This window comes from Paraeggerthella sp. (genome assembly GCF_048427265.1).
Classification (GTDB): domain Bacteria; phylum Actinomycetota; class Coriobacteriia; order Coriobacteriales; family Eggerthellaceae; genus Paraeggerthella; species Paraeggerthella hominis.
On record NZ_DBFOSR010000059.1, the window covers coordinates 1 to 57671 of the forward strand.

A 57671-nucleotide genomic window follows, 5' to 3' on the forward strand; every position below is an offset into this window, starting at 1 on the left:
GCCATCCTGCGCGTGGAGCCGGTCAAGATCGAGGCGGGCAGCACGGCCGACCTCACGGTGATCGATCCCGAGGCCGCCTGGACGGTCGAGGTCGACGGCTTCGTCTCGAAGGCGAAGAACTCCGGCTTCATCGGCGCCGAGTTGAAGGGTCGCGCCACCGACGTCTACGTGGGCGGCTACGCAACGCTCGAGGACGGCGCGATCGTCGAATAGGACGCTTCAGAATCGAACCGGGGCCATGCCCTGGTATGACGCGGGCTCTCATCGAACGGTGCGAGCCCGCGGTACGTTGCGGCCCCGCATCGCTTCGCTGATGCGGGGCCGTTCTGCATGTTCCGGCTAGCGGACTTCGATGGTCGTGGGGCGCAGTCTATGCTGCCCGTTGTTCGATTCTTCCCCCAATGTTGCGTTCGGAAGACAAGCGCGCGGGCGATCTTGGATGTGCCCGTGCGTTTTGCCTGGTCGCAGATGCTCGTCTCTGACAGGCGGGCTTCGACGCGCGCCCGTGCGCAACATTGGGGGAAGAACCGCACGCGCGAGCGCGCGATGCATGGTAGAATCGTTTCGTTATCGAGCCAATGTAGGCGCTCTTCGCTTCGCGGAGCAGCCCATAGGGGAAGCCGAGCCCTCGCTTCCTGGTACCACGTCTGCAAGATCCTCGTAGTCAAGGGCGAACGAGGGGATTCCTATGGAGCCTATGCAGGTTTGTTTCGGCTACCGAACCGCTTTCCAGATGTTGCGAGCGATCGATGCGCGGGAGTTCGCGGGGGCGAAAGGTGCCGCGCAGCGCCTGCCCGATCGAGCGCTGAGCGAGCGCGAACTCGAAAAGCTGATCGAAAGCGTAGAGAGCGATCATCCTGGCTTGACGATCGATCGCCCCGCCCATCTTCTTCTAGGGACCGCTTCGAGATGCCGTTCCACTTCGCGCCGAGTCCCGCACGTTTCCACAGTGAAGATGCGAGGAGAGCCGTTGCTTCGACTGCCGGGCGGCATGGGCGTGTGCAGCGCGCCGCTTGCTTGCATGCAGATGGCTTCATCGGCGAAGGACAAGATCGACCTGCTTGAGTTGGTCTACGAACTGTGCGGAACCTATCGGACCAAGCGGACGTCGACTGCTCCGGCGTACCAGGTGCCGGCTCTTGCTTCGGTGCGATCCCTGCGCGATTTCGTCTCCGTCAATCCTTCTATCAGAGGCGCTCGGAGCGTGGCTCGCATCATGCCGTATTTGACGGACGGATCGGCTTCTCCGCGCGAGACGAAGCAAGCGCTCATGCTGGGCTTGCCTACTTCGTACGGTGGATACGGTTTGGGCATTCCGCAAATGAACTACGAGGTGAAGGCAAGCGCGGCCGCCCGAGCGCTTTCCGGCAGAAAGAGCTTTCGCTGCGATCTGTGCTGGCCGGAGGCGAAGCTCGATGTGGAGTACCAGAGCAGGGAGATGCACGAAGGCGAGGCAAGTCGCATCAAGGATTCAAGGAGGGCGAATGCGCTGATGGCGATGGGCTGGACGGTTGTCGGCGTCACCAATGACGAACTGGACAGCCTTGTTGCCACCGACGCGATTGCCCAGGCGATTCAGCGACAGCTTGGTAAGCGCGTGCAGATTCGTGTTTCTGATTATCATGCGCGCAAATTGAGGCTTCGGCGGCGGCTTGGGCTTCCGGTAGGCTACGACTAGGGCTTCGAGCGGGCCTTGGTGAGCGATTCTTTCCGAAATGTTGCGCTCACGGGGAGTTTTCGGGTTGTTGAGGTAGCGCATTCCCAGCTGATCAGGCAATTTGGCGGCGCGTCGTTCGGCGGTTCGTCGAAATAGGTTGAAATGCGCAACATTTGGGGAAGAACTGCACAAGCGCAGCGCCCGTCCGGCACCCGGTACCCGCTTGGCGGACGAGCGCCGCCCGTACGGCTGCATGAGCGCAGCGCATCGGCATGGCGGGCGTGCCATGCCGATGCGGAAGCGATGGCGGGCATGTATCGTGCGTTTGCGAGCTCGACTACCTCTGCTTGCTGCTCCTTCGACGTCTTGCGGCAGCGGCGCCAAGCGCGCATGCGGCGAGCGCCGCGCTTCCGACGGCAAGCAGAATTGCCGGAAGGAGATCGTCGCCGGTTCTCACGAGAGCGGTGGCGGCGCCGTCGGTTTGCGGGTTTCCCGAACCGCCGTTGCCGGATCCGTCGCGCGGCATGGTGAGCGCCTTCACGCACACGTTCGTGACCATCGACTGCTCCGATGCTGCAAGGTCGCGCCCGTAACCCGCAGGGTTCGTCCAGGTGCTGCCGTCGGTTGATACCCAGCTCGTCTCGGGCTGGCCCGCAGCATCGCGTCCAAGGTACGCTGGCTGCGCCTCCGGCAGTTCAAGGTCGGGCGTGAAGACCTCCACCGCCACGGGATAGGCGTACGATGCGTTTTGCAGGCGCACGACAACGGAGAACGAATCGCCCGCAGAAAGCTCAACCGGCTTATCGAGCGCAACCGTGCGATAGCCGGGCAACTCGGCGGTGCCCTTCTGCGTCGAGACGAGATTGCCCGAACTGGGGTTGTCGGCGTCGGTCAAGTTGCGGTATACGTCCACCTGGTACGCGGCGTTTTCGCCCGTGGTGCAGATCATGACGCGATCGAGCGTCTCGTCGCGCTTGCTTGCGTACGTGTTCGCCGCAAAGCCGCTCGTCGAACCGTCGATCGACAGGGAGTTCAGCCAGCCGGCGGTATCTTTCTGGTAGGTTTGCTCGCCCTCGCGCGCGAGGTCTCCCGTGAGCGCTCCCAGCAGCGTGAGCGACGCGTCTTCGTAGGATATCCAGCAATAGCCTTCATCGCCGAAGTCCGTTCCCCAAGAGTTCTTGACAAGCCATGCGCCGTCACGCGCAGGCCGCATGCCCTCGTTGAAGCTAGATCGCGGGAAGGCGTCGTCCCAGCCAACGATGGCAACGTAGTGGTCGGGTGCGGAGAAGGGTATGTTGGGCGCAAGGTAGTAGCAGTGTTTCTCGGCGTTGTAGTTGCCGAATCCCGAGCTGCTGCAGAACTCGGCAATTACCGGCCCCTGGTTTTCAACGATGTCTTTCGCTCGCGCTTTCATCGCGCTTTTTTGGGGAACTTCCCAATATGATGCCGCCTTTCCATCAAGGAACGCGGTGCCCGTCAAGCGCACGTCGCTTGCGTAGCGCAGCGATTCATCCAGGTTGTAGGGGCCGTCGTTGATGCCCGGTTGCACGAGCGCCGCGCCCTTGCCGGCGGCCAGGCTTGCTGCCAGCCTGAATGGCGCGATGCCGCCCAGGTAGGGATTGTCGGGCATGAATTCGTTTATGCCGAGGGCTTCGCGCTCCTCGTTTCCCATAACGGTGAAGTAGGCGGCCTGGTAAGGAGACAGGTCGAGCGAGGGGCCGCCGTTGCGCAGCACCGAAGACTCAAGCGAGGCGATCGACGAGAAAGACCAGCAGATGCTCGAGGAACCTTGGTTGCGCACGGGCGTCACGAAGCCATGGTCGCGCAGGTCGAACGAAGTGCGCTCGGCAGGGACGTCTCCGGGCGTTTCGGCGGTGTCGAAGGCGGTTGCACGGAAGTAACGACCGTCGGGTTCTAGCCATGACGAGCCCAACACGTAAAGGGAGCCATGGTAGCTGGTGATGGTTGGGGAAAGCGCCTTTGCGTCCGACGAGCGTTTGCCGTAAGGCTCGAACGAGGTTCGCCCATCGCGCAGGACGTAGGTATCCGCCTTGCTGTCGGCTGAAAGCGGCCCTACCATGACGATGCCCTCGGAGACCGCGGCAAACGAGCGCGCGTCATTGGCACCGCTGAGGAAGGCGGGGAACGCGTTTTCAAGTACGGTACCTGCGCCGTTGCGTACCGTTTCAAGCGATTTGTTCTGCGTGTCGTATGCGTACAGCGTACTGCCGCTGGCTACGACCTGCGGGTTCGTTCGCGCGACGGCAAGCGTGCCGGCGGGTGAGAGCGCGCCGCTGCTTGCGTCGTACGACAGGATGCCCGTCGCGGAGTCTTCGCCTTTGTCGCCGCCTACAAGGAGGAGCGTCTCGTTGGCGTTCACAAGCGTCGATCCGAGCGGGATGCCCTCAGTGGGAAGCTCGCTCCAGCGGTCGGAGGCCGGGTTGTAGGCGTACAGGCGCACTTCGGCTTTGTCGGCGCTCGCAGGATCGACTGCACCCCAAGAGCGGGGAACCCCGCTGCTTACGATCTCCATCGACGTTCCTTTTACCACGAGCGTTCCGTTCCATAACGCTGCGGAAGCATCTTGCAAAGGCTCGGGCAGCGCGGACGCTTCCATCCATGCGTCAGCGGGAATGTCGTAGCGCCACATGCGCTGCACAAAGACCGATTCCTCGATAAGGGCTGTCTGGGGCAGTGCGTACAGATTGTCTTGCAAAGGTTGAAGGATGCCCGAAGTCTCGTAATCGATGAAATCGTCGACCAGGTAGTCCTCTCCCGTTGAAGCGGGCAGCGAGAGCGTGCGCTCGAATACCGTGGAGCCTTCGCTTACGAAGAACGATTCGTGTGCGCTTTTCTTTTGCGTGGTCGTCACGCGTACGTCCACGATTCCAGATAGCGGCTCGCTCGACGTGAGCTGTATGGAATCGTCGCTCCATGCATCGATCGTCGCAGGAAAGCTCTTGTCCTCGTCGCCAAGGCCGGCTGCTCTTATTTCGACGGTTCCAGCAGATGCGCCGAACGCGGAGCCCTTTACTTGAAGCGATGTCCCTGCGGCGTCAAGCGATTCGACGGTGGGATTGAGCGACGTGCCGGGCGCGGACGGATCGCCGACGACGGATAGGTCGAGCGTACCGCCCGTTGTGGTGCGGCCTGCCAGCGAAGCGTTCGGACGTACGGAGCCTTTGAGGCGCGAGGCACGTTGGGCTGCCGTGTCGCTTGGGTGCTGTGCAGCCAGGATGGCGCAGGCGCCGGCAGCTGCGGGCGTGGCCATGGACGTGCCGCTTAGATAGTCGTAGGGGACCTTCTGCGTGCCAATGCCGACGGAATCGAACCAAACGACAGGCTGACCTCCGGCTACAAACGTAAGGCGCAAGGCGAACTTATCGAAGTCGACGTTGGCGGGCAGGTCGAGGTCGAGCATGTCCCAGGTTTGCCCGAGGAACTTCGCAAGCCCGAATTCGCCATCCTGAAGGGAATCCCATGAGCCGTCCTTGAGTTTCACCTCGGCGCCGAAGGGGGCTATGAACATCTCGCTGTACATTGAAAGACCGAACATCGTAGCAGCGTCATCGGTAGGGGGCGTTATGCCCGATGCGGTAATCTCCACAACGTACTTCGCATTGCTCCCGTGAATATCGATCGGTTGATCGAGTGTTGCGGAAAAGCTGCCGGAACCGTTGGCAAACGCGGACGTGTCGTGCGAGGCATTGGTGAGGGGAACCGACTCGCCCGTGGCCTTCACGGCTGCGAAGGCCACGGAGCTGGCGTCGCCGCCCGCATCGAACCCTTCGTAGAAAAGATTCGAACCTTCGCTCGCAAAGTCGGGCATGTATCGTGCGTTTGCGAACGGCACGGTTGACAAGATGCCGCCGCCCGGAGCGCCGATGTCCACGGTGTTCGCCCCCCAGTGGCTTTGACTCCATAGCTCGTCGGCCGCGTTCGTGGCGGCCACCACGACGACGTAGGGGTTGTCTTTGAGCACCGATCCGGAATAAAGGTTCTCGTCGTTGTCCCGCGTCCAATTGCCCGCTCCGAACACCGAGACGATGCCGCAGCTCTCGCCGAGGTCCCGTACGGCGGCGTCGAGCGACCGGGTGGCTTGGGCGACCACCCAGGAGTTGCTGGTCACCTGTACGTTTATATGCTGCTCCAACACGGCTTTCTTGATGAAGGCGTAGGCGTTCAGCTGATCGACGAGCGACGAAGTCGCGTCGCCGTTCTTGATGATCATGAGCTTGGCATCCGAAGCGATGCCGCTCGTGCCGGCGCCGTCCCATTCCGCCGCTACGATGCCGGCGCAGTGCGTGCCATGGCGTACGCGGTCGGTCACGTCGGTCGCATCGAGCGCCGGGTTGGCCGCCGCCTCGGCGTTGTAGCCGTACTCGCCGCAGCCGAGTGCCTGCTGTTGGGCGGCTGTGAAGCGGTAGATGGAATCGTCGAGATCCGGGTGGCTTGTGTCGATGCCGCTGTCGAGGACGGCTACCACCACCTCTTTGCCGTCCATATTGCCGTTTGCCGTATTCCAATCCGGCGGGTTGGCGCTTGCCGTGTTCGGAAGGTCGGGGGTTTGCAGGGTGGCGGGGTTGTTTTCGAAGCCCCATTGGAAGGCGGTCATGTCCTTGAACGCGTTGTTCGCGGCTCCGTTCGTCGCAACGACGTTCGATATCGCGCGTGCGGCCGCCGACTCCTCTGCGTCGGGCAGCGTCGCGCCCGTGTAGTTCGGCTCGGCGAACAGCACCGATGGGTTGTCGGCGAGCGAGCGCAGTAGAGCCTCGGTGCTCATGCCCTCGTCGCGAACGACCGTCAGGCGGTTCGCGGAGCCGTTGCCCTGGTCGTCGAGCTCGATCAACGGTTCGACGACCGCTTCGGCGGACAGGGGCATTGCGGCTGCACTGTCGAAGCATGCCACGACCTCGCCTTCGACGTACGGGCCGGCGGCCAGCATTGCCGGGATGTCGTCGGCCCAGGTGGAGGAGGGGTCTGCTGCGGATGCCGATGCGATGGGGACCATCCCGAACGCCAAGGCGAGCGCGAGCACGCTTCGCGCGATCCTAGTGGATACTTTCTTGTCGCATGCGGTATTGCTTGCGTCCATGGGCGATGCTCCTAGCAAACGGTGACGGTTTCTGCTGGCAGGTGCGGCCCAGCCCGGAAATTCCCCAGGGCGCGCCCCTCTTTGAAGCTGTGAATACCGTGGTTACTCTACGCATTGAAGAGCAACAGAAGTGCAACAAAAAGATGGCGCGGCCGGTCGTCGGGGCGCTATCGCGGCTGCGAGCGGAACGCGCCCGATGAAAACTCCGCCCACGAGTATGCGGGCAGGTAGTTGCCGCGGTACGAGTTGACGGCAATCGGATCGCCGTCAAGGAACCGGTAGCTGTCGCACTCGATGGCGTGCGGATCGATTGCCAGGTTGTTCCACGTCTTCACCAGCACGTCTTCGACGTGCGCGGCTGCAAGCGCCGAGCGCAGATCGGCGACGAGCGATTGGTAGTAGCTGCGCTGCGAGGTGCTGTGCGGGACGTCCTCCCATAGGGTCGCGCATGCCTCGCGCATCGTCACTCCCGATCCGCGTCGATCGACCAAAAGCGCTAGCAGCTCCTTGGTCTTCGACCGTTTGAAAGCCAAGGGCTCCCCGTCGACAAGCGCTTCGAAGCCGCCGAAGGTTCGAATGCTGATGCGCTTGGAGGGCTCCTGCGGACTGCGCTCGTAGATGAAGGTCATCTCGCGCTCGAGCTCAGCTGCCTGCACCGGTTTGAGCAGGTAGCCGGTGGCATGGAGGGCGAACGCATCGATCGCGTACTGCTCGTAGCTGGTGACGAACACGATATGCGCGTCGGGATGCAGGTCCTTCAGGCGCTTGGCAAGCTCGAGCCCGCTCATGCCCGGCATTTCGATGTCGAGGAAGGCGATGTCGACCGGACGAGAGCTCGCGTGCTCGAGCGCCGCCCGGGGCGTGGCGAACGAAAGCGGTTCGCAGGACGGATAAAGGCTCTTCAGCGATCTGATCAAGTCGTTCAGCGCAAGCGGCTCGTCGTCTACGGCAATGATGTTCACAAAAACGCTCCTTGTTGTGCGGGAAGGTCGAGTGGCACGCGTATCGTTGCTACCGTGCCCTCGTTGCGCGACGAGCGCACTTCGAGCGTGCCCTGGCAGCATTCCGCCAAACGCACGCGTACGTTCGCGATGCCTACATGCGCGCGTTCGTCGCGCGCGGAGGGGTCGGTTGCCTCGAAGCCTGCGCCGTCGTCGGACACCGTGATCACGGCGTCGTCTTGCTCGCGGCGCGTGGTTATCTGGATGCAGCCGCCCTCTTCAAGCGGGGCGATGCCGTGGCGCACGGCGTTCTCAACGACGGCTTGCATGGTGAGCGGCGGCAGGAAGAAATCATCGAACTCGATGTCGAACCGTGTGCTCAGTCGGGATCCAAGTCGACGTTTTTCCAGATCAAGATATGTTTTTGTATGTTGCAGCTCGCGTTCGAAGGGAATGGGCGCCTTGCTGGTGAGCGAGGACATGTTCCTGCGCAGAAACGAAGAGAAATCGCCCACGGCGCGCGCCGCTTCTGCAGGGTTGCTCGAGCAGAGTTCGCGAATGCCCGCCAGCGTGTTGTAAAGGAAGTGCGGTTGGATCTGGCTCAGCATAATGTCGGCTCGCGCTTCCGTCAGCTCTTGCTCGCGTTGGGCCAGCAGGGCCTTTCGTTCGGATTGGATGCTTAAGAACACCAGGAAGATGGCAAGGGACACGGCCGTGTTCATGAGCGCGATCCCGAAAACGGCCACCTGCACGACTTCGGCGATTATGGGAAGCGCGATATAGCTGGCGAACCCCGCCAGCTCCTTGCGTTCGAGATGCGCTCGGTAGCGAATCACGATGGCCGCGTTGCGCAGGTGCAACGCGACGGGCACCACTTGCGCAAGCCAAAACAACGGGCCGCGCACGTAGCCTAACTCGGGGTCCACGCTGAAGAACATGCCGTTGAAAAGAGAGACGATGCAGCCTGCCACGTAGAGCGATAACAAGGCGATCGACGCCCGGAAGTAGTTGCGCGCGATGCGCGTGCGCTTGGAAAGAAACGCTACGATGTAGCCCGTGAAGAACAGGAACAGGGGAGCGGGGGCCGTATAAAACAGAAACGCTCCCGCCAGCATGACGGCATGCTGCGCGGCGCCGAGCGGTACGGCGAACATCCAGGCCGTCATATCGCCGAGGGCCATGACGGCGTTGCAGGCGCAGATGCCCGCGAAGCACTGGTTCGCGCGGTCCCGTCGGTCGCCGCTGACCAGTACGTACGTACCTAAGATCAGGCACAGGAGCGCGCTGTACAAATCGAGCGCGATATTGAACTGGTGCAGCATGCCCTCCCTTTCCCGACGCGGTGAGCGGTGCTCGACGATACGGATGCTCGTCATTGTACCAGTGACCGGCGGCTTGCAGGGCGGGCGTCGCTCCTGCAAGCCGCGCAATTCGCTTAGTCGCGTGCGGTTCGCCGCGTCCTCGTTCGGGCGAATGCGCCGACAAGCAGTGCCGTCAGGCCGACCATGCCGGCTGCCGATGCGGTTGCGGCCGTACCGTCTCCGGTGGACGCGAGCGGCTTGGCCGCGGTGCCTTCACTCGTTCCTGCGCCCTGGTTCTTCGTTTCGTCGCCCGGTGCGCCCCCTTCGCCGCCTCCGGTATCGGCTTCGCCGCCTGTATCGATGGCTGTCGCGCGGAATACTATGCGTTCGGATTCGAGGTTGGAAACGGCAAGCGCGTACAGGTAGCCGTCGTGAGCCGTTGCCGTAGCCTGGTAGACCGCGCTTTGCGAAAGGGTTTTCGCAAACGGTTGGAGTTTCGTTGCGCTTTCGGGCAGCAACGCGGTGTCGCAGCCCGGCTCGGCCAGTCCGACGACGGCGACCCCTTCGGCGTAGCTTGCCAAACCGTAGTTCCCGCGAGAAGCGTTGTACGGAGCGTCCGCCGGCAGCACGTTGTCCTGCTTCTCGATCGACCAGGTTCCGTTCGACTCGACGCCTCTCATGAGCAGTCCAGGTTGCGCTTCGTCGCTTGTGGAGAGACCTTGTGCGATGGTGAGGCTGTTGTTGGATGCGGCAAGGGAGGGGAGCGTTGTCGCGACCGGCAGGTCGGCAACGTGCGCGATCTCTCCCGTTTGCGGATCGTACGTGCGAACGCCCGCGTCCGCACCCGTTGGATCGACGCCGCCCGCCAGCAGCAGCAAGCCTTTCCAGGATGCAATGCTGGATAATAGCGCCTGCTCATCGTAGGGGCTTTGTTCCCAGGTGTTCGATTCGGGGCTGTACTGGTACAGAAGCTGCACCCGGCCTTTGCTGTTGTCTGCGGTACCTGACAACATGATCGAATCTCCCAGTGCGGTTATGGCGCTGTTCGAGCACGTAAGCGCTTCAGGAAGATCGGCGCACCGGCTCCATGCGTTGTGGGAGATGTCGTAGCGCCATAGCCCCTTGGCTTGAAGGCCCTTGCCCAGGGTGAGCAGGTACAGCGACCCGTCGAGGGCGGCGGAGGAGAAGCTCACTGCGTCTTCGCGCATGAAAGCATCGATGGAAGCTGGGGAGGCGAGCTCTTTTTCGTACAGGGGAGGTGTAGGATCGTCGTCGGAGAACGTAAGGGCCGCCCGGTATCGCGTGGTTTTGCCGTTCGCGGCCGTAAGCAGGATGTCCGCTTTGCCGCTTTGGCGTCCGTTCGGGCGCTCTACGATCACCTCGTTGTCGCTCCAGGATGCGATCGTCGCGGGCGTGCCGTCGATCGAAAGCGCGCCCTGGGCGCCGTCATCGCCGAAAAAGAAACCTTGCACGACGATGGCGCGCTGGTCGTCGGTCGATTCCGCTTTGACGACGGAGGGCGTGTACGCCCCTTCATCCAAGCCGAGATCCAGTGCGCCGTCGGATCGGCACGTTTTGCTGAACGCGCTTGCCGGGGTGGTCGATCCTTTGAGGCGTGCGGCACACTCGGCGGCGGAGGCGGCAAGATCCAGTGCGCCGTCTTGGGCGAGCGTTGTTGCGCTGGGCGCCTCGTCGCGTGCGAGCACGGCGGCTGCGCCCGTTGCCATGGGGGCGGCCATGGAAGTGCCGTTGATAATGTCGTAGGAACCGACAGAGCCCTCGGAAGATCCCACGCCTATGCAGTCGAGGTTCACGGCGTCGTCGGCATTCGGGTCGTAGGGGAGCAGCACGACCATGCGCAGCGTCATGTTTCCGGCGTCGTCGAACGCCACTCCGGTCGAGCCGGAGTCTTTGAGCAGCTGCTCGAGATCGAGCGAGAGCGGCTCCCAGCTGTCGACCATGCGCGCCCGCCCGCTCATCCTTCCTAAACCTTCGTTGATCGCAAGCTGCACGGTTCCGTTGGAATCGAGCGTTTCTACTCCCCATGCGCCTACGAACATCTTGCCCGGTTTCTCCATGGAGAAACCGGCGTTCAGGCACTTGAGCGCGAATCGCTCCATCTTGCGAGCATCGCTCCTTTGGTCTTCCGGCACGTTGACGGACAGGTCGAAGGCGAAGGCGCGGCTGGCGTTCGTGCCGTTCGCGATGGCCATGTTCGCAAGTTCTTCAGAGGGCACCTCGTCCATATCCGCTATCTTGATGCTCCACGAAGGCGATTCATCGTAATGCAGCGCGAAGTCCGCGCTTCCTATGCTGCTGCGCGTCGCTTCGTCGCGCCCCGCGCTCGCGGTCGTGCACGAGGGCGAGCCGCCGGCGAACGTTTCGTACGCGCCTTGGATATTGCTGGGAGACGTTTCGGGAAAATAATGTTGCGTCGAGGCGGGCACGGTGGACAGTATGCAGCTGCCCGGTGCTGCGAGATCGGTGGTGTAGGCGCCGTAGTTGCTGAACGCGGAGAGCCGGCCCGTCGCATCGGACGAGTTCACGGCTACGGCGTAGGGGTTCGTCGCCAGCGTTGCCGAGGTGAACAGGTTCTGATCGGTGTCGAACGCGTTGTTCCCCGTGGCTATCACGGTGACGGCGCCCAGTCGTCCCAGCTCGGCGACGGCAAGCGAGAAGGCCAGGTAAGGCGCCGATCCTCCCCATGAGTTGTTGATTGCCTTGAGGTTCACGGCCGTGGCGATGCGCGCGAGGTAGTCGTAGGCGCGCAGCTCCATGTCGAGCGTTCCGTACCCCTGATCGTCTAGCATCTTTACCGCAACAAGACGAACACCGTTGGCCACGCCGCTTGTGCCGCTGTCGTCCCACGAGGAGGCGATAATGCCCGCGCAGTGCGTTCCATGCGCGTGGCGGTCCATCACGTCGTCCGGCTCGCCCGACCCGCTTACGTTCAGGCCGTAGGGGCCTCCTTCGCCCGCCAGATCGACCAGGCTCTCGCCGTTCCACATGACGTTTTTCAGATCGGGGTGGGTGTAGTCGATGCCGGTGTCCAGAACGGCTACCGTGCCGGAGGCGTTGGGGGCGGCGCTCTTCCAGCCTGCGTCCTTGGCAGCGGTCCAGGCGTCGTCGTTGATATCGAAGCCTTGTTGCGTGGGGTGTCCGGCGTTGCTCGTCGTCAGGCGCTCACCGTCGTTGCGTCCGGCCCATTGGTAGTCGCTCAGGTCGGCGAGGGGAGATGCGCCCTCGTCTTTGTTCGCTGCGCTCGTCCTTGCTGCGGTAATCGCGGCTGCCTCTTCGCGAGGGAGCTCTATCAGGTAGTTCGGCTCCGCCGAAACGACGCGCGGATCTTGGGCGAGTTCGCGCAGGAGGTCTTCCGTGGTCATGCCCTCCTGCTTGACCAGCACGATGCTAAGGTCTTGAGAGGCTTCAGGCGCGGATGCGCTTCGGCTGCGCGCGCTTGGAGCTGCCGCGTTGGCTTCGGGCGATGCGGGTGCGGATTCCGCCGTGGCTTCCTCGTACGCTTCGGTCGAGACGTCCATGAGGGATTCGGCCCTATCGAGCGGGCTTGCGGAGCGCGATCGGATTGCGTCGTCGGAAGAAGCGGAAGGATTCATGACGACGACGGCTTGGCCCTCCACGTATTCGCCGGCTTTCAGCATCTTGTCGATCGTCTGGTCGGAAACCCAGGGGTTGGCTGCGCTCTCCGTTGGCGGGGCCTCCTGGGCGAAGGCGGCCACGGGGATGAGCGAGCAGCACAGTGCGAGTGCGCTTAGGCAGGCGATAGCCTTTCGGACGGCAAGGTGCATGGAACGTCTCACTTTCGCGGGATTTAGCTGCGTACGGTGATTGCAGCGCGGCGAGAATGGAAAAGACCGCCTGCATCGGAGGATGCAGGCGGTCTTGTACGGCGGGCTATGAACGGTCGGTTGAAAGGGCGCGTCGCCGTAGGGCGATGGCCGAGGCTGCAGCAGCAGCCATCGCGGCAGCGGTTGCGAGCGCCGCGATGGGCAACGGTTCGTCTCCTGTTGCCGTCAATTTCTTAGCGGTGGCGTTCGTGCCTGCGTTCACGGTTTCGGAAGGCGGCGTCGATCCGTCTCCGCCCTGCGGCGGAACGCCCGGTGCGGGGTTCTTGCCCATCGATAGGATGTACGTCACAAGGTAGCCCTTGTCGACCTCAGTGCCGGCTGCCGTGGTCTGGCGCATGACGCGTCCGGCTTCGACGGTGTCGGAGTACTCGGCAGTTCCTGCTTCGCCCTTCAGCCCGGCGCGCTCGAGGGCGGTCAGAGCCTCTGCTTCGGTCAGGCCCGTCAGGTCGGGTACGGTGGTTGCCTCGTGGATGGGCGGAGCGCCCATAGGATCGGAATAAGCCTTGATCGCGAAGTTGTCGTAATCGAAGATGTCGCCCTCCGGGGTCGCGGCGGCTGCCTCCTTGATAGCCGCGACGTCATCGGACCAGTCAGACCACTCGCCATTCTCAAGAAGGTAGCTCTCGCCGGGGTTCACCACACCGACGGAGTAGATGGTATCGCCTTCCGCCATGCCGTTCTTGTTGACCGCCTTGTCGGTGAGCACCTCGTAGGCGTCGCCGCAGCGCTCGGTCACCACGACCGAGAAGTGCTCTCCTTGCTCCATCGGGAAGCCCTCGTCCAACTCGATGCGGTGGTAGCCGCCGTAGTCGTACGTCTTCGATACGGTGGCCAGCAGTTCGCCGTCGCGTGGGTTCGCGAACCCATCGCGCAGCCGGTACAGCTCGTAGGTCGCCGTGGTGTTCGGCTTCGACGTCTCGCAGGAAAGCGAGCGCACGCGCTGGCCCTCCTCGGCCTCGAATACGTTCGCCATTGCGGCCACTTCGTTCTTCTGCACGGAAGTCACGCCGTCGGAGGGCAGGTAGTCGTATTGGTCGATGAGGTAGTAGTTGGCTGTCTGGCCGTAGGTTTCCGTGTAGAAGTTGAACGATTCGGGCACGTCAAGGCTCTTGTCGTAGTAAGAGAGGTAGAAGTATCCTTCGTTGCCCCATTTTCCCCAGTTGGGGAATTCGTTGCTGGCGGCGCCCCAGCTGTTTTTGACGATCCAGGCGCCGTTGCGCTCGGGCTGATGCCCTTCAAGGAAGTTGTCCTTGGAATAGGCGTCGTCCCAGCCGACGATGACCACTGCATGGTTAGCCTCGGCATTCTCATCGTAGGTGTAGTGCGCCCATGTTTCGGTGTTGATGTACTTCGCGGGGTCGGTTTGACCGGGGCGCGAAGTGTCGGCCGCGAAACCAATCTCGACGGCGCGGCCGGCGAGGAGATTCTTCTTGATGGCGTCGGTGCCGGCTTGCTGATAGCGATACAATCCATCCTCGCTCTTGCCCGCGGGAGAGGGCAAGACGGAGCTTTCCTCCAACTCGACGGCCTGACGGAACCGCAGGCTCTCGTCGACCGACCAGTCGCCCGCAGGCGCGTAGCGTACCGGGTTTCCAGCCTGGTCTTTCACGATGATGCCCTCTTTGTTGCGATAGGGGACATCGGACTCCGCTACGGGGCCGATGCCGGAGGACAGCACCGAGGTGACTGTGTGCGGCATGGCTCCCAGATCGAGTATGGCGTTGGGGTCGGGATCGGTCGAGTGCCGGCCTTCGCCCGCCTGCGATCCGGATCCTTCGGGCAGGGGTCGGTAGGCGAACCAGGCTACCTGCAGTTCGGAGAGGTCCACCGTCTGGCCGGCGTCCACGGTCCAGCCCAAATCCGACAGGATGCTCGTCTCGCAGGCCGCGATGGCGCCGAAGCTCCAGCACGTGCCCCAGGGGCTCTGGGATTTCACGGGCGTGACCACGCCTTTGTCGCGCAAATCGTACGTCTCGGGAAACGCCTCGTTCGCGAGCGCCGCGACGCTATCCGCGCCGCTTTCGTAGACCGAGTCGTCGTGTAGGTCGTCGCCGGCCGCGTAGCGTGCCGCCGCCTCGGCAGCCTTGTCGGCGAATAGCTCGACGACGCTGCGCTCGCCCGGCGCCTTGTCGGCGAAGGCGACGGCGGGAACGAGACCCATCGTCAGCGCACAGGCGACAACGCAGCGCGCGAGTCGGGCTGGGATGCTTCTGCTCATTTGAACCTCCAAAGGTCGGGTATCGTGCAATAGCGCGATCTGTTGGACCATAGTGTCGGACGAGCAACAAATATGCAACAGGTATGCCTGTCGCCGGTAAATCCGCGCCGTACGGCTCCTATTGGCCGCTGCGCCTTCGTCCGGACGCAGCGCGGGCAGTCGCGGCCGAAAGGACGAGCGCCGCGCCTGCTGCCGATGCCGCTGCGGCAGCGACGGTCAGCGGCGGCAGGCCGTCTCCCGTGGCTGCAAGAGCCTTCGCCTCCGCCTTGGCCGAAGGAACGACCTTGTCACCGGCGGTCGGTCGGGCTGCGAACTCGATGCGCAGATAGGCGTCCTGCACCTCGGCGATACTCGTCGTCTCCGTCGAATCGACGAGGAACTGCACCGCGTTCTCGGCCGAAGCGCCCTTCCAGGCGCTGGCCGCCAAGCCGTCGGCGGGGGAGACGGTCCCGGTGATCATGCGCGTCGGCGCGCTGCCTGCGCCGATGCCGGGAAGCGCCCGGGGTCCCAGACCGTCTGCGGTCGTGGTGCCGCCCTGCGCGACGACCGTGCCGCCTTGCAGTAGGACGCCCTCCGTCTTCGACGAGCCCCGCCAGGCGGGCCCGCTGCCGATGCCGGGCGCGCTTCCGCCCGCGTCGACGTCGTCTCCTGCGGTCGCCTGCACGTTCGAGCTGCCGCTCACCACGATATCCGAGGTCAGGGAGCTTCCCTCGTTGGAGAACCCGCTGCCGATGCCCGCGCCTGCGCCTATGACGAGATCGAGCCGGACGTCTTCCTCTGCGCGCGCCGCGCCTTCCTTGGGCGTTTGCTTGTCGGAAGCGCCTCCCTGTGCGATCACCTTGCTGCTCGAAACGACCACATGGACGAGCGTGGAATCTCCTGAGTTCGAGTATCCGCTGCCGATGCCCGGGCATCCTGCGTTTCCAGTCGCCTGGACCGAGCCGTCCGCAATGGACACGTTCTCGACACGGTTGCCCTCCATTGCCCAACCGCTGCCGATGCCAGCTCCGCACGTGCCGCCGGTCGCCATGACGGTGCTGTTCGCAATGGACAGGTTGCTTGTGGTTGCGGCGCCGTTCACGGAGCTGCCGGCACCGATGCCAGCGGCTCCGTACCCGCCTGCGGCGGTCACGTCGCTGCTGTCGATTCGGATGCCCGACACCGTGTTCGTGCCTGCGCCAGCCCAGCCGCTGCCGATGCCGGCCGAGGCGGTTCCGCCCGTTGCGGCAACGGTGCTGTGAAGTATCTGGACGTTCGAGACGGTGTTCGGACCTGCTCCGGCTTTTCCGCTGCCGATGCCCGCTCCCTGCAGCACGCTGGACGCTTCCACCGTGCTGTCTTTCACGACGATGTCGTACACGCTGCCGCCCTTGTGTATCCACCCGCCGCCGATGCCGGCCGCATGGGAGCCGCCTTTGGCGCGGACGTTGCAGCCCTCGATGGTTATACCGCCGACTTCCGCGACGGCGTAGCCACCGCCGATGCCCGCCGCGAACGACGCGCCGACAGCTGTGACGTCCAGGTTCTTGAGAGTGATGTTCTTGCAGACGAGGGGGCCATCGCTCTCAAGTTGGCCGGTGCCGATGCCGGGATAGTGATCGGTGCCGGTCGCTTTGAGGACGGCTTTGCCGGGCCCCTCCCCGACGACGGTCAGCGTCGCGTCGCCGTTTTCCTTCTGGATGCCGGCTCCGGCGTGGAGGGGGTCGTTTCCTTGGGGCTCGAGGACGACCGACCCTCGTACGACGAGGTTCACTTCTCCCGCGTTAGGGCCGATATTGATGGCGGATCCCTGCTTGGGACGCAGCACGAGCGAGTCGAGCGTGACGGTAGGGCTGGCACCTGCTTCGATGACGATGCGGCCTGTGGATTTCTCCACTCCCTCGTCCATCGCGACGACGTAGGAGCCCGACCCCTTGACGACGAGCACGCCGTTTTCGGCGAACTCGATCTCGTCCGCGCCGACGGGCCGTCCGTCGGCGTCGGTCGCGGTCAGTCCGGCGTTGGTCGCAATGGGCGCGTCGGGCGCCGCGACGTCGATCGTCTGGTCTTCTTGAACGTCGCGGTCCGTAAGGTTCGTACCCTGGAGGTCGATGCTGGCCAGCCGGTTTCCGCCGCAGTACAGGCGCTCGAGCTGCGCGTTGCCGCTCACGTTCAAAGACGTCAGTCGATTGGATCGGCAGTCAAGCGTTTTCAGTGCCGGATTGCCGCTCATGTCCAGCTTCTCCAGCCGGTGGTAGCTGCAGTTGAGCTCTTCCAGCGCGGTGAAGTGCTCGATGCCCGTGAGGTCGGCTATGGCGGATTCCTCGTCGTCGGCGCTGCCTTGTAGGTCGAGGATCTTCAGACCGTCGATCGTTTCCTGCGTAAGGACGTCGCCCCCGGCGATGTCCTGCACGATCATGTGGAACACGGGGTCGGGGAAGTGCGCCTCGTCCACGGGGATGCCCTCTGCGGCGATTGCGGCGGCTACGCTGGGAGCCTCCTTGCGAGCCGGGGCGTCTCCGAACGCCTCGGCGGCTCCTAAGCCGCTGCATCCTGTAGCCAGCGCTGTAGCGAGCAGCAGGCAGGCTGCGGCTCTTGACGATTGTGCGATCCCCATGGTGTCCTCCTCGTGAATGGGCTTGCGTTCTGGCAGTGTAGCCAAAGAGGTGCAACAAAAGAGCAACGCGGCATGTCGCGAAATCGCCCGGATGCCATGCCAGTGCCGCCGCTCGCCGCAGGGGCGGCGGTGAGCGGCTTACCTCAGGCGCGCGCGGAAGGCTCCCGTTGAGAGCTTCGTCCACGAGTACGCGGGCGGGTAGGAGCCGTGGTAGGCGTTGACGGCCGTCGGGTCGCCGTCGAGGAACCGGTAGCTGTCGCAGTCGATGGCGTTCGGGTCGATGGCCAGGCTGTTCCATGTTTTCACGATGATGTTGCCTGCGCGTGCAGCTGCGAGCGTGGAGCGCAGGTCGGCCACGATGGACTGGTAGTGGCCGACCTGCGATGCGGTGCAGGGCTTGTTCTCCCACAGCGTCGCGCAGGCCTCGCGCGCAGTCAGGGGCGTGCCGTGCCGATCCACCAGCAGCGCCAGCAGTTCCTTCGACTTCGAGTGCTTGAAGTCGAGCGGGTTGCCGTCCACGAACGCTTCGAAACCCCCGAACGTCTTGATGATCACGCGCGCCTGCGGACGCTCTCCGGTGCTCTCGTAGACGAAGGTCAGCTCGCGCTCGAGGTCGTCGTCCTGCGCCGGTTTCAGCAGGTAGCCCGTGGCGTGCAGCGCGAACGCGTCCACGGCGTACTGCTTGTAGCTGGTGGCGAACACGATGCGTATGCCCGGGCGGAGGTCCTTGAGACGCTTCGCCAGCGCAAGCCCGCTCATTCCCGGCATCTCGATGTCGAGGAACGCTGCGTCCACCACGTTGCCCTGCGCGTATTCGAGCGCCGCGTGCGGCGTTGCGAACCCGTTCGGCTCGCAATCCGGACGTACGCGCTTCAGCGCGCGGATCAGGTCTTTGAGGGCCAGCGGTTCGTCGTCGACCACGATGATGTTCATGGGCGCGCCTCTTTCCGGTCGACCGTGGAACGGAAAGTGCAGATGGGGATTGCGGTGCTCTTGCCCGGCATCCTGGAAGCTTCGGGCGCCGTCGGCACGCACGCGCCCTGCAGGGGACGTGGAGGCGCGCTGCGCGCGTCGGGCGCTATATCGAACTGGTTCAGCACGGCCTTCCTTTCCGCGGCGGCGGGCGCCCTTCGATGGAAGGACGCCCGCTCATGGTGGCAGCTTGGACGTCAGCGGCTTCTAGCAGCCGCTGCGACGTTTCCGTGCGAGCGCGACGACGGCTGCCGTCAAGGTTGCCGCTGCGATCGCGAAAAGGCTTCCGGCGATGGCCAACGGCACGGGGGAATCGCCGGTAGGGGCGAGCGATGCGGCGTCGTGCAAGGGCGCGGGCTTCGCAGGCTCTGCCGGGACGATGCCCGGTGCGTTCGAGAACTCGGCGCGCAGGTAGGCGTCCTTCGCCTCGGTGATGCTCGTCGCCTCGACAGCATCCTTGAGGAACTGCACCGCGCTCTCGGCCGAAGCGCCTCTCCAAGCGTTGGCCATAAGGCCTGCAGCAGGGGCGATGGCGGCGTTCTCGCACGTGCGCGAAGCTGCGAGTCCCGTTCCCACGGCAGGCAGCTGCACAAGGTCGCCGATGAGCTCTGCGCTGTCGATCTGGCCCGGCTCGAGCGGGTTGCGGGACGACTGCGCGTGCGTCAGGCCGCCAACGGCTGTGACGGTGCCGCCCGTGAGCTGAATGTCGACAGCGGTGCTCGATCCGACGAAGGCGTAGTCGGTCGCTGCCGTGCCGCTGCCGATGCCGGGGCTGTTCGAGCCTCCCGTTGCCATCACCGTGCCGCCCGACACGACGATGCCTTCTGCGCGGCTCTCTGCCGCCGCGGCATTCGAGCCGTACGGCGAGGAGCATCCGCTGCCGATGCCCGCGCCTCCCATGACGGCGTACGATTCTCCATCGCTGAAAGCGCCGGTCGCCCCGATGGCTTCCACCGAGCCGCCGCTGATGACGATGTCTCGCGCGATTGACAGGCTATCGTTCGCCTGCCCGCTGCCGATGCCGGCTGCGCCGCCCAAGGGGCCTGCCGTCGCTTTGACGGTTCCTCCGGACACGACGATATTCTCTGCGCGGCTTTCGTTTCCGTCTCCTCGCGCGAAGCCGCTGCCGATGCCGGCGGCGTTGTTGCCGCCCGTCGCCTCCACGCTGCCGCCGCTGACGGTGATGCGACGGGCGACGCTTTCGCCAGCTGAGAGCGTCGAGCCGCTGCCGATGCCCGCTGCCCCGTTGTTGCCGCCGACGGCTTTTACCGTGCCGCCCGACACCGTGATGTCGGATGCGTTGGCGTGTCCTTGGGGGCCGGGGGTGCCGCCTCCGATGTCGGCTCCCGCGCCGAAGTTGCTCGAGGAGCCTTGCGCGCTCACGGTTCCGCCCGATACGACGATAGAATGCGCGTCGGCGTTTCCGGAGCGGTCCAGGGTGCATCCGCCGCCGATGCCGGCAGCCGAGCGCCCGGCATGCACATGCCCAGCGATGGCGCTTACGGTGCCGCCTGCTATTTCGATGTTAGCGGTATCGCTGCTGCCCGTTTCCGCTTTACCGCCGCCGATACCGGCCGCGCCGTCCCCTCCGAGCGCTTCCAGCGACCCGTCGGCCTCATCGGCGCTCGCCGTGCTGCGCACCGTGAGCTTTCCGGAGCTGGCGTTCTTCTCGATGCCAGCGCGTCCGCTGCCGCTCGCAAGCACGTTTTCACCCGAAAGCAGGACGGTTGTGTCGAGCGCGCCGTCTTCGATGGCGAACGCGCACGCGCCGTCTACGTCCGACTCGTCGATGGACACGTAATTCAATACGACCGTGGGGGAGGCCCCGTCCGCCACGACGATGCCGAGAGGGGTCGGGGAGAACAGATCGACGGACTTCGGCGCAGCCCCGTTGCTGTCGAAGGCTTCCGCCTCGTCGCTCAAGGCTTCGGGGTCGTGCACGCCTGGCGGGGTCATGTCTACCGTATAAGTGCCGTTGCCCTCGATAATCAGCAGCCCCTTCTCGTAACGGTACCCGTCATCGGATCCTGCGCAGGAGAGCATTTCGTCCCGCCAAACGGCAATCGCCATGTAGCGTTTGTCCGCATCGTCCAGGCTCGTGCGCTCGCGGGAGTAATCGACGAAGGGATGGTCGTAAAGCTGGTTGATTTCATCTTCGGTGTCGGCTTTCCAGGCCCTTGACCAGGCGCCCTCGCCCGGCTCGATGGCGTTGTTCTGCATTGTGCGCGTCATGCCGCTGCCCGCGCCGATGCCCGGCAACGCGGCGGGTCCCATGCCGCTCGCCGTCGTGGTGCCGCCCTGCGCGAACACTTGGCCTTCCTGCACCACGATCCCCGATGCCGTTGACGTTCCTCTCCAGGCGGGCCCGCTGCCGATGCCGGCCGACGCCCCGCCGCCGTGCGCGTCGTCGCCTGCGGCGGCGTACACCCACGAAAGGTCGCTCACGACGATGTTCTTCGCGGTGGAGTCGCCCTTGTCGGAGAAGCCGCTGCCGATGCCGGCGCCCGCTCCGATGATGTTCTCGGGGCGCGCGACGCCTTCGTCGTCGGCCGCGCGAATCGGGGTCGAGCCGTCGCGTGACGTGCCACCTTCCGAACGAACGAAGCTGTTCTCGATGCGCACGTCGTCGAGCTCGGAATTGCCCGTATCCGAATAGCTGCTGCCCATGCCCGGAGCGCCGAAGCCTCCCTGGGCTTTCACTTCGCTTCGATCGATAACTATCCGCGAGACAAGGTTGTTGTCCTTCGCCCACCCGCTGCCGATGCCCGCGCTCACGTTGTCGCCCGTTGCCTCGACCTTGCTGCGCTCGATGGTTATGCCCTTGACGACGGCCGACCCTTCGACGCAGGCTCCCGCGCCGATGCCCGCGCCCATGCTTTTTCCGTATGAGGCGACGGTGCTGTTAGATATGTGGATGTCGGAAACTTGCGCAGGGCCCTTTGCGCACAGGCCGCTGCCGATGCCCGCGCTGGAGAAGCTTCCGGCTGCCTGCACCTTGCCGCCCTTGATGGTGATGTTCGACACGGAAACGCCGCCATCTCCTATCCACCCGCTGCCGATGCCCGCTGCGAATTTGCCGCCCAGCGCATTGACCGTGCACTTGTCAAGCGTGATGCCGCTGACTTCGGTTATTCCGAAGCCGCCGCCGATTCCGGCGCTGCGCTCCGAGCCTTCGACCTTGACGTCCAGGCCTTCTATGACGATGTTCTTGCATGCGGTGACTTTGCCGTGCTCGCCCGCGCCGCTTGCCCCGATGCCGGGGTAAGCGTGTCCGGCGGCAATGGCTTCCAGGAGGGCTCTGCCCGGAAAAAGCGGGTCTGCGGCAACGGTTAGCGTTGCCTCGTTGTTCTTCAGGATGCCCGCCCCGGGGGTTTGCGGTTTCAGGGAAACGTAATCCTGCACGTGCAGCGTCACGTCGCCCGCGCCAGGCCTGATCTCGATGCTCGATCCTGCCGTGCTGCGCAGATTCAAAGAGTCGAGCTTGATGGTGGGGCTGGCGCCGCTCTCGATGAGGATACGATCCTTCGACTCCTCGACGTACGACGCCATCCTGACGATGTACTCGCCCGACCCCTTGACGATAAGCGTTCCATCCTTGGCGACTTCGAATTCGCCAGTGGGGACGGGACCCGCGTCGGCGGTGGTGATAGCCAGTTCGGAGGCGCCCATGGGCTCGACGATAACGTACATGTACAGGCTGCTGGAGCCTACTTTCAACCCGGTGTCGTAGTCGTACGACAGCATCGTCCCTACGGTGTAGCCGCTCAGGACGGTGCCTTCGATCTCTGTACCGACCAGGTACGATTCGGGTATCTTGGCGGGATCGACGTTCGGATCGATGGCTTGCAGGTCGATGGACTCGCCCGCATTGGGGATGCTGACAATCTGCTCTACCGGGTTAACGCTTTTGAGGTTCGTGTTCTTGCTCAGATCGATGCTGGTCAGCCGGTTGTAGCTGCAATCGAGATCGACGAGTGCGGTGAAATGCTCGATGCCCTTGAGGCTGGCGATGCCCTTGTCGGCGACGTCCAGCTCCGTCGTTGCGTCAACGACGTCTTGCGTGAGCAGGTCGCCGCCCGCGATATTTTGCACGATGGCGCGAAATACCGCATCGGGGAAGTTCGTCTCGTCGATGGCGATGCCCTCGGCCGCGTTAACGGGGGAGGGCTCGGCGCTTTGCGGCGAATCGGTCCGGGGTGCCGACTTGTCGCCAGTGCCCGGCGTTTCGTGTGCGGGTTCCTCGCCGAACGCGCGCACGACGTTCGAGCCAGCGCCCGCGCATCCGACGGCCAGCAGCACGGCGCACAGCAGCCAGGCTGCTTTCTCGAACGGTTTCGCGTATCCCATGGTGTCTCCTTCGTGCGTGGTTGTTTCGTCGTGTGTCGGTCGAGTCGATTGCCGCTACGAGCGACGGCGCTTGCGTGCTGCTATGGTTCCTGCCGCGCCTGCGAGCGCGAGGACGGCTATGGCGGTCGCGGGCAGCACGGGGTCGCCGGTGGAGGCGAGCGCTTGCGCGCCTGTCTTTTCGCCGTCCGCAGGCGGCAGCGGCGCGGCGGGTGCGTTCGAGAACTCGGCGCGCAGGTAGGGGTCCTTCGTTTCGGCGATGCTCGTCGTTGCGAGGGAGTCCTTTAAGAACTGCGCTGCATTCTCGGCCGAAGCGCCCTTCCAGGCGCTGACCATGAGGCCCGCGCCTGGGGCGATGGCGGTGTCCTCGCAGGCGCGCGAGACCGCGAGCCCCGTGCCCACGGTGGGCATTTGCGCAAGCTCGCCGATGAGTTCCGCGCTGGCGATTTCGCCCGGTATGAGCGCGTCGTACGGTTCGCGGGCGTGCGTGAGGCCGCCTATGGCGGCGACGATGCCGCCCGTAAGCCGGATGCCGACGGCGGTGCTCGAGCCCGTGAGCGTGCTGTCGGAAGCGGACGTGCCGCTGCCGATGCCGGGGCTGTTCGATCCGCCGACGGCCTTCACTGCGCCGCCGGATATCGTGATTCCCTCGGCGCGGCTTTCGACGGGCTTGTCAGACCCTTTGCGCGGCGCGGCGTTTCCGCTGCCGATGCCCGCGCCCCCCTGGATGGCGAATTCGTCAAAGTTTTCGCCGAAGAAGCCCGTGCTGCCCGTGGCCGTCACCGTGCCGCCGGAAATCGCGACGGCACGTGCGATCGAAGATCCGCCGACGGCCTCGCCGCTGCCGATGCCGGCTCCTCCTCCTATGTTGCCAGCCGTTGCCTCGACCGTGCCGCCGGACACGGAGACGTTCTCCGCGCGGCTTTCCCCGCCGACGGCTTGCACGAAGCCGCTGCCGATGCCCGCGGCTCCGTTGCCGCCGGTGGCCGTGACATCGCCGCCTGTGATGTCGATGCTCTCGGCAACGCTTTCGCTGCCGTTTGCCTGAGAACCGCTTCCGATGCCAGCGGCGCCGTTGTTGCCTCCGATCGCCTTGACGACGCCGCCCGACACAAGGATGTCCGAAGCGTTGCCGTGGCTCCCTTCGCGAGCGGTGCCGCCTCCGATGCCCGCGCCGGCGCCGTAGTTGCTGTTCGAACCCTGCGCGTACACGTTGCCGCCCGAGACGGTAATGAAACGGGCTCCGGCGTTTCCGGAGGGATCCAGGGCGCATCCGCCCCCGATTCCGGCGGCGGCGCGGCCGCGTACGATGTGTCCTGCGATAGCGCGCACCGTGCCGCCGGCGATCTCGATATTGGCGGCGTCGGCATCGCCCGTTTCCGCCTTTCCGGCTCCGATCCCGGCGGCACCGTCGCCGCCGCGCACCTCCAGAGAGCCGTCGGTTGCGCCGCCGCCTGCAACGCTGCTTACCGTGAGCTTCGCGTCGCCGCCGCTCTTTTGGATGCCTGCGCGCCCGTTGCCGCTCAGCAGCACGTTTTCGCCGGCAAGCAGGATGGTCGTATCTCCGGCGCCGTCCTTGACGTCGAACGCGCAACGGCCCGCCTCGTCGGCTACGTCGACGCGTACGCCGTCGAGCACCACCGTGGGCGAAGCTCCCGCTGCCACCGCGATCGTCCAGTCTGCGTACGGGGTGTCGGTCTTGCTCAGCGTATAGGTTCCGCTGCCCGTGATGACCAGCGTGCCAACCTCGAAGCGATAGCCGTCGTCGGTGCCCGTGCAAGAAAGCGTGCTCAGGTGCGTGAGGCGCACCTTGAGGTAGGCGTCGGAGATCTCGTCAAGGCTCGTGCGCTCCGTGCTTTGCGCGACGAAGGCGTCGGATGCCGACGCTTCCTGTTCGGTTGCGCCCTTCCAGGCGTAAGCCCAGTGCTCTGCGTCGGGGGATATGGCGTTGTCGCGGGCTTCGCGTGCCTTGGCATTGCCGGCGCCGACGGCGGGAAGCGCTGCGGGGCCTATATCGCCGCTCGCGGTGGTGGTGCCTCCTTGGGCTACGGTGCAGTCGCCCTGCAGCACGATGTTGCTCGCGGTCGATGCGCCCTGCAGGGCGCATCCGCTGCCGATGCCCGGGGCTGCGCCGCCTCCGTCCGTGTCGATGCCCGCGATGGCGTTCACGTTCGAGTCTGCGCGTATTGCGATGTCGTCGACCAGCGAGTTTCCTGCGTTCGCCCACCCGCTGCCGATGCCCGCTCCTGCGCCGATGACGTAGTTCTCGCCTTCAACTGCCCCGGTGGAAGGGATCTGGGTATGGGATGCGCCGCCTTGGGCGACGAGGTCGCTGTCCTCGATCACCACCTTGGAGAGAGAGGTGTTGCCCACGTTGGAATAGCCGCTGCCGATGCCCGGAGACCCCACGCCGCCCTTCGCCTCCATTTTCTCGCATCGTTGTACGGTGATACCTGAAACGACGTTGTCTTTCATCGTCCAGCCGCTGCCGATGCCCGCAGCCGCATTGCCGCCGGTAGCGACAATGGAGCTGTCCTGGAAGCTCATATTCTCGACGAGAGTGCTTCCCTGGGTGCTCGGTCCTGCGCCGATGCCGGCGGCGCCGTATCCGCCCCGTGCGGTGACGGTGCTTTCCTTGATGGTGATGCCCGAGACCTGGTTCTGTCCGGTTTCGCTTTGGCCGCTGCCGATGCCGGAGCCGCAGCCGAGCGAGGAGCTCCCGCCGGTTGCTTCCACCGTGCTGCCCTCGATGTGGATGCCGGATACGACGCCGCCGTTGGGCATGCTTGCGCCGCCGATCCCCGCGGCCTTGGGCGATCCTTTTGCGATGACGTGCAAACCGTCGATGCGGATGTTCTTGCAAACGGCTTCGCTCGGGTCCGTTCCTTCAACGGGGGCGGACCCGATGCCGGGAAAGCCCACTCCTTGGGCGATTGCGGTCAAGGTGGGATCGCCGTAATCGTCGCCGGCATCCAAGGTGAGCCGCGCCTCGCCGTTGCGCTTGAGGATGCCGGCCCCTGCTTCTTGAGGTTCGAGAGAGGTTTTGCCCGATATGTTAAGCTTCACGTCGCCCGCTTCAGGCGCTATTTCGATGCTCGAGCCTCCCGTGTTGCGCAGGGTGAGCTTCTCCAGCGTCACGGCTACGCCTTTGCGGCTCTTGACGACGATCCGGTTCTTCGATTCCTGCACGCCGGAGGCCATCTTCACGGTGTAGGAGCCGCCGCCCGTGATGACGAGCGTCCCGTCGTCGGTGATCTCGAAGTCGTCCGCATGCGCGGGTTCGTCGTTTTCTGCCCTGATGGTTAGATCCGAGGGGCTTTCGATCTCGAGGACCGTGAACAGGTACTGGGTCTCGCCTCGATCCGATATCAGCCCCGTGTTGTAATGGTAGACGATGCTCGTTCCCGGCGTGAAGCCGCTCAGCTCGGTTCCGGAGAGCGTCGCGCCGCCCAGATCTTTTTCGTCGGCCTTTATTCGCGATCCGTCGATGGCGGGATCAAGGCTTTTGAGATCGAAGGGGTCGCTTGCGGCTGGCACGTTGATGAGCTGGGCTTGGTCGAGGTCGTGGTCCTCGAGATTGGAGTTGGCGCTCAAATCGAGGCAGGCCAGCTGGTTGCCGCTGCAGTAGAGTCTGGCCAGAGCTTGGTTTTCTTTTAGGTCTAGGCTGGTCAGGCGGTTGTCGGTGCAATCGAGCGCTTTCAGCGCCGTGTTGGCGCTCACGTCCAGAGATGCCAGCTGGGCGTCGCTGCAATAAAGTTCCGCCAAGGCTTTGTTGGCGCTCACGTCCAGAGATGCCAGCGGGTTGCTGTCGCAAAAGAGTATTTCGAGCGCGGTGAAATATTGGATGCCCGTGAGATCGGCGATGCCCCTTTCGGACGCGTAGAGTATTTTCGTCGCGTCGACGGTGCTCGGTGCGAGCACGTCGCCGCCCGCGATTTCCTTCGCGTACGCGCGGAAGGAGGCGTCGGGGAAGGTGGTCTCGTCGATGGCGATGCCGCCGGCTTCGACGGGGGAGTCGGTGGTTTCGGACGCGTTCTTCGCGACGCCGTCCGCGCCTTCGGTGGCTTGGGGAGCGTCTTGGTCGATGGCCTCGGGTTTCGTTTCGGACCCGGCATCGGGAGCGTCGGCGCTTTCGTCTTTATGCTCCGGCTCGGCTGCTGCCGGATTCTCGGTTTTCGGGGTGTCGCCGTACGCTCGAGCAACGTTTGGGCCGGCGGCGCCGGATCCGAGCGCCAGTGCTGCGGCAAGCAGCAAGCAAGCAGCCTTCTCAAGCGGTTTCGCGTATCCCATGCTGTATTCTCCTTCGTGCGTCGTGCGTCGTGCGTCGTGCGTCGGCGATTCCCGCACGTCGGCTTCGTAAAAGGCGAGTGTAATGAAGCAGGTGCAACAAAAGCGCAACAAAGCAGCGCCGCGAACGACCGTTCCAGCGAACCATCAAGCATATCGTTCTCATCTGCGTACATCCCTGTTGCTCATGCGTCTTTTTCGCCAGGAACGTATGTTGAACACGAGGCCGCCGAGGCATTGGGGGCGACCTAGGCGGAGGTGACGCCCGTGCGGTTGGATCGGATTCGGCAGATAATGCGCCGCAGACCGTTGCGGGACGGTTGGTGCTGGTTGGAGAAGTTGGGTGCTTCGGGATTCTGGAGCACCCAAAATTGCATATTTATTTCCAAAACATTAAAAATAATGCAATTTTAGCTCTAAATAATCTTATAAGCCGTATACTGACCCTCAACCTTTAAGGCGGTACGGAGAGACCGACAAGGTGCGCAGCATAACTTTCCCAGAACCACCTGCGCCTTCGTTTACGACGGAGGCGTTTTCTGTATATGCTGCCCGAGCGGAAGGAAGATTTTGAGCGAGATTGCGAACAAGCTGCTAGAGGGTACGTCGAAGCCCGTGTCGCGTCCGGCGGCGTTGGTGCTGGAGGACGGCGCGGTGTTCCGCGGCACGGCGTGCGCCGCCGAAGGCGAGGTGTTCGGCGAGATCTGCTTCAACACGTCGCTCGAGGGCTACCTCGAGGTGATAACCGACCCGTCCTACGCAGGCCAGATAATCACCATGACGTATCCGCAGATCGGAAACTACGGGGTGAATCCCGATGACGCCCAGGCGGGCAGGCCTGCGTTGCGCGGCCTTGTCGTGCGCGATATATGCGCGACGCCGTCGAACTGGCGCAGTACGGTCACGCTCGCAGACTACCTGCGCGAACACGGGGTGGTGGCCGTGGAAGGAGTGGACACGCGCGCGCTCGTGCGTCACGTGCGCGATTGCGGCGCGCAGCGCGCGGTGCTCTCGACCGTCGACGCCGACGAGACGAGCCTTCTGCGCAAGGTACGTGCGAGCGCGTCGCTCGTGGGGCAGAACCTGGCGGCTACCGTGTCGTGCGGGAAGCCGTACGCCATGGACGCGGACGACCTTCCCGCGAGCCACGCGTTCGCCGTCGCTCCGGCTGCGTCCGCGCGACATCGCGTGGTCGCCTACGACTGCGGCGTTAAGAGCTCGATCCTTCAGAATCTCGTACGCTCGGGCTGTGAGCTTACGGTTGTACCGTGGGATATGCCGGCGGAAAAGGTGCTGGCCATGGAGCCTGACGGCGTGTTCCTGTCGAACGGTCCCGGCGACCCCGAGGCTGTGGAGGGCACTTACTCGCAGGTGGGGAAGCTGCTGGGCAAGGTGCCGGTATTCGGCATCTGCCTGGGGCACCAAATGATCTGCAAAGCTGCGGGCGCGCAGATCGAGAAGCTCAAGTTCGGCCACCGCGGCGGCAATCATCCGGTGATGAACCTGCTCACGGGCCGCGTAGAGATCACGGCGCAGAACCACGGGTTCGGCCTGGTGTTTTCCAGCTTGGGGCCGCTTGTTCCCGCGCTGTCGGGCGGCTGCGCGAACCATTGCGACGACCTGCGCTTCTGGGCGCGCGATAAGGTTGCCCCTGTTGTGATGAACGATCGCTTCGGCCGCATTCGCCTCACGCACGTGAACCTCAACGACGGCACGGCGGAGGGCGTCGCGTTTCTGGATTTGCCTGCGTTCAGCGTGCAGTACCATCCCGAGGCGTCGCCCGGGCCGACCGACGCGCACTACCTGTTCACCGCGTTTTCGCGCTTGATGGATTCCGCAGTGACGAGCGAGGGCGGTGCGCTCGACTCCCGTGAACGTGCGAGCTACCTCGACATCGACATCGCCGCCGACCGCCTTGTCGGCTGGTCGTTCGCTGAGATGGAAGGAGACCGTCATGCCTAAGCGCACGGACATCAAGACCATCCTGGTCATCGGGTCCGGCCCGATCGTCATCGGCCAGGCGTGCGAGTTCGACTATTCGGGCGCGCAGGCGTGCAAGGTGCTCAAGGCGGACGGCTACCACGTGGTTCTGGTGAACAGCAATCCGGCCACCATCATGACCGATCCGGGCTTGGCCGACCGCACCTACGTCGAGCCCATCACTGCCGAGTTCGTCCAGAAGATCATAGAGAAGGAGCGCCCCGATGCCCTGCTGCCCACCTTGGGCGGCCAAACCGGCTTGAACACGGCCGTCGAGCTGGCGAAGTCGGGCGTGCTGGATGCCTACGGGGTTGAGATGATCGGCTGCGACCTGGCGGCCATCGAGCGCGGCGAGGATAGAAAGCTCTTCAACGAGTGCATGGCCGAGCTGGGAATCGAGACCGCTCGGTCGGGATACGCGTACTCGCTGGACGATGCGTTCGGCATCGTGGCCGATCTGGGTTATCCGGTGGTGCTGCGCCCGTCGTTTACCATGGGCGGCGCTGGCGGCGGCATAGCCCATGATGCGGTCGAGCTGGAATCCATCGTCAGTCAAGGGCTGGAGCTATCCCCGGCGGGCGAAGTGCTCGTGGAGGAGAGCATCGAGGGCTGGAAAGAGTTCGAGATGGAGGTCATGCGCGATCGCGTTGGCAACGGCATCATCGTGTGCTCCATCGAGAACTTCGACCCGATGGGCGTGCATACGGGCGATTCCATTACGGTGGCTCCTGCCCAGACGCTTTCCGACGTGGAATACCAGCGTATGCGTGCCGCGTCGCTTGCCATCCTCGAAAAGATCGGCGTGGAGACGGGCGGCTCTAACGTGCAGTTCGCCGTGAACCCCGACAACGGCCGCATGATCGTCATCGAGATGAATCCGCGCGTTTCGCGCTCGTCGGCGCTTGCGTCGAAGGCCACCGGATTTCCCATCGCGAAGGCGGCGGCGAAGCTGGCCGTGGGCTACACGCTCGATGAGATCGTCAACGACGTGACGCTTGCCACGCCTGCGTGCTTCGAGCCTTCCGTCGACTACTGCGTGGTGAAGGCGCCGCGCTTCGCGTTCGAGAAGTTCAAGGGGGCCGACGACACGCTGTCCACCCGCATGAAGGCTGTCGGCGAGATCATGGCCATCGGCCGCACGTTCGAGGAGGCGCTCGGCAAGGCCCTGCGCTCGCTCGAGAACGGGCGCGCAGGCCTCGGCGGCGACGGCGAGGGTGACGAGGCCGTCGTGTCCGACGCAGCGCTCGAAGACCTCGTGGCGCGCCCCACGGCCGAGCGCGTCTTCTACCTTGCCGAGGCACTGCGCCGCGGCTGGACGGTGGCGCGTGCGAGCGCGGTGAGCCGCGTGGACCCCTTCTTCGTCGCGCGCATGGCCGACATCGTGCGCGTGCAGGAGAACCTGCGCGGCATGGCTTTGGACGAGCTGGACGCCGACGCGTTCTGCCTGCTCAAGCGCATGGGGCTGTCGGATGCCCAGATCGCGCACCTTACGAGATCCGACGAGCTCACCGTGCGCACGTGCCGCAAGCTTCTGGGTGTGAGACCCGCGTTCAAGACCGTCGACACCTGCGCGGCCGAGTTTCCCAGCTCCACGGCCTACCACTACAAAACCTACGATGCGGACGAGACCGAGGTCGCGCCCAAGACGCGCAAGCGCGCGATGATCCTGGGCGCGGGTCCGAACCGCATCGGGCAGGGCATCGAGTTCGACTACTGCTGCGTGCATGCGAGCTACGCGCTCGCCGAGGCCGGCTTCGAAACCATCATGGTGAACTGCAACCCCGAGACCGTGTCCACCGACTACGACACGTCCGACAAGCTGTACTTCGAACCGCTCACGTTCGAGGACGTCATGGACATCGTGGACGTCGAGCGCCCGGACGGCGTGGTGGTGACGCTGGGCGGCCAGACGCCGCTCAAGCTGGCGAACGCGCTGGCCGCGGCGGGCGTGCCCATCATGGGAACGCCGCCGGAGGCGATCGACCTGGCCGAAGACCGCGATCGCTTCAGCGCAATCCTCGACGAGATGGCCATCGCCTATCCGGCGGCCGGCATGGCCTCGACCTACCGGGAGGCATGCGTCGTGGCTGACCGGATAGGGTTCCCCTTGCTCGTGCGCCCCAGCTACGTGCTGGGCGGGCGCGGCATGGGCATCGTATACGACGGCGCCCAGCTGGAGAAGTACATGGCCGAGGCCGCGAAGATCTCGCCCGACCACCCGGTGTACCTTGACCGCTTCCTCGAGGGCGCGGTGGAGGTGGACCTCGACGCGCTGTGCGACGGCGAGCAGGTGTACGTGGGCGGCGTGCTCGAGCACATCGAGATGGCCGGCATCCACTCCGGCGACTCGGCCTGCTGCACCCCGCCGTTCGCGCTGTCCGAGGCGCTGGTGTCGCAGCTGCGCTCTATCGCGCGCGGCCTGGCGCTGCGGTTGGGCGTAGTGGGCCTCATCAATATTCAGTTCGCCATCAAGGACCAGGTCATCTACGTCATCGAGGCCAACCCGCGCGCCAGCCGCACCGTGCCGTTCGCGTCCAAGGCCACGGGCGTGCCGCTTGCGAAGATGGCCGCGCGCATCATGGCGGGGGAGAGGATCGCCGACCTGGGCCTGCCGCCCGACAACCGCCGTCTCGAGCATTACAGCGTGAAGGAGGCCGTCATGCCCTTCGGCCGCTTCCCCGGTGCGGACACGGTGCTCGGCCCCGAGATGAAGTCCACCGGCGAGGTCATGGGCATCGCCGGCAACTTCCCGGCCGCGTTCGCCAAGACGCAGCTGGCTATCAGCTACGCGCTGCCCGAGGGCGGCACGGTGTTCGTCAGCGTGTGCGACCGCGACAAGCGCGCCATCGTGTCCATTGCGCGCGACATCGTGCGCCTGGGCTTCAAGGTGGTGGCCACGGGCGGCACGGCCCGCGCCCTGCGCGCGGCGGGCGTGGACTGCGAGGAGGTGAAGAAGGTGCACGAGGGCACCCCCAACGTGCTCGACCGCATCGCTGCCGGCGAGATAGCGCTCATGATCAACACGCCGTTCGGCCATGCCACGCGCGCCGACGGCTACGAGCTGCGCTTGGAGGCCGTGAAGCACGGCGTGACCCACGTCACGAACCTGGCCGGCGCCCAGGCCATGGTGGCCGGCATGGAGATGGCGCGCGCAAACGGCCTGTCCGTCGTAGCCTTGCAGGATCTTCCCCAATGGGAGCAGCCAGTGAGCGCGTAAAGCTGCGAGCCGAGCTGCCGCCGCGCCTGTTCGTCGTGCGCGGCGGTTCGGCTTTTCGGCGGGAAGGGCGCGCCGTGCTCGGATGGGGTTGGGAAGGTTGCTCGATTTCCGCCGAAGGCCGCCGATGCTGCCGATGGGCCGCGTTCGCCAGGGGCAATGGGGGCGTTGCGCGCGAAAAACCCTCTTCGCTGGCAGGTTCTGACGGTTTGAGGTCGTCGAACGGCCCCCTTGCTTGGCCGTCGTTCGGCTTGCTTTTCGTTTTGCCTGGTCACAGCGTCGGTTGGTCGCCACCCGCTTTTGCGGGCGCTTGGCCCGTCGGATCAAACGACCTCAAACCGTCAGAACCTGCCAGCGAGCGCCGTTTTTCGCGCGCAAGCCCGTGGCGCGCGGTAGCGGCGGGGCGCTTTGCGGGGCATGGACGGCCGGGAGACGGACCGCCCACCATAAACAACCTAACGCGGCGACGGGCCGGGCCGATACGCGGGGCATGGGCGGCCGGGGCTCGCGAATCGACGTTCGAGAGGCGAACGGAAGGGCGGCGGCTTTGCGGTGCGAGCGCGCGTCGCCGCGTGCGGTGCGGACGATCGGCGCGACGCCGCCGCAACACTCTATATAATGGTAGGCGGCGGCCTTGCCCACGAGAGGGACAATCCCGCAGCTTCCATGCGCTTCCCGTGCATTTCGGCACTTCAACGGCTCGGCGGGCACGTCAATGGTACAATCATCGGCCAGAAGATGAGACGTGGGGCCGCGCGCGCGGCCCGGGGGCATGAAAGGACCAACGTGGCGCTTGTCAACGAGCGGGCGCGCATTCTGGGGAACGAATGCGTCGGCCCGAACCTCTATCTTATGCAGCTTTCGTCGCCTGCAATCGCAGCGGCCATCGAGCCGGGGCAGTTCGTTCACATGAAGGTTCCGGGCATGGAGGCGCACATCCTGCGCCGACCGTTCTCGGTGTACGCGCGCGACGCAGCCGAAGGCACGCTCGACGTGCTGTACCAGGTGGTCGGCTTCGGCAGCGACCACATGACGCGCCTCGTGCCGGGCGAATGCGCGGACGCCGAGCTCATCGGGCCCGTCGGCCGCTCCTGGCAGCCGGCCGCCGGCGCGAAGCGTGCGCTTTTGGTGGGCGGCGGCGTGGGCGCGGCGCCTTTGTTCATGCTGTGCGAGAGCCTGGTCGAGGCCGGCGTGCGCACGGACGTGGTGCTGGGTGCGCAGACCGAGGCGGCGCTCACGTGCCGCGGGCGCTACGAGGCGCTGCTGGCCGAGCCGCCGCGCTGCGCGACCGACGACGGCAGCTTCGGTCGCGAGGGTTTCTGCACCTCGCTCGTGTCCGAAGCGCTGGCCGAGGCTTCGGCTTCGGGTGAGCCGTACGACTACCTGGCCGTATGCGGCCCCGAGCCCCTGATGAAGATCGTGGCCGGCATGGCCGCCGACGCGGGCGTGCCCTGCGAGCTCTCGATGGAGAAGCGCATGGCCTGCGGCGTGGGCGCCTGCCTGTCGTGCGTGGTGGACACGGTGGACGGCAAGCTGCGCGCCTGCGTGGACGGTCCCGTATTCGACGCTGCGAAGGTGGTGTGGTAATGGCTATCGAGAACGCGCTGCCCCTCGTGCCCGCTCCTACGAACGTGAGCATGGCCGTGAACCTGGGCGGCCTGGACATGAAGAACCCCGTGACGGTGGCGTCGGGCACGTTCGCCGCAGGGATGGAGTACAACGACTTCGTGGACGTGGCAAGCTTGGGCGCGGTCACCACGAAGGGCGTGTCGCTGCATGGCTGGGAAGGAAACGCCAGCCCGCGTATCGCGGAAACTCCTTCCGGCATGCTCAACTCCATCGGTTTACAGAATCCCGGCGTGGCGCACCTCAAGGCCGAGGAGCTGCCGTGGCTGCACGAGCGCGGCGCCACGACCATCGTGAACGTGTCGGGCCATAGCTTCGACGAGTACGTGCAGGTGATCGAGGCGCTCGAGGACGCGCCCGTGGACGCTTACGAAGTGAACATCTCGTGCCCGAACGTGGATGCCGGCGGCATGACCATCGGCACGTGCGCTGCGAGCGTCGAGGACGTGGTCGGTCGCTGCCGCGCCGCCACGAAGCGCCCGCTCATCGTGAAGCTGACCCCGAACGTCACCGACGTCACGGAGATCGCGCGCGCAGCCGAGGCTGCGGGAGCCGATGCCATCTCGCTCATCAATACGCTTCTGGGCATGGCCATCGACGTCGAGCGCCGACGTCCCGTGCTCGCGCGCGGCGTGGGCGGGTTCTCCGGCCCCGCCGTGAAGCCCGTGGCGCTGCGCATGGTGTGGGAGTGCTCGAAAGCCGTGAAGGTTCCGCTTCTCGGCATGGGCGGCATCTCGAACGCCACCGACGCGGTGGAGTTCATGCTGGCGGGAGCCACCTCCGTAGCCGTGGGCACCGCTAACTTCGTGAATCCTTTCGCGACGGTTGAAATCATCGATGGAATAGCGCAGTATTGCGAGCAGCACGGCGTGGACGACGTGCAGGATTTGATAGGAGCGTTGGAATGGTAAATACGTTCGAGAGCGTGCCGGCGCGCGATCGCGTGATCGTGGCCCTCGACTGCGGCATCGACGAGGCGTTCGACCTTGCCGATCAGCTGCAAGGCAAAGCGACATGGGTGAAGGTAGGCATGACGCTGTTCTACGCGAACGGCCCCGCCATCGTTTACGCGCTGAAAGAGCGCGGCTTCAAGGTGTTTCTCGACCTCAAGTTCCACGACATTCCCCATCAGGTTGAAGGCGCGGCGTACGCGGCTGCTGGCAGCGGCGCGGACATGCTGACCATGCACACCGTCGGCGGCGTGGACATGATGGCCGCCGCCCAGCGCGGCGCCGAGCGCGCGGCAGCGGAGTACGGCCACGAGGTTCCCGCGACCTTGGGCATCACGGTGCTTACCAGCATGAACGACGCTGCTCTTGCGGAAACCGGCGTTTCGCGCGCCATGTCCGACCAGGTGGTGGTGCTGGCCGAGCAAGCCAAGCGCTCCGGCATCTCCGGCGTGGTCGCCTCCCCGCAGGAAGCTGCGCGCCTGCGCGACATCTTGGGACCCGACGCCTACATCGTCACGCCGGGCGTGCGTCCGGCGGGCGCCGACAAAGGCGATCAGAGCCGCGTGGCAACGCCTGCCCAGGCCTTCGAGAACGGCGCTTCCCATATCGTCGTCGGCAGGCCCATCACGCAGGCGGCGGACCCTGCTGCCGCGTTCGACGCCATCGTGGCGGAGCTGTAAAAGCCGAAACGGATGCTGTTCCAACGTTTTCCCAGATGGTCAGCGAAAGTGACGATTGAGCGACGAAAGAACTACGGTTGCGCGATTTGAGTCTAGAATGTGTGACTGCGACCTGAAATTTTTTGAATTTATAGCAATCTACAAGGTCAAACGAGCGATTGCATGCTAGTATCACGGCATCGCTTTTGGAACAGAAGGAGAGAAACTGATGGCTATTCCTCAACTCAGCCCTGAAGAGCGCCAGGCGGCTTTGGAGAAGGCGAAGGCGGCCCGCATCAAGCGCGCCGAGGTTCGCGATGATCTGAAGTCCGGCAAACTCAGCCTTAAGCAGGTTATCGAGATGAAGGATGATCCCATCGTGGGTCGTATGAAGGTCTCCACGCTCATCGAGACGCTTCCCGGCTACGGCAAGGCCAAGGCCGAGAAGATCATGAAGGAGCTGCAGATCGCCGAGAGCCGCCGTCTGCGCGGTTTGGGCGAGCGTCAGCAGACCGCCTTGCTGGAGCGCTTGGGCTAAATTCGCATGCGCGCTGGCAATCTGTTCGTTATATCGGGGCCATCGGGTGCTGGAAAAGGCACGCTGGTGGCCCGTCTGTTGCATGAGGTTCCGGATGCTTGGGTGTCCGTCTCGGTCACGACGCGCTTGCCGCGCGAGGGCGAGGTGGACGGCGTTCATTACCAGTTCGCATCCGGTGAGGAATTCCAACGGCTCGTGAACGAAGACGGCCTGCTGGAATGGGCTACGTACGGGGGGAACCGCTACGGCACCCCGCGTGCGAGCGTTGAGGAGCATATCGCTCGAGGAGACCAGGTTATCCTGGAAATCGACGTGCAAGGCGGTTTCCAGGTGCGCGAGAAGTTCCCTGCGGCGCATCTGGTGTTCATCGAGCCGCCTTCGCTCGAAGAGCTTGAGAAGCGCCTTCGAGGGCGCGGTACAGAGACCGAAGAGGCCGTTGCTGCCCGTATGGAAACCGCACGGGTGGAGCTTTCTCGTAAAATGGAGTATGATATACGGCTTGTGAACGATGATTTGGACGTAGCCACCGCCGCCTTGGTTGGCTACGTGAACGAACAAGCCGAGAAAACACGAGGTTAAATACGATATGAGCATTATCGAACCGAAGATCGACGTTCTGTTGGACGAAACCGACAACGACCGCTTCCTGCTGTGCGCCCTTGCCTCCAAGCGCGCGCACGACATCAACGACATGATGCGCGGCCAGCGCGATCGCGCTATTCAGCTGCAGACCGCCGTGGAAATCGCGCGCGCTGCCGACAAGAAGCCGCTGTCTCTTGCCTTCAACGAGATTGCGCGCGGCGAAGTTTCGTACGATCCTTCGTCCATCGACATCAAGAACCACTAGTACGAAACACGTACTGGTTGACCGAATAGGCGGGCATGGGCCCGCCTATTCGTGCGTTACGACCATTCGCCCTTGGCACGACGGAGCATTCCATGATTGATTACCAGCGCATTTGCCTTGCCCACTACCATGAGATCGGCCTGAAGGGCCATAATCGCTCGACGTTCGAAATGCGGTTGCTCAAGAACCTCGAAGCCCTGCTGAGCGATTTTCCCGTGGTGACCGTCCATCGCATAGCGGGACGCCTGTGCGTGTTCTTGCGCGAAGGCACGGATTGGGAAACGGCGAAGGCCGTTGCGGACGTCATGGGCAAGGTGCCGGGCGTGGCGCGCGTCTCCTGCGGATTCAAGTGCCCGCGCGATTTGGACGTCATGGCCGAGGTCGCGCGTGCGGCTATGCTCGAAGCCGGCGACTTCGAGTCGTTCAAGGTGGCCGCTCGACGCAACCACACCGACTTTCCGACCAACTCGATGGAGATGAACCAGATCGTGGGCGCGGCGTTGTGCCAGGCGTTTCCCGAGAAGAGCGTTCGTATGAAGAACCCCGATCTCACGGTAGGCGTCGAGGTCGTGCAGAACGCCGCGTACGTGTACGCGCGCTCGCTTCCGGGCATCGGCGGGCTGCCGGTGGGAAGCTCGGGCGTCGTGGCGTGCCTGCTGTCGTCGGGCATCGACTCGCCGGTGGCTACGTGGAAGCTCGCGCGACGGGGCGCGGTGTGCATCGGCGTCCACTTCTCCGGTCGTCCGCAGACCTCGGATGCGAGCGAGTACCTGGTGGACGACATCGCGCGCGTGCTCGAGCGCACGGGCTGCATCGCGCGCGTGTACACGGTGCCGTTCGGCGACTACCAGCGCGAGATCGCGCTCACCGTCCCGCCCGAGCTGCGCGTCATCATGTACCGACGGCTCATGTTCAAGGTGGCCGAGGAGCTGGCGCATCGCGAAGGGGCGGGCGCGCTCGTCACGGGCGAGAGCCTGGGTCAGGTTGCTTCGCAGACCCTCGACAACATCCGCTGCACCGACGCTGCCGTGAGCCTTCCGGTGTTCCGCCCCTTGATCGGCACCGACAAGCTCGAGATCATCGCCGAGGCCGAGCGCCTGGGCACGTTCGAGATCTCGGCGCAGGACGCGCCCGATTGCTGCACGCTGTTCATGCCGCGCAGTCCCGAGACGCATGCGAAGCTTGCGGTGGTGGAAGAGGCGGAAAGCGCGCTTCCCGTGGACGAATGGGTGGCCGAGATCGCCGACGCCGCCGAAGTGCGCGACTACGCCTGCCCGGCGTTCAAGCGCAAGAAGAAGCGCCCTCAGAAGTAACCGCACGCTTTTGACCAGCGCGTTTAGATGCGCGCTGGAAAGCTGCTAGATTGTGGCTGGATGCATGCTGAACCTGCGTCGCATCCGGTGGGGATCCGCATTGGATCGAAGCGGAAAAGCCGCTGGAACCGTTTGGTTTTCAGCGGCTTTTCTGCTGGATTCCTCTCATGTTTTCGCTAGGTTGCGTTGCTATGCTTGGTCTTCGAGAGGATCGGAGGTCGGGATGTCGTTTACCGAACAGGCGGAGTCGTTGCGGGCCAAGGCGCACCTGAGCGGCGTGCGTCTTCCCGTGCTCGTCGGCGTAACTGCTTTAGCGGTGGTTGTGCTCGTGGCGGCCGGGGCAAGCTTCCTGTCCGTTTTTTCTTCGGACTCCCTTGTAGTCGAGAAGGCGGGGGAGGCTGACGTCGAGGGGGCTTCGCCTGACCGGCCTCAGGAGCAAGCGCGGACCATCGTGGTCCATGTAGGCGGTTCGGTCCTTGCGCCCGGCGTGTACGAGCTTGCGGAATCCGCTCGCGTGCAGGATGCGATAGAGGCTGCGGGAGGGTTCGGGGAGCAGGCCGCGACGGATGCGTTGAACCTGGCGCGCGTTCTGACGGACGGCGAGCACGTGGTGGTTCCGACGTTGTCCGAGGTGGAGGAGGCTGCCGCTGCCGCCCCGCCCGGCGGGGCGGCAGCGCCCGGCGGGGGAAAGGTGAACATCAACGCGGCATCCGCTGCGGAACTGGATGCTCTCCCCGGCATAGGAATGTCGACTGCCGAGAAGATCGTTGCGGACAGGCAGGCTAACGGGCCGTTCGCCGCGATAGAGGATTTGAAGCGCGTATCGGGCATCGGCGACAAGAAGTACGCCGCCCTCGCCGATTCGATATGCGTGGGCTAGGCGCGTTCGCGCGCGCAATGCGCAGGGCTGCGACCAGGGCTTCCGTGCAGCTTGTGCCGAAACCGCCCAGGCGGGCGCGGGCGGCTTTCGTGCCCGAAGCCGAATACGCCGACGGGTTGCGCGCGGATGCCGGCCGCATTCCCGTTCGCCCCTCGCTGCCGCCCGTGTTCGGGTGCGCGTTGGGGCTTTGGGCGACGTGCGCGGCCGTGGTCGAAGCCGCTCGCCTCTTGTCGGCTTCGGCGTGCGCGGCTATCGGAGCCGTCGGGCTGGTCGTCTCGCTTGCGTGCTTGGCGCTCGTGTGGCGGCGTCGAGGCGCGCTGGCGGGGGTCGTCGTCTTAGGGTGCGCCCTGGGGGTGTGCTGCGGCGGTTGGCACGCTGCGGTGCAGCACGGCTTCGAAGAGCGCGTCCAGGGCCTTTCGACCCGCGCGTCTTTTCAAGCCGTGGCTGACGGGTCCGCGGGCATGTTCGGTTCGACGTGCCTTGCGCGTGCGACCGTTGAAGGCGGCGAGTCGTTTCTCGTGCGCGTGCAGCTTCCCCAAGGCGAAGGGGTTCTGCAGTACGGCCAGGCGTTCGAGGCGCAGGCTTCGTTCTCAGCTCCTTCCGATTCTTCGGCGGCGTACTGCTGGCGCAACGGCGCGGTGGCGTCGGCGCGCGTCTTCGGCTTGGAGCGGGTGGATCGCGGCGGGCCGATGGGGGTGTTGGTCGATCTGCGGTCGCGCGCTATCGGGCTTCTGGCTGACCGCGGCGGCAGCGAGAGCGGGGTTCTTGCCGCGCTTGTCTGCGGATGGAGGGGGCACCTGCCCGAATCGACGTACCAGGCGTTCAAGGTTGCGGGCTTGGCCCACGTGGTGGCGGTGTCGGGTGCGCATCTTTCCATCGTTTCCGCGTTCTGCTGCGCGACGCTGCGCGCGCTGAGGGTTCCCCGCGCGGTGACGGGAGTCGTCCAGGCGGCGCTCCTCTTGAGTTACCTCGTTTTGACGGCCGCGCCGTCATCGGCCGTTCGAGCCGCTGTCATGGCGTTCGCGGGCATGGCTTCGTTCGCGGTCGGGCGCCGTCCTGCGGCGCTGAGCGCTCTGGCGGTCTGCATCGTGGGATTCGCGAGCCTTGATCCGCGTGTCGCCCTGTCCGTCTCGTTCGCGCTCTCGGCGCTCTCGACGTTGGGCATCGTGCTGTTCGCCAGCCTGTTCTCGGCTTGGATCGCCCATGCGGCGCCCCGGGTCCCCCGTTTTGCCTGCGAAGCGCTCTCGCTCACCTTCGCGTCCGCTGTGCTGGCAACGCCGCTTTCGACCGCGCTGTTCTCGCAGTTCTCGCTGGTGGCTCCTTTGGCCAACGTGGTCACCGCTCCTTTGTTCGCGCCCGCGTGCGCGCTCGGGCTGCTGTGCGTGGGAACTGCGACGATGGCTCCCGGGGTTGCCTCCGCTCTGCTCGACGTCGCCTGCGCCGGGTCGTACGTCCTCACCGCGGCCGTCGAAGCGCTGGCGCGCATTCCGTACGCAAGCGTTCCCGCCTCCGTTTCGGTTCTTGCCGCGCTGGCGGTATCGATCGCGCTGGCGGCGGCGCTTTGGATCGCGTGGCCGCGGCCGACTCGGCGCATCGTGCTGGGCGGTGCGGCGTGCGTCGCGTTCGCGGCGGCGTGCTTTCTGGTTGCGCCGCCCGCAGGCGGCGATAGCATCGTCATGCTCGACGTCGGGCAGGGCGATGCGATCGTCGTGCGGAGCCGCGGATCCGCCGTGCTCGTCGATACCGGCAATCAGGATGCAAGGCTGTTCGAGGCGCTTGCGCGGCAGGGGCTCTCGCGCCTCGACGCCGTCGTGGTGACCCATGGGGACGACGATCACAAGGGGTCGCTTTCCTCCCTGGCGGGCATGATCCGTACGGAGCGCGTCTTCGTTGCGCAAGACGCGCTCGCCTGCCCGTGCGATGCGTGTCGAAGCCTGCGGGAAGACGCCGTCGCCGTGGCGGGGGAGGACGGCATCTGCGGCCTCGCGCTGGGCGATAGCGTTCGCGTAGGGTCGATCGATTTGCAGGTCGTCTGGCCGCGGCGCTTCGAGGACGAAGGCGGGAACGCGGACAGCCTGTGCCTCAAAGCGCTTGCGGACGTGGACGGCGACGGTTCGACGGACTGGACCGCCTTGCTGGTAGGCGATGCCGAGCGCGATCAGGTGAAAGAGCTGCTGGACACAGGAGCGGCGGAGGGGGTCGACATCTACAAAGTGGGCCACCACGGATCGAAGAACGCTTTGGACGAGCAGGTTGCCTTTGCGTTGTCCCCGAAGATATCCCTGGTGAGCGTAGGGGCGGGAAATCGGTATGGGCATCCGGCCGCCAAGACCCTCGAGATCTTGGAAAGCGCGGGGTCGCGCGTACTGCGAACCGATGAGTCGGGGGATGTTTCATGCAAATTGGAACCCGATAGAATCGTCGTGGAGACGCTGCGGTAGAATGAAGCCATGACTGCTCAGAAGAAACAAAACGCACCCTTGCTCCCCGTCTACCTGATATGCGGCGAGGACGCCCTGAAGCGAGACACGGTGATGAAGCGCCTTCGCGCTCGCCTTTCCGCTTTGGGGGACCTGTCGTTCAATTCCGACGAATTCAGCGGCGAAACGGCAACCGGCGCCGACATCGTCTCGGCATGCAACACCGTGCCGTTCGCAAGCCCCGTGCGCCTTGTCGAGGTGCGCGCCGCCGACAAGCTGAAGAAAGCCGATTCCGAGGGGCTGGTAGCCTACCTCGATTCACCGGCGGAAACCACCGTGCTCGCCCTGATCGCCGAAAAGCTGGCGAAGAACACGCGTCTGTACAAGGCCGTCGCCAAACACGGAAAGACGGCCGTGATCGACTGCGCTCCGCTCAAGCGCTTCGAGCTTCCCAAGGCCGTTCGCGCCATGGCGGTGGGCCACGGCGTCACGCTTACCGAAGGCGCCGCTGTGAAGCTGGTGGATCTGGTGGGCGAGGACACGGTGCGCCTCGACAGCGAGCTCAAGAAGATCGCGCTTGCGCATCGCGGAACCGATGCCGTGAACGAGCATGAGATCGTCGCCATGGTCAGTCGCACCGCCGAGGTCAAGCCGTGGGAATTCGTCGACGCCTTCGCGGCGCGCGATGCGCGCAAATGCCTGCTGTACCTGGGGCGCATGGACTCGGTGTCTCCGCATGCGCTGCTGGCCATGTGCACGACGCGCCTGCGCGAGCTCGTCTGCGCTCGCGCGCTGGCCGATCGCGGCAATCCGCGTGGTGTGGCTGCGGCGCTCAAGATGCCCGATTGGCGCGTGAAGAACCATGCGACCTGGGCGCGCGGGTTCACCTCCGCGCAGCTGCGCGCGGCCCTCGTCGCCGCGCGCGACGCCGAGCGCGCCATGAAAAGCGGCGCCGATCCGGATGTCGCCTTCCTCGAATGGGTGCTCGGCGTGGTTGCGCGCTAGCGCAGCGAACATCCCTGCACCGCGTTTCTCGCGCGCGTCAAGCGCCGCCGCAGCTCATGTCTCTGCACGGAGGCGCGAGTTGCGGCGGCGCTTTCGCATGCAGGGGCAGCGGGAGCTTCGAGCCGTGGTCGAAAACCGGCGCGAGAATGCGAACAGGCCCCGAAACCGGGGCCTGTTCTCTCTTGATATGCGGAAGGATCGCGGGGCGATCTCCGATAGGGTGGTCGCTATTCAGCGGCTTCCTCGGCGCTCTCGGCCTCAGCCTCGGCCTTGGCGGCTTCGGCAGCTTCCTTCGCCTTGCGCTCTTCGGCCTTCTTCACTTCAGCCATGTGCTTCTCGCGGCGCTTCGCCTTTTCCTCGGACGCGGCCTTCATCTCTGCGAGACGGGCAGCCTTGCGCTCGGCCTTCTTGGAGCCGGTCTTCTGCGCCTTCTTGGCGGGCTTCACGTACGCGGCGCGATCGGCGTCGGTCACGAGGTCCTTGATGAGCAGCATGACGCCGCTCTTGCGGTTGGCAGCCTGGTTCTTGTGGATAACGCCCTTCGAGGCAGCCTTGTCGAGCAGACGGCAGGCGGCCATAGCGGCGGCGAAAGCCTCGGCGCCGTTCTCGGCGGCAACGGCTTCCTTGACGCGACGGATAGCGGTCTTCAGCTCGCTTTTGACGGCGCGATTGCGCATGCGGGCCTTCTCGTTGGTGATGATGCGCTTCTTCTGGCTCTTGATGTTCGCCATGTGTGTGTTTCCTCCAATGGATCACGAACGTAAACTTCTGCGAAGCCTTCGGGCTTCCCGTGCTTCCGGCGTCACGCGCTCGTTGCCCAGGCGTCCGATAGCCACGCATGCGATCCATGAGGACCCAGCTTTCAAAGAAAGCGCTCGATGCATGGGGAACAGGCGGGATTTCTCTGCTCCATCGACCTATCGGTCACCCAGCATCTACGAATCGTAAAGCGCAGCCACGTCTGCTGATTCGGCGATGGAAACGCCCATCGCGCGTACGTATCGCTGGATACACAATTCGATAGAATAGCAAAGGTTGGCCGAGATTGCACGAGAATTTGTCGAAACCGCACACGAAACCATCCATTCGCCGAGAAAGAGTGAAAGAGCCGAGGGGAGGCCCGCCCGTATCCTTCGCGAAATCCCGCTTCGACGCGCTCGCGGTTGCCGTCTTTGCGGCAACGCTTGCGGGCTGCGCGCCCGGGCGCATCGGGCGATCGACGCGAACGAGGCGGCTCCGTTCGCGCGCAGCTGGCGCACGTCGGCTCGTCGAGCCCGCACGCCGCTGTCGTGGAACTGTAGTGGGCGCGCCCTTTCCACCCGGGGCGAATAAGGTAGAATAGGCTTTCGTTTCTCAAGCGCCCGCGCGCGGGCTTTACGTTTTGAAAGACAGGACATGACCACCGACCCTCACTTCATACGAAACTTCTCCATCATCGCGCACATCGACCACGGCAAATCGACGCTGTCCGATCGCGTGCTGGAACTGACCGGCACCGTGTCGAAGCGCGATATGCAAGAGCAGCTGCTCGACAGCATGGACATCGAGCGCGAGCGCGGCATCACCATCAAAAGCCAGGCTGTGCGCGTGGACTACACGGCCGACGACGGCCAGACCTACCAGTTCAACCTGATCGACACGCCGGGCCATGTCGACTTCACCTACGAGGTGAGCCGTTCTCTGGCTGCGTGCGAAGGAGCCGTCCTGGTGGTCGACGCCACGCAGGGCGTCGAGGCGCAGACGGTGGCCAACGCGATGATGGCCATGAACGCCGACCTGGAGATCATCCCGCTGATCAACAAGATCGACCTTCCGGCTGCCGAGCCGGATCGCGTGCGCGAGGAGATCGAGGACGGCCTGGCCATCCCCGCCGACGACGCGGTGCTGGCCTCGGGCAAGACCGGCGTGGGCGTGCACGATCTTCTGGAGGCCGTGGTGTACAACGTGCCTGCGCCCGTCGGCGTGGCCGACGCGCCGCTGCGCGCGCTCATCTTCGACTCGTACTTCGATGCGTATCGCGGCGTGGTGGCGCTCGTGCGCGTGGTGGACGGGCAGATGAAGAAGGGCGATCGCATTCGCATGCTGGCCACCGGCGCCGAAGCGCTGGTGGAAGAGGTCGGCGCGCGCCGACCCGCCGAGACGGCGCTTCCGGCGCTCGGCGTGGGCGAGGTCGGGTACCTGGTGACGGGGCTCAAGGACGTCTCTCAGGTGAAGGTGGGCGATACCATCACGCAGGCCCATGGCGGCGTGAGCGACCCGCTTCCCGGATACCGCGAGGTCAAGCCCATGGTGTTCACCGGCCTGTACCCCATCGACGGCGATCAGTACGAACCGCTCAAAGAGGCGCTCGAAAAGCTCTCGCTCAACGATCCGGCCCTTATCTGGGAGCCCGAGAAGTCGCATGCGCTGGGCTTCGGCTTCCGCGTGGGCTTTTTGGGCCTGCTGCACATGGAGGTCATCAAAGAGCGCCTCGAGCGCGAGTTCGGGCTGGACCTGCTGGCCACGGCGCCTTCCGTGGAATACCACGTGTACAAGCAAGGCGGCGAGATGGTGAGCCTGCATTCGCCGCAGGAGATGCCCGACGCCGGCGAGATCGAGCGCGTGGAGGAACCCTACCTCAAGGCGAAGATCCTCATCCCGCCCGATTACGTGGGCGCGGTCATGGACTTGACCGTGGCGCGGCGCGGCACCTTCGTCACGATGAACTATTTGTCCACCACCACGGTGGAGATGCTGTGGGAGATCCCGCTGTCCGAGCTCATCATGGACTACTTCGACAAGCTCAAGTCCAACACGAAGGGCTACGCGTCGCTTGATTACGAGATGGACGGATACAAGCCCTCCAAGCTGGTGAAGCTCGACATCCTGCTGTCGGGCAAGCCCGTGGACGCGCTGTCGTTCATCGTGCACAAGGACAAGGCGTACGATCGCGGGCGCATCCTGACCGAAAAGCTCAAGAGCATCATTCCTCGCCAGATGTTCGAGGTGCCCATCCAAGCCGCTATCGGCGGGCGGGTTCTGGCGCGCGAGACCGTAAAGGCGAAGCGCAAGGACGTGCTGGCGAAGTGCTACGGCGGCGACATCAGCCGCAAGCGCAAGCTGCTCGAGAAGCAGAAAGCCGGCAAGAAGCGCATGAAGAACATCGGAAACGTGGAGGTGCCGCAAGAAGCGTTCATGGCGATCCTCAAAGTGGACGAGTGATCGAAAGCCCGAGGAGGTTGCATGGCACGTAAGGATACAGAAGAGTTCGACTGGCTGGACGATCCCTTCAACGACAAGAAGGCCGCGCAGCAGCCGGCCGGCATGGGCAGCGGCGCGAAGGCTGCAGTCGGCTGCGGGTGCCTGTTCGCGGTGGTGGCTCTGGTCGTCCTGTTCATATTCGCGGGCATAAGCGCGCTCGACATTCTGTCCAGCATGTAGCGCGCGGCCGTCTCCAACGAGCGAAAAGGCATCATGCACGATTTTTTCCAAAAGCACCGCCTGCTGCTCGCGCCCATGGCGGGCGTGAGCGACGAGGCGTTCAGGACGCTCTGCCGCGAGCAGGGCGCCGATCTCACGTACACTGAAATGGTGTCGGCAAAAGGACTCTCGTACGCGAACGAGAAGACGCGCCACCTGCTTCACCTGGCCGCGGGCGAGGACCAGGTGGCCGTCCAGCTGTTCGGGCACGAACCCGATACGATGGCGGCACAGGCCGGGTGGATCGAGCAGGAAATGGGGGAGAGCCTTGCCTACCTCGACATCAACATGGGCTGTCCGGCGCGCAAGATCGTCACGAAGGGCGACGGCTCGGCCCTCATGAAGGACCCTGCGCTGGCGGCGCGCATCGTGCGGTCCGTGGCGGATGCCGTGGAGCACCCGGTGACGGTGAAGTTCCGCCGCGGTTGGGCGATGGGCGATGAAAGCGCCCCCGAGTTCGCGCGTCGCATGGAAGACGCGGGCGCGGCGGCCGTGGCCGTGCACGGGCGGTTCGCCGAGCAGCTGTACCACGGCAGCGCCGATTGGGGCGTGATCTCCCGCGTGAAGGAGGCCGTAAGCGTTGCGGTGATCGGCAACGGCGACGTGAAGCGCGGCTGCGACGCGGCGGCCATGGTCGAGCGCACGGGCTGCGATGCCGTGATGATCGCCCGCGCGGCAGAGGGGAACCCCTGGTTGTTCGCGCAGGCGAAGGCGGCGCTTGCCGGGCGCGCCGAGCCTGCGATGCCGAACGTAGGCGAGCGCATAGCCATGGCGCGACGTCATGCGCGGCTGCTTTCCGAGCGCGAGGGCAAGAACATCGTGCGCATGCGCAAGCACGCCATGTGGTATCTGGCCGGCTTGCCGGGCGCGGCGTCGGCGCGCGGGAAGATTAACGCCTGCGTGACCGTGGAGGACTTCGACCGGGTGTTCGACGAGTTGCTGGAAAGGGCCCATCATGCCTCATGATCCGTATCGCGCGCTGTACCTGCACCTGCCGTTCTGCGTGAAGCGGTGCGGATACTGCGACTTCGCCACGGCGGCGGTGCCGACGGATGCGCCGGAGATCGACGCGTACGTGGACGACTTGGTGCTTCAAGTTCGTCGCAAGGCGAAAGAAGGCGAGCTGGGCTCCGTCGAAACGGTGTACCTCGGCGGAGGGACCCCGAGCCATCTGGGCCTTTCGCGCTTGTCGATGCTGCTGTACACGCTGTCCTTGTCCATGCGGCTCGAGCCCGACGTGGAATGCACCATGGAAGCGAACCCCGAAAGCCTGACCGAGCGCATGGTGCGCGACATCTGGGCGCTGGGCGTGAACCGGCTGTCCATCGGCGTGCAGAGCTTCGACGACGAGGTGCTGCGCACGCTCGGTCGCGCGCATTCTGCCGACGATGCGCGCCGGGCCATCGAAGCGGCGCTGACCCGGTTCGAAAACGTCAGCGTGGACTTGATGTGCGGCATTCCGGGCCAGAGCGACGTTAGCTTCGAGGTGAGCGTGCGCGAGGCCGTTGCGCTCGGGGCGACCCATGTGAGCGTGTACCCCCTCATCGTCGAGCCGCACACGCCGTTCGACGCGGCTGTTCTGGCGGGCGAGTTGGACGAGGTCGACGACGACGTGGGGGCCTCGCACATGGAGATCGCCGCGCGGGTTCTGACCGAAGCCGGCTTCGAGCGGTACGAGGTGGCCAGCTACGCGCGGCCGGGCTTCGCGTGCCGCCACAACATCGCGTACTGGACGGGCGTGCCCTACCTGGGCCTGGGCCGCAGCGCCGCCACCATGACGCAGAACGCCGAGCGGCGCATGCGGGTGAAGGACGGCGCGGTCACCGACGATCTGGACGCGCGCCAGATGGCGGCGGAAGACCTCATGCTGGGCATGCGCATGACGCGCGGCGTGTCCGACGAGCGGGTCGAGCGCGCGGCGGAGCTGCTGCCGCAAGTAGACGAAGCGCTTGCCAGCCTGAAAGACCGGGGGCTGGTCGTTCACGAGGGCGGTCGCTGGCGACCCACGGAACGCGGGTGGCTTTGCGGCAACGAGCTGTACGGGGATCTGTTCGATCTGGCTCCGTAAGCGCCTCGAGGGGAGCGATCCGCACTTCGGCGTCTTCGTGCTCGACGGTGTCGCAGGTCCCGATTCGCGCCTACGTTCGCGGTCGTCTGCCTTCCGGCGGCTCCGATTTGGCGGCGAGCCGCCGCGTTCTGTGACGCTTCCGTTGAGATTCTCCATAATTGTCACCTTTTTTAGCACTCTCTTGCATCGGCTGCTAAAATGACACGTTGGTATTGCATCGCCTGGTGCCGATGAAGCGGCGGCTTGAGCGGTGGAAGAGAGAGGAAAGGTGGAGAAGCGTGCTTTCGGATCGAAGGCAAAGGGTGCTTGCAGCCCTCATCGAAGAATACGTCGCGCGCGCTCTGCCGGTGGGCTCGCGCACGTTGACGGAGCGCTACCAGCTGGGCGTGAGCCCCGCGACGGTGCGCAACGAGCTGTCGGTTCTCGAGGACGGCGGCTACATCGCGCAGCCGCACACGTCGGCGGGGCGCATCCCGACCGATCACGGGTACCGCGCGTTCGTCGACAACCTGCTGCAGACCGACCTTGCGGGCGACGATGATCGTTACAGCCCCGTGGTGGACCAGCTGCGCCGCAGCGCGAGCGAGCTGGACGCCCTGCTCGAGCAGACGTCGTCGGCTCTGACGCGCTTGACCGACTGCCTTTCCATCGTGATCGCCCCCTCGGTCCTCAACCTGCATATCAAGCAGCTTTCCCTGATATCGCTGTCGTCCATGAGGGCGCTCGTGGTGCTGGTGACCGAAGACGGCCAGGTGTTCAATCGCCAGATGGAGTTCGCCGAAGAGGTTTCGGGCGACGATCTGGCGCACGTGCAGCATTTCCTGAGCGACGTCTTCACGGGCAAGTCGCTCCAGGAAATCGAAGACGGGCTGGGGCAGGGCATGGTCGAGGCGTTTCGCGACCCGCTCGTGCGCATGGCGCTCGACGAGGTGCTGTCGTGTTTGCAGGAAAGCGAGCAGTCGCGCGCGCATCGCCTAGGCGTAAGCTCGCTGCTCAGCCAGCCTGAATTCAGCCAGTCGCAGGCGTTGCTGCCCGTCATGCAAGTGCTCGAGGACGACACGGTGCTCCTGCAGATCATGGACGAGGCGTCCCGTCAGGCTGCCGGCGTTCCAAGCGTGCGCATCGGCAGCGAAAACGATGCCGCGGCGCTTTCGGGCGTGTCGGTGGTGGCAAGCCGGTACGGACGGGGCGAGTCTGCCGGCGTGGTGGCCGTGGTAGGCCCTACGCGCATGGACTACTCGAAGGTTATCCGCGCGGTGCGCATAGCAAGCTCCGCGCTCGAAGACGTATAGCAGTTAGGTAGAAGCAAAAACGAGTGCAGCGGAAGGGGCGGTCCTTCCGCTGGTGAAGAAAGGTTTCAACGACAGATGGCCAAGGATCTGTACGAAGTTCTGGGAGTGTCGCGGGACGCGAACGAAGACGAGATCAAGAAGGCGTTTCGCCGCCGCGCGCGCGAGCTGCACCCCGATGTAAACAAAGCCCCCGATGCCGAGGACCAGTTCAAAGAGCTCAACGAAGCGTACGACGTGCTGTCCGATCCGGCGAAGCGCGCGCAGTACGACCGGTTCGGGACCATGCCGGGCGCGGCGGGCGGCGGCAACCCCTACGGCGGCGGTTACGTGGACTTCGAGGATTTGTTCGGCGGCGGCTTCGGCATGGGCGACATCTTCAGTTCGTTCTTCGGCGGGCAGGCCGCTGGCCATGCGCCCCAGCGCCGCGAAGGCCGCGACATGGGCGTCGGCTTGCGCCTGACGCTTGAGGAAGTGGCCGCTGGAGCCAAGAAGGAGATCGTGTACGATCGCCTGGCTCCGTGCCCCGACTGCGACGGCTCGGGCTTGGGCCCCGACGGTCGCGAGGTCGTGTGCCCCGATTGCAACGGGCAAGGCCGCGTGGTCACCGTGCAGCGTACGTTCTTGGGCGACATGCAGACGGCCACCACGTGCAAGACCTGCGGCGGCACCGGCCATACTATCGAGAACCCGTGCCCGGAATGCGAGGGCCAGGGCCGCGTGCCCGACCGCCAGCGCGTGACCGTGGAGGTTCCCGTGGGCATCCGCGATTCCCAGCAGCTTCGCCTGTCCGGCTTCGGCGAAGCAGGCATGCACGGCGCGCGTCCGGGCGACCTGATCGTAACCTGCCGCATCCAGCCGCATGAGTTCTTCGAACGCGATGGCGACAACCTGCACGCGCGTGCGAACGTGTCCATCGTGCAGGCAACGCTCGGTTCGGAAATCGAGATCGACGGCATCTTCGAGGACGAGAAGGTGCAGGTTCGCATTCCCGAAGGCTGCCAGAACGAGCAGGTGGTGCGCGTGAAGGGCTGCGGCATGCCGCGCTTCCGCAGCGACGCGCGCGGCGACATGTTCGTGCATGTGAACGTGCAGGTGCCCAAGAAGGTCACCAAGAAGCAGCGCGAGCTTTTGGAGCAGCTGGCCGAGGAGATGGGCGAGGACGTGGCCGACGAGCGCACGCCGTTGCAGAAACTGCGCGACGCGTTCCAGTAGGATCGTCGGCCTGCCGGCCGATGCGCCCACTTGTATCACCCTGCGACCGTTCGACCTGCGAGGTTCCCCGTATGTCCCTGCCACATTTCTACCTGCACGACCAGGTGATCGCCGACGAGCCCGCCGAGTCCTTCCCGTTGCGCTTGGCACGCGACGATGCCAAGCATGCGCGCGTGCTGCGCCTTGCTCCGGGCGAGCACATTGCCGTGGTGGATGCCGCGCAGGACTATTTCGAATGCGAGATCGTGTCGTTTTCCGACCAGATTCCCCTGGTGCGCGTAGCCCAGCGGTTCGAGCGCGGCTCCAACGGGCCCTCGGTGGTGCTCGTGCAGGGCCTTGCCAAGGGGGACAAGATGGAAACGGTCGTGCGCCACGCGACCGAGCTGGGAGTGAGCGGGTTCGTCCCGCTTTCATGCGAGCGCTCCATCGTCAAACTGGATGCGAAAAAGACTGCGTCCAAGGCGGAGCGTTGGCGTGCCATCGCCAAAAGCGCCGCCATGCAGTCGGGCCAGCGAGCGGTTCCCGAGGTGAGCGCGCCTTTGTCGCTTGCCGAGGCGTGCGCGTTCGCGAAGAACGCGACTGCGGTGCTGATCTGCTGGGAAGAGGCTCCGCAGACGGCGCGCTTGGAGGACGCGATCGCGCGTGGCCTCATGCGCAACAGCATGCCGGCCGACGAGGCGCGCATTGTCGTGGTGGTCGGCCCGGAAGGCGGTTTGACGCAGCGTGAGGTGGATGCGCTTCTGGAATGCAACCCTTCTTCGGCGCTGGTCACGCTGGGACCTTCCATTCTGCGTACGGAAACGGCGGGCATCGTGGCGCCGGCGCTCGTGCTCTACGAGCTGGGTCGCATGGCGGCGGTGAGCGACCGGGGCGATGCGGGCGACGGGGCGGATCCGTTGCCGAGCGGCGCCTCCGAGGGCGAATCCGTCCGTACGCCCGAGCAGGCGGGCGAAGCCGGGGAAGCGGGCCGCCGGACGCTCGATCCCGGCCGCGCTCCTCGAAAGGGGCTGCTATGAGCTTCGCCGTGGTGAACCTGGGGTGCAAGGTGAACCGTGTCGAGTCGGATTCCTTCGCCGCCGCCTTGCTTGCCCGAGGGCAGGCCTGCGTTGCTGAAAGCGAAGCCGATTTGATCGTGGTGAACACGTGCACCGTTACCGGCGAGGCCGAGAAGAAGACGCGCAAGGCCGTGCGGCGCGCGCTGCGTTGTAACGATCGAGCCGCGGTGGCGGTTACCGGGTGCGCGGTGGCCATCGACGCCGCAACGTACGAGGCCATGGATTCGCGCGTGCGCGTCGTGGGCAAGGGCCAGCTTCTGGAGCAGATCGAGCAAGGGCAATGGGATCATACGGGCGCCGTTCCTTGCGTCGCCAAGGCGGGCGAAGGGCACGTCGAGCTTGCGCCTGCTTCGGTGCTGCCGCTGGGTCGAGGCTTTCGGACGCGCGTGGGCGTGAAGGTGCAAGACGGATGCGACAACGCGTGCACGTACTGCATCGTGCACGTGGCGCGCGGTCGCGCCGCCAGTCGTCCAGCCGACGACGTGGCAGCCGAATGCACATCGCTCGCACGCGCCGGAGCGCGCGAGATCGTGCTGACCGGCATCAACCTGGGGTCGTATCGCGACGGCGCGCGGCGCGATCCAAGCGCGTTGCGCCTGGCCGATCTGCTGCGCCGCCTGCTCGACGAGACGGCGGGCCTGCACGAATCCGACGCGCCTCCCGTGCGCTTCCGCGTGTCGAGCATCGAGCCGCGCGACGTCGACGAGGCGTTCATCGAGCTGCTGGCTTCTGCGCAGGGTCGCGTGTGCCGCCATCTGCACCTGCCCTTGCAGGCGGGTAGCAACAAGGTGCTGCGCGAGATGGCGCGTCCTTACGATGCAAGGCGTTTCGAGGCGCTCGTGGACCGATTGCGCGCCAGCGTGCCCGGCATCAGCCTGTCGACCGACGTCATCGTGGGCTTTCCGGGCGAGACCGATGCCGAGTTCCAGGAGACGCTTGCCGTGGCGCGGCGTTGCCGCTTCTCGAAGATTCACGTGTTTCCCTATTCGCGCCGCGAGGGAACGCCGGCGGCCGCGCGCGACGACCAGGTGGCTTCCGAGGTCAAGGCGTCGCGCGCCGCGGCCCTGCGCGCCCTCGGCGACGAGCTGCGCGCCGCCGACCGCGCCCGTCGCGTGGGAACCGTCGAGCTTGCCCTGGTGGAAGAGGGCGGCGTGGCCATGACGGAAAGCTATCACGAGGTGGACGCTCCTGCGGGCGCGCAAGTCGGGTCGCTCGTCGAGGTCGCCCTGTAGCCAACTGCTGGCGGAAGTCCTGTACGACCGACTTCCGTCTGGCGTTCGCGCAGGTGCAACGGTATACTCTGTTTCGATAACGATCGCGAAACGGGGAAGCCATGACCGACGAAGAGGCGCGCGAGCGAGCGCGCAAACGGCTTGAAGAGCGAACCGCACGGCGCAACGGGCAAGCGGCCGGTCCGCATCCGCCACGTGAAGCGTCGTCGCGCCCCGATGGTCGGCAAGCCCGCCGCGCAGGTGCGGGCGAGCAGCATCATGGCGGCTCGAAACCGGCCGACCTCTTGCTTGCGGGCGTCGATGCCGTGTCGAATGCCGTCCGCGCACTCGGTCCGAAGCGCCTGCTTGCAGGGCTTGCGGCCGTGCTCCTGATCGTGCTAGCCGTGGTGGGCGTTCGCAGCTGCGCAAGCTGCACGGCCGAGCAGCCCGAGCCGGCTCCCGATCCTGCCCCTGAAGCGCAGCAACCGCAGAAAGATCCCATCGACCAGGCGGCTCTTTCCGCGATACTCGGAGACGACCTGACCGCGCAGCTTGTGAAAGCGGCCGAGACCAGCGACGATGCGGCTTGGATTGCCGCGCATCCCCAAGCGTACGCGGTTGACGGCGAAGCGGTGCAGTACAAGCTGCTCAAACTGGCGGCGACCGAGCCCGAGGCCGTTTCCTCCGTCAGGCAGTTCCCCGACGCGTATCCTGCCAGCGGAGCCGGGGCGTGCGACGAGGCGCGCAAAGGCGAGGTGCCCCGGCTGTACCAGTGGGACAGCCGTTGGGGCTTCACCGTGTACAGCTCGACCACGTTCGCGCTTACGGGGTGCTGTCCCACGGCGCTTTCCATGGTGTACCAGGGTTTGACAGGCAAAAGCGACCTGTCGCCCTACGACATGGGCGTTCGGGCGAAGCAGGGCGGCTACATGGCCACCTTCGACGGCACGGATTCGTCCTTCTTGACCAACGAAGCGGCGTCGCTTGGCCTGTCCTGCCAGCCGATCGGGGTCGATGCGGGCAGCCTGCGCAGCGCGCTCGAAAGCGGCGCGGTGGTCATCTGCAACGTCGGCCCCGGCGATTTCACGGACAACGGCCACTTCTTCGTCGTAACGGGGCTCGCCGACGACGGCACGCTCAAGGTGAACGATCCGTACTCGGCGCAGCGCTCGGATCGCACGTGGAACATCGACCAGGTGATCGGCCAGACCAAGGCGCTCTGGGCGTACCGCCTGGCCTAGGGACGGTCCCGCGGACTGCATTGTCGCCCGAAACGTACGGTTTCTGCGGCAAAACCGTACGTTTCGGGCGACAATGCGAATCGACTGCGAACTTGTTCCGGGCACCGTTTTGGGCACCTGCACCATATTCCCTTGTCGGTTCGGTGACATCGTCTCCGAGCGGGCGGCCGCATGGTACAATAGCCGGCATGACTGATCAGACGCACATTACCCTCACGGCTCCTCAGAGCGTGAACATGGCGCTCATCGTGGGCCCGGCCGACGAGCTGTTGCACATCGTGGAAAGCGCGTTCGAGGCGCGCATCACGGTACGGGGCGATTCCATCATGCTCGAAGGCGATCCCATCGAGGTGCAGTCGCTTACCGTTTTGTTCTCGGATCTCATCAAGCTGGTGGAAGGCGGCGACGAGCCCACTTCGGACTACGTCCGTCGCGCTATCGACCTGCTGCGCACGGCTGAATTCTCGCCGCGCGCTTTGCGCGAGGACATCCTGCTCACGTACCGAGGACGGGCCATACGCCCGAAGACCGCCGGTCAGAAGCAGTACGTGGACGCCATTCGCGAAAACACCGTCACCTTCGGCATCGGGCCGGCCGGAACGGGCAAGACCTACCTGGCCATGGCCATGGCGGTGGCTGCGCTCAAGCGCAAGGAAGTGGGACGCATCATCTTGACGAGGCCCGTCGTGGAGGCGGGGGAGAGCCTGGGCTTTCTGCCGGGCACCTTGACCGAAAAGGTGGATCCCTACATCCGTCCGCTTTACGACGCTCTGTTCGACATGACCGACATGGAGCGCGCAACCCAGCTCATAGACAACGGCGTCATCGAAATCGCCCCGCTTGCGTTCATGCGCGGGCGCACGCTCAACGACAGCTTCATTATCCTCGACGAGGCGCAGAACACCACGCCCGAGCAGATGAAGATGTTCTTGACGCGTTTGGGATTCGGTTCCAAGATGGTGATCACGGGCGACGTGACCCAGCTCGATCTGCCGCGCGGCATTTCCGGGCTCAAGGGCGTCCGCCGCATTCTCGAAGATGTGGACGATATCGCGTTTTGCGACTTCTCCGGCAAAGACGTGGTGCGCCATTCCCTGGTGGCCGCCATCGTATCCGCCTACGACCAGGCAAGCAAGAAGGGATAAGCCATGGATATCCAGATCAACTACGATTTTAGAAAAGACGAGCTGGAAAAGCTGCCGCTGCACGAGTTGACTCAGTTCGTGCTGACGCGCGAGGACAAGCCCTTCAACACCGAGGTGTCCATCAGCTTCGTCACCGACGAGGCCATCGCCGAGCTGAACGAGAAGTACCGCCAGAAATCCGGTCCCACCGACGTGCTGTCGTTCGAGTGCGACGGCGTGGACGACGACCTGTCGGCCATGACGCTGGCGCAGGACCCCGTCTTCGAGCTGGGCGACGTGATCATCGCCCCGGACGTGGCAAGCAGGCAGACGCGCGAGTTCGGCACCACCTTCGAAGAGGAGATCAGCTTGCTTCTCGTGCATGGCCTGCTGCACCTGTGCGGCTACGATCACATCGAGGACAACGAGGCCGAGGTCATGGAAAAGCGCGAGGCCGAGATCCTCGAAGCCTGGTCGAAGCGCTAAGCGCTCGACGTGATCACGAAAGCGTCGAACATCATGGACGAGGACGGGGAAAAGCGCGCTTCTGCGCAGGGGGACGTGCGGGACGAAGAAGGGTTCGTCCGCAATCGGGCGTCGAAGGAATCGCATGCGAGGTTTTCGCTCGGCCGCGCGTTCTCATGCGCGGGAGACGGGCTTGTCTTCGCGGTGCGCACGCAGCGCAATATGAAGATACACCTGGCCGTTGCCGCAGCGGCCGTGATCCTGGGCGTTCTGCTGCGCATCGACGCCGTATCGTGGATCGCGATCGTTTTGTGCATCGCTGCGGTGTTCGCGGCGGAGTGCTTCAACACGGCGCTCGAATCGGTGGTCGACCTGGTGTCGCCCGGGTACCACGAGCTGGCGCGGCGCGCGAAGGACTGCGCGGCGGCGGCCGTGCTCGTGTTCGCCCTCGCCGCTGTGGCGGTGGCCGCGCTCGTGTTCGTCCCTCGCTTGGCGGCGCTGCTCGGGGCGTAGAACTTCGGCGTCGCGCAAAGATACAGAATCGGTTGGAAGGAACGCAACCTTGAAAATGCCCGAACACTTCAAATCCGGCTTCGTCACGTTGGTGGGCAGGCCGAACGCCGGCAAGTCGACGTTGCTCAACGCGATCATGGGCAAGAAGATCGCCATCACGTCGAACACCGTGCAAACCACGCGCCACCGCTTCCGCGCGGTCTACACCAAAGACGACTACCAGATGATCATCGTGGACACGCCCGGCCTGCACAAGCCGCATGACGCGCTGGGCGAGGAGCTGAACGTCTCCGCGCTCAAGGCGCTCGAGGACGTGGACGTGGTGGCCATGCTCATCGACGCGTCGAAGCCCGTGGGCCGCGGCGACGAGTGGGTGGCCGAGCAGCTGCGCCGATCGCGCGCGAAGAAGATCTGCGTGCTGTCCAAGACCGACCTCGTGAATCCCGAGCAGCTTTCCCGCCAACGCGAAGCGGCCGAGAAGCTTGGCGAATGGGATGCGATGGTGGGCTTGTCCTCCGAGACCGGGAAGAACGTAGACGCGTTCATCGAGGAAGTGGTGTTCCTGCTGCCCGAGGGCCCGGCGTGGTTCCCGCTCGACATGGAAACCGACCAGCCGATCGAGGTCGTGGTGGCGGAGTTCATCCGCGAGAAGATCCTGCGTTCGTTCCACGACGAAGTGCCCCATGCTATCGGCGTGCAGGTGGAAGAGATGGAATACGACCGCAAGAAGGATCTCCATCGCATCTTCGCGCGCATCTACGTGGAGCGCGACAGCCAGAAGGGCATCATCATCGGCAAACGAGGCGCCGCCATCAAGCAGATCGGCACCGAAGCGCGCGCCGACCTTGAGCAGCTGCTGGGCACGCGGGTGTTCTTGGACCTGTCGGTCAAGGTGAAGAAGAACTGGCGGCGCGACGAGAACCAGATTCGCCGATTCGGCTACGGCGAGGGCTTGTAGGGCTTTGATGCACGCGCTTCGGCGCGCCGAAGCCAGCTTGGCTCGCGTTTTTTTGCAAGTATTGTCGTGAACCGGAGGTTCGCCGGGTTGTTCGGGTGCTCTCGTGGTTTTTCGGCTACAATCTTTTCGTACCGTCACCTGCGAGGGAGTAAGTCAGCATGATCTGTCCTCATTGCCATTCCGAAAACCGCGACGGCGCGAAGTTCTGCAACGAATGCGGACTGCCGCTGTCGGGGAAAATAGCCGAGGTTGCCGCCGCGGTCGATGCCGATCGGGAGTCGCTTGCACCTGTACCCGAAGCCGCGAACGACGACGAGCTCGATCCCGATTTCGCAGGCTCGGTCTCTTCCGACGAGGAAGAGCC

37 protein-coding genes and 1 pseudogene (1 of these 38 running past the window's edge) are annotated in these 57671 nt (G+C 64.9%); 28 read left to right on the forward strand and 10 right to left on the reverse strand.

Translation table 11 applies throughout. From position 1 onward, the window contains the following. Both ACMNI9_RS05805 and ACMNI9_RS05810 read left to right on the forward strand, forming a co-directional pair. A pseudogene (locus ACMNI9_RS05805) lies at positions 1 to 213 on the forward strand (dihydroorotase); the annotation flags it as partial. 475 nt (positions 214 to 688) lie between these two features. Then, positions 689 to 1678, forward strand: a complete 990-nt coding sequence (locus ACMNI9_RS05810) for a DUF559 domain-containing protein (protein ID WP_418831220.1) — start codon at positions 689 to 691, stop codon at positions 1676 to 1678. Between the two features lie 316 nt (positions 1679 to 1994). Here the strand turns inward: ACMNI9_RS05810 and ACMNI9_RS05815 are convergent, their stop codons facing one another. From ACMNI9_RS05815 to ACMNI9_RS05855, 9 genes are all read right to left on the reverse strand, one after another. Next, a complete protein-coding gene (locus tag ACMNI9_RS05815; protein ID WP_418831221.1) occupies positions 1995 to 6752 on the reverse strand; it encodes a lectin like domain-containing protein in 4758 nt (1585 codons plus the stop codon). Between the two features lie 167 nt (positions 6753 to 6919). Then, positions 6920 to 7714, reverse strand: coding sequence for a response regulator (locus tag ACMNI9_RS05820; RefSeq protein WP_418831223.1), 795 nt, complete (start codon positions 7712 to 7714; stop codon positions 6920 to 6922). After that, positions 7711 to 9015: a sensor histidine kinase gene (locus ACMNI9_RS05825; protein WP_418831224.1), complete on the reverse strand. Its 1305-nt coding sequence runs from the start codon at positions 9013 to 9015 to the stop codon at positions 7711 to 7713. Before ACMNI9_RS05825 ends, ACMNI9_RS05820 begins: the two co-directional genes overlap by 4 nt. A 113-nt stretch (positions 9016 to 9128) precedes the next feature. Further along, positions 9129 to 12800, reverse strand: coding sequence for a S8 family serine peptidase (locus ACMNI9_RS05830; protein WP_418831226.1), 3672 nt, complete (start codon positions 12798 to 12800; stop codon positions 9129 to 9131). Between the two features lie 106 nt (positions 12801 to 12906). Continuing rightward, entirely contained in the window at positions 12907 to 15078 is a 2172-nt protein-coding gene (locus tag ACMNI9_RS05835) for a lectin like domain-containing protein (RefSeq protein WP_418831227.1), read from the reverse strand. 118 nt (positions 15079 to 15196) lie between these two features. Further along, positions 15197 to 17674: a hypothetical protein gene (locus ACMNI9_RS05840; protein WP_418831228.1), complete on the reverse strand. Its 2478-nt coding sequence runs from the start codon at positions 17672 to 17674 to the stop codon at positions 15197 to 15199. 138 nt (positions 17675 to 17812) lie between these two features. After that, positions 17813 to 18607, reverse strand: a complete 795-nt coding sequence (locus tag ACMNI9_RS05845) for a response regulator (protein WP_418831229.1) — start codon at positions 18605 to 18607, stop codon at positions 17813 to 17815. A gap of 246 nt (positions 18608 to 18853) precedes the next feature. Further along, on the reverse strand, positions 18854 to 22993 hold the full coding sequence (locus tag ACMNI9_RS05850) for a hypothetical protein (RefSeq protein WP_418831231.1): 4140 nt from the start codon (positions 22991 to 22993) through the stop codon (positions 18854 to 18856). Positions 22994 to 23047: 54 nt separating this feature from the next. After that, complete coding sequence (locus ACMNI9_RS05855) at positions 23048 to 27280, reverse strand: hypothetical protein (RefSeq protein WP_418831232.1); 4233 nt, start codon at positions 27278 to 27280, stop codon at positions 23048 to 23050. A 567-nt stretch (positions 27281 to 27847) separates the two neighbouring features. On the opposite strand from ACMNI9_RS05855, the gene carA reads away from it, so the two are divergent. From carA to holA, 12 genes are all read left to right on the forward strand, one after another. Further along, on the forward strand, positions 27848 to 29239 hold the full coding sequence (gene carA / locus ACMNI9_RS05860; RefSeq protein WP_418831234.1) for a glutamine-hydrolyzing carbamoyl-phosphate synthase small subunit: 1392 nt from the start codon (positions 27848 to 27850) through the stop codon (positions 29237 to 29239). Continuing rightward, positions 29232 to 32474, forward strand: coding sequence for a carbamoyl-phosphate synthase large subunit (gene carB, locus ACMNI9_RS05865; protein ID WP_418831235.1), 3243 nt, complete (start codon positions 29232 to 29234; stop codon positions 32472 to 32474). The genes carA and carB overlap by 8 nt, the downstream gene beginning before the upstream one ends. A 783-nt stretch (positions 32475 to 33257) precedes the next feature. Continuing rightward, the gene (locus ACMNI9_RS05870) at positions 33258 to 34058 is read left to right on the forward strand and encodes a dihydroorotate dehydrogenase electron transfer subunit (protein WP_216528540.1); all 801 of its coding nucleotides are present in this window, start codon (positions 33258 to 33260) and stop codon (positions 34056 to 34058) included. Then, entirely contained in the window at positions 34058 to 35008 is a 951-nt protein-coding gene (locus ACMNI9_RS05875) for a dihydroorotate dehydrogenase (protein WP_114565717.1), read from the forward strand. The genes ACMNI9_RS05870 and ACMNI9_RS05875 overlap by 1 nt, the downstream gene beginning before the upstream one ends. Further along, on the forward strand, positions 35002 to 35727 hold the full coding sequence (pyrF, locus tag ACMNI9_RS05880; protein ID WP_225749229.1) for an orotidine-5'-phosphate decarboxylase: 726 nt from the start codon (positions 35002 to 35004) through the stop codon (positions 35725 to 35727). Before ACMNI9_RS05875 ends, pyrF begins: the two co-directional genes overlap by 7 nt. 208 nt (positions 35728 to 35935) lie before the next feature. Next, a complete protein-coding gene (gene mihF / locus ACMNI9_RS05885; protein ID WP_114565715.1) occupies positions 35936 to 36244 on the forward strand; it encodes an integration host factor, actinobacterial type in 309 nt (102 codons plus the stop codon). A gap of 6 nt (positions 36245 to 36250) precedes the next feature. Beyond that, on the forward strand, positions 36251 to 36823 hold the full coding sequence (gene gmk / locus ACMNI9_RS05890; protein ID WP_114565714.1) for a guanylate kinase: 573 nt from the start codon (positions 36251 to 36253) through the stop codon (positions 36821 to 36823). Positions 36824 to 36830: 7 nt separating this feature from the next. Further along, complete coding sequence (locus ACMNI9_RS05895; protein WP_114565713.1) at positions 36831 to 37091, forward strand: DNA-directed RNA polymerase subunit omega; 261 nt, start codon at positions 36831 to 36833, stop codon at positions 37089 to 37091. 92 nt (positions 37092 to 37183) lie between these two features. Beyond that, positions 37184 to 38404, forward strand: coding sequence for a tRNA uracil 4-sulfurtransferase ThiI (thiI, locus tag ACMNI9_RS05900; protein WP_114565712.1), 1221 nt, complete (start codon positions 37184 to 37186; stop codon positions 38402 to 38404). Between the two features lie 223 nt (positions 38405 to 38627). Further along, on the forward strand, positions 38628 to 39284 hold the full coding sequence (locus ACMNI9_RS05905; RefSeq protein WP_225749228.1) for a ComEA family DNA-binding protein: 657 nt from the start codon (positions 38628 to 38630) through the stop codon (positions 39282 to 39284). 89 nt (positions 39285 to 39373) lie between these two features. After that, positions 39374 to 41725: a DNA internalization-related competence protein ComEC/Rec2 gene (locus ACMNI9_RS05910; RefSeq protein WP_418831236.1), complete on the forward strand. Its 2352-nt coding sequence runs from the start codon at positions 39374 to 39376 to the stop codon at positions 41723 to 41725. Between the two features lie 9 nt (positions 41726 to 41734). Beyond that, the gene (gene holA / locus ACMNI9_RS05915) at positions 41735 to 42709 is read left to right on the forward strand and encodes a DNA polymerase III subunit delta (protein WP_225749226.1); all 975 of its coding nucleotides are present in this window, start codon (positions 41735 to 41737) and stop codon (positions 42707 to 42709) included. Between the two features lie 227 nt (positions 42710 to 42936). On the opposite strand, the gene rpsT is transcribed toward holA, so the two are convergent. After that, positions 42937 to 43440 carry a 30S ribosomal protein S20 gene (gene rpsT / locus ACMNI9_RS05920; protein ID WP_114565709.1) on the reverse strand — a complete coding sequence of 168 codons (504 nt, stop codon included), beginning with the start codon at positions 43438 to 43440 and terminating at the stop codon, positions 42937 to 42939. 664 nt (positions 43441 to 44104) lie between these two features. On the opposite strand from rpsT, the gene lepA reads away from it, so the two are divergent. The 14 genes from lepA to ACMNI9_RS05990 all read left to right on the forward strand — a co-directional run. After that, positions 44105 to 45910: a translation elongation factor 4 gene (lepA, locus tag ACMNI9_RS05925; RefSeq protein WP_114565708.1), complete on the forward strand. Its 1806-nt coding sequence runs from the start codon at positions 44105 to 44107 to the stop codon at positions 45908 to 45910. Positions 45911 to 45931: 21 nt separating this feature from the next. Beyond that, a complete protein-coding gene (locus ACMNI9_RS05930) occupies positions 45932 to 46129 on the forward strand; it encodes a hypothetical protein (RefSeq protein ID WP_114565707.1) in 198 nt (65 codons plus the stop codon). A gap of 33 nt (positions 46130 to 46162) precedes the next feature. Further along, positions 46163 to 47134 (forward strand): tRNA dihydrouridine synthase DusB, encoded by a 972-nt coding sequence (gene dusB, locus ACMNI9_RS05935; RefSeq protein WP_225749224.1) that lies wholly within the window; start codon positions 46163 to 46165, stop codon positions 47132 to 47134. Further along, positions 47124 to 48236, forward strand: coding sequence for a radical SAM family heme chaperone HemW (hemW, locus tag ACMNI9_RS05940; protein ID WP_225749223.1), 1113 nt, complete (start codon positions 47124 to 47126; stop codon positions 48234 to 48236). The genes dusB and hemW overlap by 11 nt, the downstream gene beginning before the upstream one ends. 278 nt (positions 48237 to 48514) lie before the next feature. Then, on the forward strand, positions 48515 to 49528 hold the full coding sequence (hrcA, locus tag ACMNI9_RS05945) for a heat-inducible transcriptional repressor HrcA (protein ID WP_123191294.1): 1014 nt from the start codon (positions 48515 to 48517) through the stop codon (positions 49526 to 49528). 75 nt (positions 49529 to 49603) lie between these two features. After that, positions 49604 to 50740, forward strand: a complete 1137-nt coding sequence (dnaJ, locus tag ACMNI9_RS05950) for a molecular chaperone DnaJ (RefSeq protein WP_114565704.1) — start codon at positions 49604 to 49606, stop codon at positions 50738 to 50740. Between the two features lie 71 nt (positions 50741 to 50811). Continuing rightward, entirely contained in the window at positions 50812 to 51756 is a 945-nt protein-coding gene (locus ACMNI9_RS05955; RefSeq protein ID WP_216528533.1) for an RsmE family RNA methyltransferase, read from the forward strand. After that, a complete protein-coding gene (gene mtaB / locus ACMNI9_RS05960; RefSeq protein WP_418831238.1) occupies positions 51753 to 53027 on the forward strand; it encodes a tRNA (N(6)-L-threonylcarbamoyladenosine(37)-C(2))-methylthiotransferase MtaB in 1275 nt (424 codons plus the stop codon). Before ACMNI9_RS05955 ends, mtaB begins: the two co-directional genes overlap by 4 nt. A 101-nt stretch (positions 53028 to 53128) precedes the next feature. Next, entirely contained in the window at positions 53129 to 54247 is a 1119-nt protein-coding gene (locus ACMNI9_RS05965) for a C39 family peptidase (protein WP_418831239.1), read from the forward strand. A gap of 188 nt (positions 54248 to 54435) precedes the next feature. Then, positions 54436 to 55392, forward strand: a complete 957-nt coding sequence (locus ACMNI9_RS05970; RefSeq protein ID WP_114565700.1) for a PhoH family protein — start codon at positions 54436 to 54438, stop codon at positions 55390 to 55392. 3 nt (positions 55393 to 55395) lie between these two features. Further along, positions 55396 to 55857: an rRNA maturation RNase YbeY gene (ybeY, locus tag ACMNI9_RS05975; RefSeq protein ID WP_225749220.1), complete on the forward strand. Its 462-nt coding sequence runs from the start codon at positions 55396 to 55398 to the stop codon at positions 55855 to 55857. Between the two features lie 9 nt (positions 55858 to 55866). Continuing rightward, positions 55867 to 56349, forward strand: a complete 483-nt coding sequence (locus tag ACMNI9_RS05980) for a diacylglycerol kinase family protein (RefSeq protein ID WP_225749219.1) — start codon at positions 55867 to 55869, stop codon at positions 56347 to 56349. Between the two features lie 55 nt (positions 56350 to 56404). Then, a complete protein-coding gene (gene era / locus ACMNI9_RS05985) occupies positions 56405 to 57307 on the forward strand; it encodes a GTPase Era (RefSeq protein ID WP_114565698.1) in 903 nt (300 codons plus the stop codon). 158 nt (positions 57308 to 57465) lie between these two features. Next, a protein-coding gene (locus ACMNI9_RS05990; protein ID WP_216528529.1) for a PASTA domain-containing protein crosses the window boundary here: on the forward strand, positions 57466 to 57671 show its beginning. 1309 nt of this gene lie beyond the right edge of the window; only the first 206 of its 1515 coding nucleotides appear in the window; it begins with the start codon at positions 57466 to 57468; its stop codon lies beyond the right edge, outside the window.

What these genes read in the sequence shown, in the direction of transcription:
- ACMNI9_RS05895 (WP_114565713.1), top strand. Translation starts at nt 36,831, where the DNA reads ATGAGCATTATCGAACCGAAGATCGACGTTCTGTTGGACGAAACCGAC.
- ACMNI9_RS05845 (WP_418831229.1), bottom strand. Translation starts at nt 18,607, where the DNA reads ATGAACATCATCGTGGTCGACGACGAACCGCTGGCCCTCAAAGACCTG.
- holA (WP_225749226.1), top strand. Translation starts at nt 41,735, where the DNA reads ATGACTGCTCAGAAGAAACAAAACGCACCCTTGCTCCCCGTCTACCTG.
- ACMNI9_RS05835 (WP_418831227.1), bottom strand. Translation starts at nt 15,078, where the DNA reads ATGAGCAGAAGCATCCCAGCCCGACTCGCGCGCTGCGTTGTCGCCTGT.
- carB (WP_418831235.1), top strand. Translation starts at nt 29,232, where the DNA reads ATGCCTAAGCGCACGGACATCAAGACCATCCTGGTCATCGGGTCCGGC.
- thiI (WP_114565712.1), top strand. Translation starts at nt 37,184, where the DNA reads ATGATTGATTACCAGCGCATTTGCCTTGCCCACTACCATGAGATCGGC.
- mihF (WP_114565715.1), top strand. Translation starts at nt 35,936, where the DNA reads ATGGCTATTCCTCAACTCAGCCCTGAAGAGCGCCAGGCGGCTTTGGAG.
- gmk (WP_114565714.1), top strand. Translation starts at nt 36,251, where the DNA reads ATGCGCGCTGGCAATCTGTTCGTTATATCGGGGCCATCGGGTGCTGGA.
- mtaB (WP_418831238.1), top strand. Translation starts at nt 51,753, where the DNA reads ATGAGCTTCGCCGTGGTGAACCTGGGGTGCAAGGTGAACCGTGTCGAG.
- ACMNI9_RS05970 (WP_114565700.1), top strand. Translation starts at nt 54,436, where the DNA reads ATGACTGATCAGACGCACATTACCCTCACGGCTCCTCAGAGCGTGAAC.
- ACMNI9_RS05810 (WP_418831220.1), top strand. Translation starts at nt 689, where the DNA reads ATGGAGCCTATGCAGGTTTGTTTCGGCTACCGAACCGCTTTCCAGATG.
- ACMNI9_RS05825 (WP_418831224.1), bottom strand. Translation starts at nt 9,015, where the DNA reads ATGCTGCACCAGTTCAATATCGCGCTCGATTTGTACAGCGCGCTCCTG.
- ACMNI9_RS05930 (WP_114565707.1), top strand. Translation starts at nt 45,932, where the DNA reads ATGGCACGTAAGGATACAGAAGAGTTCGACTGGCTGGACGATCCCTTC.
- era (WP_114565698.1), top strand. Translation starts at nt 56,405, where the DNA reads ATGCCCGAACACTTCAAATCCGGCTTCGTCACGTTGGTGGGCAGGCCG.
- ACMNI9_RS05855 (WP_418831232.1), bottom strand. Translation starts at nt 27,280, where the DNA reads ATGGGATACGCGAAACCGCTTGAGAAGGCTGCTTGCTTGCTGCTTGCC.
- pyrF (WP_225749229.1), top strand. Translation starts at nt 35,002, where the DNA reads ATGGTAAATACGTTCGAGAGCGTGCCGGCGCGCGATCGCGTGATCGTG.
- ACMNI9_RS05965 (WP_418831239.1), top strand. Translation starts at nt 53,129, where the DNA reads ATGACCGACGAAGAGGCGCGCGAGCGAGCGCGCAAACGGCTTGAAGAG.
- ACMNI9_RS05815 (WP_418831221.1), bottom strand. Translation starts at nt 6,752, where the DNA reads ATGGACGCAAGCAATACCGCATGCGACAAGAAAGTATCCACTAGGATC.
- rpsT (WP_114565709.1), bottom strand. Translation starts at nt 43,440, where the DNA reads ATGGCGAACATCAAGAGCCAGAAGAAGCGCATCATCACCAACGAGAAG.
- ACMNI9_RS05955 (WP_216528533.1), top strand. Translation starts at nt 50,812, where the DNA reads ATGTCCCTGCCACATTTCTACCTGCACGACCAGGTGATCGCCGACGAG.
- ybeY (WP_225749220.1), top strand. Translation starts at nt 55,396, where the DNA reads ATGGATATCCAGATCAACTACGATTTTAGAAAAGACGAGCTGGAAAAG.
- ACMNI9_RS05850 (WP_418831231.1), bottom strand. Translation starts at nt 22,993, where the DNA reads ATGGGATACGCGAAACCGTTCGAGAAAGCAGCCTGGCTGCTGTGCGCC.
- ACMNI9_RS05875 (WP_114565717.1), top strand. Translation starts at nt 34,058, where the DNA reads ATGGCTATCGAGAACGCGCTGCCCCTCGTGCCCGCTCCTACGAACGTG.
- dnaJ (WP_114565704.1), top strand. Translation starts at nt 49,604, where the DNA reads ATGGCCAAGGATCTGTACGAAGTTCTGGGAGTGTCGCGGGACGCGAAC.
- ACMNI9_RS05830 (WP_418831226.1), bottom strand. Translation starts at nt 12,800, where the DNA reads ATGCACCTTGCCGTCCGAAAGGCTATCGCCTGCCTAAGCGCACTCGCA.
- ACMNI9_RS05840 (WP_418831228.1), bottom strand. Translation starts at nt 17,674, where the DNA reads ATGGGGATCGCACAATCGTCAAGAGCCGCAGCCTGCCTGCTGCTCGCT.
- ACMNI9_RS05905 (WP_225749228.1), top strand. Translation starts at nt 38,628, where the DNA reads ATGTCGTTTACCGAACAGGCGGAGTCGTTGCGGGCCAAGGCGCACCTG.
- lepA (WP_114565708.1), top strand. Translation starts at nt 44,105, where the DNA reads ATGACCACCGACCCTCACTTCATACGAAACTTCTCCATCATCGCGCAC.
- dusB (WP_225749224.1), top strand. Translation starts at nt 46,163, where the DNA reads ATGCACGATTTTTTCCAAAAGCACCGCCTGCTGCTCGCGCCCATGGCG.
- hemW (WP_225749223.1), top strand. Translation starts at nt 47,124, where the DNA reads ATGCCTCATGATCCGTATCGCGCGCTGTACCTGCACCTGCCGTTCTGC.